A 57,671-nucleotide genomic window follows, 5' to 3' on the forward strand; every position below is an offset into this window, starting at 1 on the left:
CGTGCTCGTCGCCGAGGCGGTCGGCCTGCCCGCCGCGCTCGCGGACGCCGACCTGGTGATCACGGGGGAGGGGTCCTTCGACTCCCAGTCGGTCAACGGCAAGGTGGCCGACGGCGTCGCCCAGCTCGCCGCGGCATCGCCCACCCGGCCGCCGGTCGTGGTGGTGGCCGGCCAGGTGCTGCTCCCGGAGGCGCAGGCTCGCGCTGCGGGCATCGCCGCGGCGTTCTCGATCGCCCCCGGCCCGGTCGAGCTGGACGACCTGATCGCACGCACCGCGCCGCGCCTGCGCGACCTGGCGGCGGCGGTGACGAGCCTGGTCGGCGCCGGGCGCCGCTGATGGCCGGTCCGCGACGAGGGAGGGTCGCTGGGAGCCAGGATTTCCTGACAGGTCGTCGCATCGATGTCACGTCCCGTTCGCCCCTCTCCGGGCGGGCCGGCGCTCCGGACGGTGGAAAGATGGGCGCATGCCCGCGAACTTCCCCCAGCCTGCGGCGCACGACGCCGCGCCGTACGACGCCCTGCTGCTCTACTCCTTCGGTGGTCCGAACAGACCTGAGGACGTCGTGCCGTTCCTGCGCAACGTCACCGCGGGCAAGGGCATCCCGGACGAGCGCCTCGAAGAGGTGGGCGAGCACTACTACGGGTTCGGCGGCAAGAGCCCTATCAACGAGCAGAACCTCGCGCTGAAGGCGGCGCTCGAGGCCGAGCTCGCCGCCCGCGGCATCGAGCTGTCCGTCGTGTGGGGCAACCGCAACTGGGCGCCGTACACCAACGACGCGGTCGACGAGCTGGAGCAGCTCGGGGCCGAGCGCGCCGTCGCGCTCGTGACGAGCGCCTACGCGTCCTACTCCGGCTGTCGCCAGTATCGCGAGGACCTCGCGGTGACGCTGGACAAGCGCGGACAGCTCGGCGCCGACGGGTCCACGGGCGTGCAGTTCGACAAGGTCCGCCCCTACTTCAACCACCCGGGCTTCGTGCAGGCCAACGTCGACGCCGTCGTCGAGGCCTACGCGGACCTCGGGACGAAGGGCGGCTCCGGGACGGACGCGAAGCTGGTGTTCGTGACGCACTCGATCCCGGACACCATGGAGGCGGCGTCGCGGATCTCGCACGCCACCTACTCCGAGCAGCACCTGGACCTCGCGCGCGTCGTCGCCGCACAGGTCGCCGAGCGGGTCGGGCACGACGTGCCCTGGGACCTCGCGTACTGCTCGCGCTCCGGTCCGCCGAGCCAGCCGTGGCTCGAGCCGGACGTCAACGACCACCTCGAGGCCCTTGCGGCTGACGGCCTGCGCAACGTGGTCCTCTCCCCGATCGGGTTCGTCTCCGACCACATGGAGGTGGCCTACGACCTGGACACCGAGGCGCTGGCCACGGCGAACGACCTCGGTATGGTCGCGGTACGAGCCGGCACCGTCGGCACCCGCGAACCCTTCGTCCGTGGTCTGGTGGACCTGGTGCTGGAGCGGGCAGCCCTTGCCCGCGGCGGCGACGTCACCGAGGCGACCGTCGGCTCGCTGCCGGCCCTCCGCTCTGTCTGCGCCCCGGGCTGCTGCCTGCGGCGCGACGGCGAACCGACCGGCGTCCCGGCGCTGTGCAGCACCGACCTGTACTCCTGAGGCCTGAGGGAAGGCCACGATCGAGAGGCACCACATGAACGACACGCACGTCCACGGAGACACCGGCCACGAGATCGACTCCTCGGCGATCAACGACGGCATCCGGTACACGATGTTCTCGGTCTTCTCCGTGACCGAGACGCTCCCGGCGGACGAGGCCGAGCGCAAGGCCGTCGTGGCCGACGCAGAGGCCGCGATCGGCGGGGGCACCGACCCGGCAGCGACCACCGGGGACCTCGTGACCCGCGGCTGGTACGACATCGGCGGTCTGCGTTCGGACGCCGACCTCATGCTCTGGACCCACGGGCCGTCGATCGAGGCGGTGCAGGGCGCTTACCAGGCACTGCGCGCGTCCGAGCTGGGCCGATCGCTGGAACCGGTGTGGTCCGTCGCCGCGCTGCACCGCCCCGCCGAGTTCAACCGTGGGCACGTCCCCGCGTTCCTCGCCGGCGAGGCGCCGCGCGACTACATCTGCGTCTACCCGTTCGTGCGCTCCTACGACTGGTACCTGCTGCCCGACGAGGAACGCCGCACCATGCTGCGTGACCACGGCATGGCGGCCGCCGGCTACAAGGACGTCCGGGCCAACACCGTCTCCGCGTTCGCGCTCGGCGACTACGAGTGGATCCTCGCGTTCGAGGCCGACGGGCTGCACCGCATCGTCGACCTCATGCGTGACCTGCGGGCGACCGAGGCCCGCCGGCACGTGCGCGAGGAGGTCCCGTTCTTCACGGGCCCGCGCACAACCCTGGAGGCCTGGGCCTCCCGCCAGCCCCTCAGCTAGGTCGTGGGGCGGGTGGCGGCCAGGGCCGTCGCGCCCAGGTCGTCGTCGGTGAGGACCGTCGGGGTGAGCCCGGCAGCCGTCATGTGCTCGACGGCGGCGCTCACCTGGGTCTCGCCCGTCTCGACGAGCAGGTGCCCGCCCGGGCGCAGGAGCGTCGGGGCCAGGCTGATCACGCGGCGCAGGATCACCAGGCCGTCGTCGCCGCCGTCGAGCGCCGCGTGGGGCTCGTGCTCGCGGGCCTCGGGCGGCATCATGCCGATCGCCTCGGTCGGGACGTACGGCGCGTTCGCGACGAGGACGTCGACGCGGCCCCACACCTCGGCCGGGAGCGGGTCGGCGAGGTCGCCGGTGTAGGTGTGCGCGGTGAGCCGGCCGGCGCCGGGCGGGACATCGTCGTCGGACAATGCCTTGAGGTTGTCGTGCGCACAGGCAACGGCCACCGGGTCGACGTCGGCGGCGTGGATCTCGACGTCGTGGCCCGCCGCGAGGAGCCGGGCCGCCACAGCGCCGCCGAGCGCGCCGCAGCCGCAGCACAGGTCGACCAGGAGCACCGGGCCGGCGGTGGTCGTCTCGGCGAGCGCGCCCGTCGCTCCGACAGCGCCGGCCGCCGCCCGCTCCGCCGCCTCCCGGACCAGCAGCTCGGACCGTTGGCGCGGCACGAACACCCCTGGCGCGACGAGCCAGCGCCGGCCGTCCAGCTCGGCCCAGCCCACGAGGTGCTCCAGCGGGAGCCCACCGACCCGTGCGGTGACGAGCTCCTCGAGGCGCGCGGCGTCGCCGTCGGCTGCCTCGGTCAGGATCCGCGCCTCGTCCTCGGCGAAGACGCAGCCGGCAGATCGAAGCCGCGCCACGAGTTCGTCCATGGCGCGAGCGTAGTGCGCTGCCGGAGTCCGAGCACCTCCCTCCGATCTCACGCGGGGGACAGCGGCGCGGACACGCCAGACCCCCAGGTCACCGGAGTGGCCTGGGGGTCTGACGACGGCAAGATCAGGGGTACAGGCCCCGGATCTGGTGCGCCTCCGCGACTCGCTTGACCCCGATGACCAGGGCGGCGTCCCGCAGGGACAGGCCTTCGCGCCGGGCCAGCGCCGAGACCTCCGCGTACGCGGTGACCATGCGGTGCTCCAGCTTGTCCGCGATCTCGGCCTCGGTCCACCAGTACGTCTGGTTCGCCTGGACCCACTCGAAGTAGGAGACGACCACACCACCGGCGTTCGCCAGGACGTCCGGGACCACCGTAACGTCGTTCTTCGCGAGCAGGGCGTCGCCCGCCGCCGTCGTGGGACCGTTGGCGCCTTCGACCACCCAGCGAGCCTTGACGCTGCCCGCGGTGGTCTCGTCGAGCACACCTTCGATGGCGGCCGGGACCAGCACGTCGACGTCGAGCCCGAGGAGGTCAGTGTTGGAGACCTGGTCCGCGTCGGGGAAGTCCACCACCGAGCCGGTGCGCTGCACGTGCTCCATGAGCAGGGGCACGTCAAGGCCGCCGTCGGCCCGGATGCCGCCGTACTGGTCGCTCACGGCGACGACGCGTGCGCCGCGCGCCGCGAAGATCGCCGCCGCGTGCGAACCCACCTTGCCGAAGCCCTGGATGGCGACGGACACGTCGCTCAGGCCGATACCCGCCTCGGCGAGCGCGGCCGACGTCACGTGCACGATGCCCGCGGACGTCGCGGTTCCGCGGCCCAGCGAGCCGCCCACCGCGAGGGGCTTGCCGGTCACGACCGCGGGGATCGTGTACCCGCGGTTGACCGAGTAGGTGTCCATGACCCAGGCCATGGTCTGGGCGTCCGTGCCCATGTCCGGGGCCATGATGTCGGTGTCCGGGCCGATCATCGGCATGATCTCGGACGTGTACCGCCGGGTCACACGCTCCAGCTCGCTCTGCGAGTAGCCGCGGGGGTCGATCGCGACGCCGCCCTTGGCGCCGCCGTACGGCAGGTTGACCACCGCACACTTCCAGGTCATCCACATGGCCAGCGCCCGCACCTCGTCGACGTCGACCGAGGGGTGGTAGCGCAGGCCGCCCTTGCCCGGGCCGAGGCTGACGTTGTGCTGCACACGGAAACCGTGGAACAGGACGGTCTCACCCGAGTCGCGGCGGAGCGGCACCGCGACGTGGATCTCACGTCGGGGGGTCGCGAGCATGCGATGCAGGCCTTCGTCGTAGCCGAGGATCTCCGCCGCTGTGGCGAGCTGCGCGTGCGCGGTCGCGAGGGCGGAGCCCTCGGAGGGAGATCCAGCCGGTGCGAAGCTGGGTGGTGATACGGGTGTGGACGTCGTTGTCGTCGTCACGTAAGTCCTCCGGGGAGAACGGCGCCGACCGCCACAAGGCGGGACGCGGGTGTCGCGGCGCGGGGTTTGCGCCTCGACACAACCGTATCGCTTCGACTGGCCGTGGTGCGCGACGGCGAAGGGACTGTCCGGTGATCTTCCTGTGAGTGCCGTGTCACGGGGGAAATCAGCGCTCCGTCAGCTTCCAGGCGCCCGGGAGCAGGACACCGGCCAGGGCGGCCTTGATCGCGTCGCCCACGAGGAAGACGCCTGCGCCGGCGACGAGGGCGGCGCCCGGCGCCATCCCCGTCGTGACCGCCAGCCACGGCACGCCGATCGCGTAGATCGTCGCGGTGCCGGCGGCGAACGCGAGGACGGTGCCGAGCACGCCGCGGTCGAGGCCGCGCTTCGCCAGGGCACCCACGACGATGCTCGCCACGATGTAGCCCACGATGTAGCCGCCCGAGGCGCCGAAGACCACCTCGACACCCGAGGCGCCACCCGTGAAGACGGGCAGCCCCACCATGCCGAGCGCCAGGTACAGGACCTGTGCGAACGCGCCGCGCACGGGGCCGATCGCGGCGGCACCGAGGAGCACGGCGAAGGTCTGGCCGGTGATCGGGACGGGCAGGCCAGGGATCGGGATGCGGAGCTGCGCCGCCAGGGCGGTCAGCGCGGCGACACCCACCACGAGCGCGATGTCGCGTGCGAGAGTGCCCGGCAGCAGGTCGGCCAGCACACGGCGCGGGTTGGAGCGGGGGACCAGGGGGAACGCGATGGTCGTCATGACGTCGAGGCTATGCGGCCGGGGCGTGTCGCGTCGTGGTCCTGGGCCACCTGTGATCCACCACGTTCGTTGTGCGGATCGCGCAAGGAACGATTCGTGCCCGCAGGGCCGCCCGGCCGCCCGGCTCAGCGGTCCTCGGCCTCAGGCGCGCCTGGACCGGCTGCGGAACGACGACGGTGTCTCGCCGGTCAGCCGGGCGAAGGTCCGGGAGAAGGACGGCTGGTCGTAGAAGCCCGCGGCCGCGGCGACCTCCGCCAGCGGCACCGTGCCGGAGGTCAGCAGGTGCGCGGCCCGGTCGACCCGCAGCCGCAGCACGAGCTGGCGCGGCGAGAGCCCGAAGACCCGGCGCACCCTGCGGTCGAGGGACGCGGAGGTGCAGTCGGCAAGGACGGCGAGGTCGGCGACGGACGGCACCTCGCCACGCTCCAGCAGGTCCTCGATGTCACCCCGCAGCCGGGCCATCGCCTGGATCGTCGCGTCGTCGGCGTCGCCGGAACGCAGGTCCTGCGACACGGACACCAGCCCGACGTAGGTGCCGGACTCGTCGTGCAGCGGCAGCTTGGAGGTGAGGAACCAGCCGGGCGCGCCGCCGACGTGCCGGATCAGCTCGAGCTCGCCCCGCAACGGCTTGTCGGTGGTGCGGACCCGGATGTCCTGGCTCTCGTAGCGCTCGGCGAGCTCGGGGACGAACAGGTCGGCGGCGCGCCTGCCGATCACGTCGCGCCGCGACCTTTCTCGCGTGCGCCCCACGAAGACCTGGTTGACCAGCACGTACCGCCCGTCGGCGTCCTTGGCGCAGAACATGACGCCGGACAGCTCGTCCATGAGGGAGACCATGGCGGGATTCAGTGCGGCCAGCAGGGCCTTCGTCTCAGGCCGAGCGGCGCCGTTCGACGGGTTGCTCATCGCGATCTGATGTTACGCGGGCACCGGACAACGCTCGCGACGGCACCCGCGCCACCGCTTGGCGAAAACCGGTGCGGATAGCGAGTGATCCCGCCAATACATCCGACCGGCTCCGGGTGCACCCTGGGAGGATGAAGACCTCTGCTCGGCGCGAGAGCGCCGCATCCGCCGCAGTCCCGACCGGGGGCGCAGGCGCACGGGACAGCGCCACGCCGCAGGCTCCGACCGAGCCGCCCGCGAAGCCCGCCGCCGACACCCTGGTCGAGGACGCCGTAGCCCTCGCCAGGACGTGGATCGGCGCAGCCGCCGCCGGCTCCACCACCGGCTCGACCCAGCCCGCAGGCAGGACCAGGACCGACAAGGCCGTCGCCCGCGCGTCCGCTGCTCTCGGCGCGCTCGTCTCCGACCCGGCCGGCCTGGAGCTCGCCGTCGGGTTCGTCGACGACGTCGCCCGCCCGCAGGACACCCAGGTCGCCGCGAAGGCCCTCGCCCGGCTGGGCAAGCAGGCGGGCAGCGCCACGTTCCTCAGCCCGGCCGACCGCGCCCTGTTCCGGGCCGGCGCCCTGGCCGCCCCGGTGTTCCCCGGCATCGTGGTCCCCGCGGCCCGTGTGCGCCTGCGCCAGCTCGTCGGGCACCTCGTGGCCGACGCCGGTGCGGGGCTCACCGCCCACCTCGCCCGCACCCGGGCCGAGGGGTATGCCCTCAACGTGAACCTGCTCGGCGAGGCCGTCCTCGGCGAGGAGGAGGCGGCAGCCCGCCTGGCCCGCACCATCGCGCTGGTGGAGCGGCCCGACGTCGACTACGTGTCGGTCAAGGTCTCCAGCGTCGCCGCACAGCTGGTGACGTGGGACCTCGAGGGTTCACGCGACCGCGTCGTCGAGCAGCTGCTGCCGCTGTACCGCGCTGCTCGCGACCATGGCGTCTTCCTCAACCTCGACATGGAGGAGTACCGCGACCTCGCCCTGACGACCGCGGTGTTCACCGAGATCCTCGGCCGCGACGAGTTCCGCGACCTGGAGGCGGGGATCGTGCTGCAGGCCTACCTGCCGGACGGCCTCGGGGCGCTGGACGGCCTCACCGAGTTCGCCACCCGACGCGTCGCCGACGGCGGTGCGCGCATCAAGGTCCGCGTCGTGAAGGGCGCGAACCTGGCGATGGAGCACGTCGAGGCCACCCTGCACGACTGGGCCAAGGCGCCGTACCCGACCAAGCCCGACGTCGACGCCAACTACGTGCGCATGCTCGACCACGCGCTGCGCCCCGAGCGGGCGCGGGCCGTCCGCATCGGCGCGGCGTCGCACAACCTGTTCCACGTCGCGCTCGCGATCCTGCTCGGCCGCGCGCGGGGCGTCTCCGAGGCGCTCGACGTCGAGATGCTGCAGGGCATGGCGCCGACCGAGGCTGCGGCGGTCCGCGACGAGGTCGCCAAGGACGACGGCCGGGTGGTGCTGTACACGCCCGTGGTGCGCGACGAGGACTTCGACGTCGCGATCTCCTACCTGGTGCGCCGCCTGGAGGAGAACGCGACGGAGCAGAACTTCCTGCACGCGGCGTTCGCCCCGGTCCCGACCGGCTCCGAGCCGCCGATGGACCGGCAGGAGGCCGCGTTCCGCGTGTCGGTCACCCTCGGCGTGCACTACTCGCCGGACGACGTCACCCCGCGCCGCCGTCCGCGCCCCGCACCGCAGCCGGTCACGGGACCGTTCCGCAACGCCGCCGACACCGACCCCTCGGTCGACGCGCACCGTGCGTGGGCGCAGGAGGTGACCGGCACGTGCTCCGGATACGTCCCGGCGCTCGCGGAGCCGCTCGCGTCGCCCGCCCAGGTCGACGACGTCGTGGCGCTCGCCCGGCGTGCCGGTGCGGCGTGGTCCAAGGTCTCCGCGCCGGACCGGGGCCGCGTGCTCCGGGCCGCGGCGAAGCACCTCGAGGCCGCGCGTACCGACCTCGTCGCCGCGATGGTGCACGAGGCCGGCAAGACGGTCGCGGAGGCGGACCCCGAGGTCAGCGAGGCCGTGGACTTCGCCGCCTACTACGCCCGGGCGGCCGAGGCGCTCGACCCGACGTCCGAGGCCTGGCCGGGTGCGCGCTTCACGCCCGATGGCGTCACCCTGGTCACCCCGCCGTGGAACTTCCCCGTGGCGATCCCGATCGGCGGCGTCCTCGCGGGCCTCGCCGCCGGCTCCGCGGTGATCGCGAAGCCGGCACCGCCCACGCCGCGCTGCCTGGAGATCGCCGTCGAGGCGGTGCACGCGGCGCTCGACGAGGTGGCCCCGGAGATCGGGCTCGACTCGGCGCTCGCTCGCGACGTCGCCCAGTTCGTCCGCGTGCCCGACGGCGACCTCGGCCGCCGGCTCGTGACGCACGACGGAGTGGCCCGCGTGATCCTTACGGGCGCCATCGAGACCGCCGAGATGTTCGCCTCCTGGCGGCCGGAGCTGCCGGTGCTCGCCGAGACGTCGGGCAAGAACGCGCTGATCGTCACCCCGTCGGCGGACCTCGACCTGGCCGTCGCGGACGTCGTGCGCTCCGCCTTCGGGCATGCGGGACAGAAGTGTTCGGCGGCGTCGCTCGTGATCCTCGTCGGTTCAGTGGGCGACCCCCGCACCGCGACGGGCGAGCGGTTCCGGCGGCAGCTGACCGACGCCGTCGCGTCGCTCGCCGTCGGGCCCGCCACCGATCTGGCGACCGTGATGGGACCGCTCACCGAGCCGGCGCAGGGCAAGCTCCTGCGCGCCCTGACCACGCTGGAGCACGGCGAGACCTGGCTCGTACGGCCGCGCCGCCGGGACTCGGTCGCGCGTGACGCAGGCCTGGGCCGCGGCAGGCTCTGGACTCCCGGTGTGCGCGACGGTGTGCGCCCGGGCTCGTTCTTCCACCTCACCGAGTGCTTCGGCCCGGTGCTGGGCATCATGACCGCCCGCGACCTGGACGAGGCGCTCGCCCTGCAGAACGCCGTGTCGTTCGGCCTCACGGGTGGCATCCACTCCCTGGACGACGCCGAGGTGGACCGCTGGCTCGACCGCGTGGAGGTCGGCAACGCGTACGTGAACCGGCACATCACCGGCGCGATCGTGCAGCGCCAGTCGTTCGGCGGCTGGAAGGCCTCGTCGGTGGGCCCGGGCGCCAAGGCGGGCGGGCCGAACTACATCGCGCAGCTCGGGCGGTGGGAGGACGCGCCCGACGTGCCGTCGCACACCGCGGACCCGGCCGGCTGGCTCGCCTGGGCCCGGGCCGACGACGACCGTGCCTGGGTCACCGAGTTCGCGCCGGAGCACGACCCGTCGGCGCTCGGCGTCGAGACGAACGTCTTCCGCTACCGGCCGGTCCCCGGCATCACGGTGCGGGTCGGCGCCGGCGCGGCGGACGTCGAGGTGCAGCGCGTGCTCGCCGCGGCGGCCCGCGCGGACGTGCCGGCCACCGTCGTCGGGCAGCGGGAGATGACGGACGAGGCGTTCGCAGAGGCCGTCGCAGACGGCAAGGTGACCGGCCGGATCCGCGTGGTGGGCGAGGCCCCCGGCCTGCGCGACGCCGCGGCCAGCCGCCTCGGGTCGGCCACGGTGCTGGACGCCCCGGTCCTGGCGAGCGGCCGCCGGGAGCTCCTGACGATGCTCCGCGAGCAGGCGGTGAGCCGCACGATGCACCGCTACGGCCACCAGCGCACCGCATAGGACGTCTGGTCGTGGGCGCGACCGTTGTGCCCGGAACGGGCAGGAAGTCGCAACGATCGCGCCCACGACCAAGCTCGAGGTCAGGCCGAGTCGCCCTCTATCAGGCGAGGGGCGAAGATCCGGCGCTCGTCGCGGACCGGGCGGCCCGCTACCAGGTCGACCAGCATGCTGGTGGCCGCGCCGACCATCTGCACCACCGGGTTGTGCACGGTGGTCAGCCGGGGCGAGGTCGTCTCCGCGATCCCGAGGTCGTCGAACCCGACCACGGAGACGTCGCCGGGCACGGACCGGCCGCGATCGGCGAGCACACGCAGCGTGGCCTCCGCCATCAGGTCGGAGGCGGCGAAGATGCCGTCCAGGTCGGGATGCTGGTCCAGCAGCCGGCGGGCCGCGACGACGGCCCCGGCAGAGGTGAAGTCCCCCTCGACGACGGCGTCGTCGGGCAGGCCCGCGTCGCGGAGAGCATCCCGCCACCCGATCATGCGGTCCACCCCGGCGGGCATGTCGAGCGGCCCGGTGATGGTCCCGATGCGCCGTCGGCCGCGGTCGATCATCCGCTGGGTGGCGATGCGCCCGCCGGTGACGTTGTCGACGTCCACGTAGCGCAGGCCACGGGAGAACTGCGGGTCGGGCTCGAAGAGCCGCCCCACGAAGACTGCGGGCAGCATGGTCGGGCCGAGCTCCGTCTCGAGCTGGTCGCCCTGGTGGTGCGACGCCACGATGACGCCGTCCACGTGACCGCTGCGCAGGTAGCGGCCCACCCGCCCGCGCTGCTCGCCCGGCCGGGCGAGCAGCAGCACGAGCTGCAGGTCCGTCCCGGCCAGCCCCTCGCTCACCCCCGCGAGGGTGCCGCTGAGGAACGGGTCGGTGAGGATGCGCTGGTCCGGCTCGGGCACCACGAGGGCTATCGAGTCGGTCCGCCGGGTCACGAGGGACCTGGCGGCGCGGTTCGGTGCGTACCCGAGGCGGGCGACGGCGTCGTCCACCGCCGCCTGCGCCTCGGGCGATACTCGCAGGCCACCGTTGATGGCGCGCGACGCAGTCGACCGGGATACCCCGGCCGACTGGGCCACGTCGTCCAGGGTGGGTGGGCCTGAGGTCGTCACGCCTTGGAAACCGCCTTGTCTCCGCCGTTGTCATCGCTCGTGTGCGGCATGGGCGTCGCCGATCGCTCCGGAACGGCGTTGGCCCGCGCGACCTGACCGTACCAGCGGCCGGACGCCTTCACAGTGCGCTCCTGCGTCTCGAAGTCGACACGCACGAGCCCGAAGCGCTTGCCGTAGCCCCACGCCCACTCGTAGTTGTCGAGCAGCGACCAACCGAAGTAGCCGCGTACGTCCGCGCCCTCGTCGATGGCGTCCTTGACGGCGCGCAGGTGCACGTCGATGAACTCGAGGCGGTCCTGGTCGTCCACGGACCCGTCCGGCCCGGCGACGTCCTCGTAGGCGCTGCCGTTCTCCGTCACGTACAGCGCGATGCCGCGCGGTCCCGTGTAGTCCTGCTGCAGCCGCAGGAGGAGCCGGGTCAGGCCCTCTGGCTGGACCTCCCAGTTCTGGTCGGTGACGGGCAGGCCACGCGGGTGCGTGTACGCGCCGTCGCCGCCGGGGAACGGGGACGACGACGGGCGGGTCACCGGGGCGCCACCCTCCAGGGGTCGCTCGGCGGGCTTCGCCGAGACGGCGTTGCCGTGGTAATAGTTCACGCCGAGCGAGTCGATGGGCGTCGAGATGATCTCGAGGTCGCCCTCCTTGATGTGCCGCTCGAGGCCGTACTCGCGCACGTCCTCCAGCACGTCCTCTGGGTAGGCGCCGCGCAGGATCGGGTCCGCGAAGATACGGGTGAACCCGCCGTCGAGCCGGCGCGCGGCGTCGACGTCGGCGGGGTCGTCCGGGTTCAGCGGGTCCTCGACCTCGAAGTTGAGCGTGATGCCGAGGTTCGCTTCCGGAGCCCGCTCACGCAGCGCCTCCACGGCCAGACCGTGGCCGAGCGAGAGGTGGTGCGCCGCCGCGAGGCCGTCCTCGCGGGACTGCCGGCCCGGTGCGTGCTGGCCGCCCGTGTAACCGAGGAACGCAGCGCACCACGGCTCGTTGAGCGTGGTCCACACGTCGACGCGGTCGCCGATCGCCTCGTGCATCGTGACGGCGTAGTCGCGGAACCGGTACGCGGTGTCGCGGTTCACCCAGCCGTTGGACTCGGCCTCGATCGCCTGCGGGAGGTCCCAGTGGTACAGCGTGAGCCACGGCAGGATGTTCGCGCCGAGCAGCTCGTCCACGAGCCGGTCGTAGTACGCGAGACCCGCCGGGTTGACCTCACGGCCGCCGGGGACCACGCGGGCCCACGACGTCGAGAACCGGTAGGCCTTGATGCCGAGGTCCTTCATGAGCGCGACGTCGGCGGGGTAGCGGTGGTACTGGTCGCAGGCGACCTCACCGTCCTCCTGGCCGAGCACGGCGCCAGGGACCTTCGCGAACACGTCCCAGACGGAGTCCTCGCGACCGTCCTCGTGAGCGGCGCCCTCGACCTGGTAGGCGGCGGTGGCCGCGCCCCACAGGAACCCGTCGGGGAACGGGACGGTGCCGGCCGTGTTCGAGGTCGGCGTCGTCCTTGGCGCGGTCGGTGTGTACGGCAGGGCGATGCCGGGCGCGGGCGCCCGTAGCGTCCCTGTGGTCTTGACGTTCAACGTCATCTCCTGAGTCATCCCTTCACGGCTCCCTGCATGATGCCTGCCACGAGCTGCTTGCCGACGAAGGCGAAGATCACCAGGAGCGGGAGCGTCACGAGGAACACACCGCCCATGACCAACGAGTAGTCCACGAAGTAGTTCGACTGCAGTGACTTGACGACCAATGGGAGCGTTGGATTCTCGGAGCTGAGCACGATGGAGGGCCAGAAGTAGTTGGTCCATTGCTGGACGAACGTGAACAGGCCGAGCATCGCGGCTGCCGGTCGCGCGGCGGGCAGCGCGATGGACCAGAACGTGCGGATCATGGAGGCGCCGTCGACGCGGGCGGCCTCGATGAGCTCGTAGGGCAGCGCTTCGGCGAGGTACTGCGTCATCCAGAAGACGCCGAACGCTGCGACCAGCGCAGGCACGATCACGGCCTGGAGCTTGCCGATCCACCCGAGGTCCGACATGAGGATGTACATCGGGATGACGCCGAGCTGGGTCGGGACGGCCATGGTCGCGATGACGAAGACGAGCAGGGGTCCGCGGCCGCGGAAGCGCAGCTTCGCGAAGGAGTATCCGGCCAGGGTGGAGAACAGCACGACGGATGCGGACACGACGATCGCGATGATCAGAGAGTTGCCCAGCGCGAGCCAGAAGTTGATCTGGGTGGACTCGATGACGGTCGCGAACTGGGTGAACAGGCTGGTGTCCGGCAGCCACTGGGGTACCGGGTTGCGGGAGATCTCCACGGGGTCGGACGAGCCGAGCAGCAGCGTGAAGTACAGGGGGAAGACCGAGATCAGCAGCACGATCCCGAGCAGGATGTACACGACCGGCCCGGCGCGGTGGGTGGCGCTCCCGGACCTCCGTGTCCGGCGGCGGACGGCTGCCTTGGCGGCGTGCGGGCCGGCGGTCTGGGCGGTGACGGCGACGGAGCTCATGAGTTCCCCCCGGTGTTGCTCTTGCGCTTGGACTTCTTGGTGGGACCAGCCGACGAGATCCGCTGGGTGACCAGGAAGTTCACCAGGCCGATCACGACGATCAGGAGGAACAGCAGCCACGCGACGGCGGAGGCGCGGCCGAGGCTGTGCTGGTTGCCCCAGGCGGTGTCGTAGAGGAAGACGACGGTGGTCATCCAGTTACGGTCGGGGCCACCGAGGCCGGTCGCGTCGAACAGTCGTACCTCGTCGAAGATCTGCAGGCCGCCGATGGTGGAGGTGATGACGACGAAGATGATGGTGGCGCGGATCTGCGGCACGGTGATGGAGAAGAACTGGCGCACCCGTCCCGCGCCGTCGATCACGGCGGCCTCGTAGAGGTCGCGGGGGACGGCCTGCATCGCGGCGAGGAAGATCAGGGCGTTGTAGCCCATCCAGCGGTAGTTGACCATCGTGGCGATCGCGACGTGGCTGGCGATCCGGTCGCCGTGCCACGCGATCGAGTCCAGCCCGATCGTGTTGAGCACCGAGTTGATCAGGCCGTACTGGTCGGCGAACAGGCGGCCGAAGATCAGGGACACGGCTACAGGCGCGACGACGTAGGGGATCAGGACGCCCATGCGCCAGAACGTCGCCGAGCGCAGGTTCTGGTCGAGCAGGGCCGCGATCGTGATCGCGATGATGACCTGGGGTATCGAAGAGAACACGAAGATCGAGAGCGTGTTGACCAGGGACTTCCAGAACGTCGGATGCGCCAGCACGTCCGCGAAGTTTTGCAGGCCGATGAAATCGCCCTGCCCGCCGAGCAGGCTCCACTCGTGCACCGACACGAACGCGGTGTACCCGAGGGGGAACAAGCCGGTGATCGCGAACAGGATGAAGAACGGCGAGATGTACAGGTACGGGGAGAGCTTCACGTCCCAGCGGCCCAGCCGCTGGGAGAAGCCGAGTCTGCGCGATTCGCGCTGGGGCGCACCGGAGCCCGGTGCCGATCGTTGAGGTGTCAGGACAGCCATTTCATCTTCCGCCGCGTCATCGTCGGTGCAGGTCATTTCGAGAGCGCGCGACCCTGGTCGCGCACGATCCGGTGGTCGAGCTCGTCGAGAGCAGGTCTCGACGAGCTCGACCACCGGATCACGTCAGCCGCTGGTCAGGCTCAGCTCGTATCGGCTGAGCCTGCGGTTCCGCTTCGGGCGAGTACCTCGTTCCTCGGTCCTCACCCTGCGCTGCGCCTCCGGCTCAGCCGAGGGCCGCGGCCTTCTCGACGGCCTCGGTCCAGGACTCCTCGGCGTCCGTCGACTTCGTGATGTCGACGCGGTTGAGCGCGTTGGTGACCTCGTCACGGATGGCGAAGTAGTTGGCGCCCTTGTACGGGGCGCCGTCGATGTTCTGCGCGCGGGTGGAGAAGATCTCGCCCACCGGTGCGTCGTTGAAGAACGGGTTGGTGAAGCTCTGAACGGCCTCGGAGTCCTGCGCCTCGAGCTGCGACGGGAACGTGCCCGCCGACTCGAACGCCTTGGTCTGCTGTGCGGGGTCGGTCAGCCACGCGGCGAGCTCCTTGGCGGCCTCGGCGTTCTCGCCCGAGGCGGGGACGGTCAGGAAGGAACCGCCCCAGTTACCGCCGCCACCGGGGAAGACGTCGGCGATGTCCCAACCTTCGATGCCACCGGAGTTCTGCTCGATCGGGCCGGTCATCCAGGCCGGGCAGAGCATCGTGGCGAAGGCGTCGTTCTGGAAGCCGGCGACCCAGTCGTCACCCCACTGCTCCAGGCCGGCGGACAGCTCGTCGTCGACCGAGGCGGTGATCTCGTCGTAGATGCCCTTGACCTCGGTGTTCTCCCCGAGGTCTTTGGGCTCACCTGACTCCGGGTCCTCGAACGCCGCGGGCAGCTGGTTGACCATGCCCTGGAAGGTGCCGGCCGCGCTGTCGTACCAGGCGACGTCGGACTCCTTCACGAACTCGCGGCCCGCTGCGAAGTAGTCCTCCCACGTGGCGCTGTCGCCGCCGAGGAGCTCCGCGACCTCCTTGCGGTCGGTCGGCAGGCCGGCCTTCTCGAACAGGTCGGCGCGGTAGCAGATGGCCTCGGGGCCGATGTCCGTGCCGTAGCCGATGACCTTGCCCTCGGGCGTCGTGGCCTGCTGAACCTTCCAGTCCACCCAGCGACCGTCGAGCTCAGGGTCGGCCATGTCGGTGAACAGGTCGGGGTACTGCATGAGCTCCGGCAGCCAGTCGACCTCGATGGCCTCGATGTCGGCCAGCCCCTCGCCACCGGCGGCGAGCTTGGTCGTCATGTTGCTGCGGGCGTCGTCGGTCGTGGCGGCCTTCACGTGCTCGACCGTGACGTTCGGGTGCTCCTCCGTGTACTCGGCGAGCATCTCCTCCGTGTAGCCGAAGTCGTTGAACGTCGCGACCTTCAGCGTGATGGGGCCGTCCTCTTCGGATCCGCCTTCGGATCCTTCGGCAGCACCACAGGCGGTGAGGGCGAGGGCTACGGCGGCGACACCGGCGGTCGCCTGGAGGGTGCGGGCGGCGGTGCGCCGCGTGGGTCGGGTACTGCTCAGCACTGGGGACTCCCTTGTCGTGCGGTCTGGGCTTGCGGTCGAGCTGTGGTGTGGTCGCCCGACGTGCGAGCACGTCGGCGTACCTGCGCTGGAAGCGCTCCCATCACCAGGGTGTGGTAGCGCTTCCACGGACACTGATCGTTGCGTCAGCCACTGTCCCGTGTCAAGGGGAGCCCCGGGCGAAGACTGCGTATCTCATTCCTTCACCCGGAAGTCCTCAACCGTCTGCACCGCCTGGTTCCAGGCGATCTCCGGGCCGCTGCTGTCCGTGTCGACCGCGGTGAGGGCGTTGCCGACCTCGTCGCGGATGGCGAAGTAGTACGGCCCCTTGTACGGCGCGCCGTCGATGGACTGCGACCGCTCGGTGAAGATCTTGCCCACCGGTGCGTTGTTGAAGAACGGGTTGGTGTAGCCCTGGACGGCTTTGGAGTCCTGCGCCTCGAGCTGCGACGGGAACGCACCCGCCTCGGTGAAGGCCCACGTCTGCTGCTCGGGAGCGGTGAGCCACGCGGCGAGCTCCTTCGCCTCCTCGGTGTAGGCGCCCGCTGACGGCACGGTCAGGAACGAGCCGCCCCAGTTGCCACCGCCGCCGGGAAAGACGTTGGCGACGTCCCAGCCCTGCACGCCCGCGGAATAGGACTCGATCGGGCCCATCATCCAGCCCGGGCACAGCATCGTGGCGAACGCGTCCTGCTGGAACCCGGCGACCCACTCGGGGGTCCACTGGACCAGCCCTGCCGATAGCTCGTCGCCGATCGCCGCCGTGATCTGGTTGTAGACCGAGCGGACCTCGTTGTTGGTCGAGAGGTCGGTCGGCTTCTGTGTCGCCGGGTCCTCGAACGCGGCCGGAAGCTGGTTGATCATGCCCTGGAACATGCCGGTGGCGCCGTCGAACCACGCGGTGTCGGACTGCTCGTTGAACTGGCGCCCCACCTCGAAGTAGCGCTCCCACGTGGCGTCCTTGCCGCCGAGCAGGGCGGCGACGTCATCGCGACCGCTCGGCAGCCCGGCGGCCTCGAACAGGTCAGCGCGGTAGCAGATCGCCTCGGGACCGATGTCGGTCCCGTAGCCGAGCAGCTTGCCCTCCGGGGTCGTGGCCTGCGTCACCTTCCAGTCCACCCAGCGCTTGGTGACCTCTGGGTCCGTCAGGTCCTCGAAGAGGTCGGGGTGCTGCATCAGCTCCGGCATCCAGTCGACCTCGGCCGCCACGACGTCCGCGAGCTCCGCACCGTCACCCGTGGTGAACGCCTTGAGCATCTGCAGGCGAGCCTCGTCGGAGGTTGGGGCCACGATCTGCTCGACCGTGACGTTCGGGTGCTCCTTCGTGTACGCCGCGAGCAGCTCCTCGGTGTATCCGAAGTCGTTGAACGTCGATACCGTGAGCGTGATCGGTGCGTCGTCGCCCTCCGCGCCCGCCGGGCTCTGCCCCAGGAGCGAGCCGCAGGCGGTGAGGGGCAGGACGAAGGCCGCGAGCGCGGCAAGTGCCGCGCGTCTGGGGGCGACGGTCCGGCTTCGGACCGGTCCGTGTTTGCTGGGCACTGGGACTCCTCGTGATCGGGGCGCGTGTGTCGGGGCTGAAAGCGATATCAGAGCACAAAGCGGCCCACATCCGACACGAATGTTCGTTCAGGTTCTAGCACCCGTCAGGCGAAATGGGCAGAGGCTGAACGAACCGCAGGTTGCAATTGGGAAACTATGTCCGAAATGGCGGGGATGTGCCAGGTCGGGGGAAGGGTTTCATCTGGAGTGGTCCGGCCACGGTGCTCGACGCGGCCGGCAGCGGGCGGCCCTGAGGGACGTCCGGAGCGGGTCGGCTCAGGCCGTACCCGTGCGCTTGCCCGCGAGCCAGTCCCGGCCTGCCTCCGCCTCGGTCTCCAGGGTCGTGCGTACCGCGCTCACCGCCGCTTCCTCGATCACCGCGCCGAACAGCGGCACGGTCGCTCGTACGTCGCCCGCATAGGTGAGCCGTGTCCCGCCGTCGGGCAGAGCAGTCATGGCGGCCGTGGCGGTGACCCGCACCGGTGCCCCCATGATCTCGACGGCCACCGTGCCGGTGCGCCGGCCCTCTGTCGCCGCCTCCCAGGCCTCGGCCTGGCGGATCTCGAGGTGCGCGCCCACGAAGGGACGTGCCTGCACCGGGATGATGTCGGTGGGAAGAGTCCGCCGGACCACCACGGTAAAACCGTCGGCAGCGCTACCGGTGACGTCGGCCTGCTCGACCGTGCCGTTCACGGATCCGGTGGAACGCTGGGCGCGCCACCGCACGAACGACTCGTCGGCGAGCATCGCGGAGACGTCGTCGATGTTCGCGGGGAACGTCAGGTCCACTGTCAGGTGCACGGGCTTTCCTCCTCGCGCCGACGGAGCGTGCTGGTGGTGGAACTCTAACCGACGCGTTGCGCGCGTCCGATACGTACGTGCGGCGCCCCGGGTGCGCGCCGCGCACGCACCGGGCCATGGACGGTTCCGGCATAGGCTGGGCGCGTGTCTGCGATGAGTGACCTGATCCTTGAGCACGCCGACCTCGAGCCGGCCGATGTGGAGTGGCTGCATCTGCTGGTCGGTGACTGGCAGGTGGTCTCGGACCTGGCGTTCGCGGACCTGGTGCTGTGGCTGCCCACCGACGACGGCCGGTTCGTCGCGGTCGCGCAGTGCCGTCCCTCGACGGGTGCGACGGTGCACTACGACGACATCGTCGGTTCGTTCGCACCCGAGGGGCAGCGCCCACAGCTCGCGAAGGCGATGGCGGAGGCCAAGGCGCAGCGTGCCCGGGAGCCGCGCTGGTTCGGCGCGTACGCGGTGCGGGAGGAGGCGATCCCCGTGGTGCACAAGGACACGGCCGTCGCCGTGATCGCGCGGCAGACCAACCTTGGTTCGGGGCGCACGCCGTCGCGGCTGGAGCTGAACTACGTCGAGGCCGCCGACGACCTCGTGGCGATGATCCCGCGCGGTGAGTTCCCCCTGCCGAACGCGGCCACGGGCTCGCGGCGTGGCGCCCCGCGCGTCGGAGACGGCCTCATCCGCCTCAACTCCGAGGGTGAGGTGCTGTACGCGAGCCCGAACGCCCTGTCGTGCTTTCACCGGCTCGGTGTGATCGGCCCGCTCGTCGGGCAGTCGCTCGTCGAGGTGACCGCGGAGATGGTCGAGCAGCTCAAGCCCGTCGACGAGTCGCTCCCGCTCGTGGTGATGGGCCGGGCGCCCTGGCGCACGGACATCGAGGCGCACGGCGTGTCGCTGTCTCTGCGGGCGATGCCGCTGACCGACCGCGGGCAGCGCATCGGCGCCGTCCTGCTGTGCCGCGACGTGTCGGAGCTGCGCAGGCGCGAGCGTGAGCTCATCACCAAGGACGCGACCATCCGGGAGATCCATCACCGGGTGAAGAACAACCTGCAGACGGTGTCGGCGCTGCTGCGGCTGCAGGCCCGGCGGATGGACGTGCCGGCCGCGAAGGAGGCGCTCGAGGAGGCCATGCGGCGCGTCTCGACCATCGCCCTGGTGCACGAGAGCCTGTCGCAGACCCTGGACGAGCAGGTGGAGCTCGACGACATGGTGGGCCGGGCGCTGCGCCTCACGGCCGACGTCGCCTCGGCGGGCACCTCGGTCCGGACGGTGCGTACCGGTTCGTTCGGCATGGTGCCCGCGCAGGACGCGACACCGCTCGCCCTCGTGCTCACCGAGCTGGTCACCAACGCGGTGGAGCACGGGTTCGTGGGGCGTGCGGTGGGCACCATCGAGATCGGCGTGGAGCGGCAGCAGTCGGACCTGCGGGTGGTGGTGGCCGACGACGGCGTGGGCCTGCCCGAGAACGGCGGTGTCGGCGGGCGGGGCCCTGGCAGCGGACTGGGCACGCAGATCGTGCGCACGCTCGTCACCAACGAGCTCGGGGGGACCATCGAATGGTCGACCCGCGAAGGTGGCGGCACCCAGGTGGAACTACAGCTGGTGCTCCGCGTAGCGGACCCGGCGCGGTCCTGAGCCGACTGCCCAGAACGCCCCTGTCGGCGACATTCGGGCACGTCGATCGGGGCGCCCGGCGCACGGGCGAAAAGAATGACGCGAGCCGCGCCCGGGCGGAGTGCTCGGGCGCAGCTCGCGGAGAAGGGTGGTGCGGAGGTCAGCCTGCGCGACGAGCGCGCGCGGTGCGACGCTTGAGCGCACGGCGCTCGTCCTCGCTCATACCGCCCCAGACGCCGGCGTCCTGGCCGGACTCGATAGCCCACTTGAGGCAGGTATCGACGACGTCGCAGCGACGGCACACTGCCTTGGCTTCCTCGATCTGCAGCAGGGCGGGGCCCGTGTTGCCGATAGGGAAGAACAGTTCGGGATCCTCTTCGAGGCATGCTGCGCGGTGGCGCCAGTCCATGGTCACGTACTCCTTGGAAGGAACTACCCGCCGTCCGGCTCGCCAGGTGGGAGCATCATCGTCGTGCGTCTGGGGTGCACAGGTCTGGTTATGGATCGTTATTCCGATCCCTGTGCGCCAAGCGGCGACCGACGGGGGTTTGTTCGAGGGTGTGGTGGATTGCTGCGTCTAGGTTCACACGCTCGTGAACACTCGCACAAGGGGTTACGGGCAAGTTTCTGCACAGTGAACCCTGAGGTATCCGTCACACTATTGTGAATAGGCCTCTCACCAGTATCCTAGTCCGTCGTGCCAGTACTGGAAGCCTTTTTCGCGCGCCGTGTCCCGGCGTTTCTTCGTGCCCTCGTGATCGGCGTCCTGGTCGAGGTGATCGGACTCGTTGCTTTCGCCCTGGTGTTACTTGGCGAACTCCTTACGGGCGGTTCCTCATCGGTCGGCGTGAGCCTCTTTCTCGTTCTCTTCCTCCTGGGTGTTGCCTGGGTTCTCGTGGTGTCCGGCCGAGCGCTTCTGGCTGGCCGTCGTATCGGCCGCGGACCCGTCGTGACCTGGCAGCTCTTCCAGATCATCGGGTCCGTCGCGGCGATCGGCAGCGGCACGGGGATCGCCGTCGCCGGGGGCTGGGCGGCGCTCGTGATCGCCGTCGCCGTGGGTGCTCTGCTCATGACGCCCTCTGTCACGGCAGCGACGTCGGAGACCGGCTCCGCGGACTGACTCCCGGCTCCAGCACCTGGCAGAGCACCGGATCGCCACGGCCGCACCACGCGGCCCGACCCGGTGGGCCGCCCGAGCCGGCGACCGCGACAGGCGCCCCGAGCACGACGTCGGCCGCGCGGTCGGTGCCGAGCAGCACCAGACGGGGCCCGACCCGCGATGCCAGACCGCCCATCGACGGGGTGTCGGCCGTGAGGGCGAACGCGACCTCCGACCGCAACGCGCCGGGCGGCACGGTCGCGCGCGCGTCCTCGACGCCGTCGACGAGCACCAGGGTGCGGGCCTCGTCGGCGCGACCGGCGCGCTGCCGGGCGTCGTGCCCGCTGCCCTGCCCGGCGCCCTGCCCGGCGGTCGCGCCGGCCTCGGCGAGCAGCCGGGCCACTGCCTCGGCGTCGTCCGGGCGGACGGTCCCGCCGTAGCCGGGGTGGGCGGCCAGGGGTGCGAGCTCCGCGGGGTCGCGGGTGATCCCGTGCACGGCCCAGCCGAGCCGCAGCGCGCCCAGTGCGAGGGTGACCAGCGCGGTGGTGCGTCCGGAGCGAGCTCGTCCGACGATCGCGAGGTGACCGTCGCACGGGTCCCACGTGACGGTCGTGCGGCGTTGCCGCTCCGGGTCGTCGCCGAGGGCGAGGACGAGCCCGGCCCGGTCCCGCCGGGTGGCTAGCGGGAGGTCCGCGACGCCGGCCCGCCGGGGGAGCTGCGGGAGCCACGGGGGAACCCCCGGTTCGTGGCCCAGCGCACCCGCGGCGCGACGGGCCGCATCGACCACGAGCGTGGCGACGTCGGGCGGCCCGGGACGGAGCCGGCTGCCCGGCGAGTGGCCACGGGGGCCGGGTGTGGTGCGCGCCGCCGCCGGGAGGACGCCAGGACCGCGGGGGCCCGCAGGCCAGGCCGGCGCACGGCGCACCGGTGGCATCTCGGCCTCGGGCGGCGTCGTGGCGTGCGCGCACTGCAGCGGCACGGGCGGCGCCGATCCCAGGCGCAGCACGGCTCGGCCCGGCGACGTGGCCGGGATGCGTGCGGCGGCGGGGTCGTCGAGCACGTCGCGCGACTCCAGCGGGTCGGTGACGCGGAGCGCGAGGCGCGCGCTGACGTTCGCGCGCAGGTCCGGCCCGACGGCTCCCCCTGGGCGCTGCGTGGCGAGCACGAGGTGCACGCCGAGCGACCGCCCTTGCGCTGCGACCCGCAGCAGGCCCGGCAAGAACTCGGGCAGGTCGTCGGCCAGGGCACGGAACTCGTCGATCACCACCACGAGCCGGGGGAGCGTTCCGGGTGGCAGCACGGCGACGTCGGGCACGGCGTGGGCGGCGAGGATCCGCTCGCGACGCCGCAGCTCCGCCCGCAGCCCGGCGAGCGCCCGCCCGGCGAGCCCTGGTTCGAGATCGGTGACCTGGCCCACCACGTGCGGCAGGCCGGGGCAGGCGCCGAGGCTCGCACCGCCCTTGAAGTCCACCAGGACGAGGGCCAGGTCGGCGGGGGACCGGGTCAGCGCGAGCCCGAGCACGAGCGTCTGCAGCAGCTCCGACTTGCCCGACCCGGTGGTGCCCGCGACCAGCAGGTGCGGCCCGTCGCGGACCAGGTCGAGGCACACGGGTGCGCCGTCAGCTCCGACGCCGAGCGGTACCGCCCAGCCGGCGGAGCAGGACCACCGCGCTGCGAGCGACCGTGGCGCTGGTACCTCGGTGAGGCCGTGCGCCCTGGTCAGGGGGACGACCGCGGGCAGCTGGGGGCCGTCCGCGTGCCCGGCGGCGGTCCTGCCGAGCCGGGCGGCCCCGGCGAGCAGGCGGGCGAGGTGCTCGGCCCACTCCGTCGTGACGCCGACGAGGGGCACGGTGCGCGCAGCTCCGTCGGGCCCCGTGATCCGGACGCGACGGTCGTCAAGGACGCGCGCGACAGCGCGGCACCCGGGCGGGACCGTCCCGACGGACACCACGAGGTCGACGGCGGGCGGGGCGGCGGGTTCCGGCGTGCGTGCGGCACCGGGTACCGGGACCGCCCCGCCGGGCGGGTGGTCGGCCCAGGGGTCCGCCGTGCTGTCCAGCACCAGGACCAGCGGGCCGCCCTCGGGCAGCCAGCGAACCCAGGACCAGCCCGGTGCCCCGTCGCCGACCTGCACCGTCGCGCCCCGGGCCGCACGCCCTGCGACGAGCGCGCGGGCGACCGAGCGGGCGAGGCCGCCCGGCCCGAGCACGGCGACGGAGCCATCGTGCAGCAGCTGCTCCCACGGGTCGTCGGGCGGCGTGGGCAGGAGGTGCACGGCCGCCCCTGCGTTCCCCGCCGGGCCAGGGGTGCGTGCGGCGGCGTGGGCCTCCCGCGCCGCCGCCCAGGCGCCCGGCGAGACGTGGAGCGCGGCGTGCGCGAAGGCCAGGAGCCTGCTCGGCCCCGGCAGCTCCCGCGACCGGACCTGCGTGGTGCCGCTGGTCGTCGCCCGCTGCAGGGCAGCGCGGAGCTGTGGGAGCGCCATAACCAGGCCTACCAGCGCAAACACCGCCAGGAGCGGTTGGCGTAGGGCCGCGGCGAGGGCCAGCGAGGCGGCAGCGGGAAGCAGCGTGAACATCCAGGGGACGCCGCCGGGCGGGGCCGTGGGACGGGGCGCGAGCCACGCCGCGGGGCCCCGTGTCCTGCGGACCGCGAGGCGCCCGCCCGGCCGCAGCCGGGCCCAGGTCCGGAGCGCGGCAAGGGGACCGTCGGCGCCGACGGCCGTCCCGGCGTCGGGCCCGGTGACACGGGCGACGAGCCAGGGCCGGGCGGCCGCGGACCGGAGAGCTGGGCCGGGAGCCGGTTCGGCCACGGACCTGCCCGGCCGCCGCACCCGGAGGACGGCGCCGGGCAGCAGGGGGCGCTCGCCGACCACCCGGTCGTCGGTCACGGGCACGCCGTCGACGGTGAGGGCGGCGTACCGGAGCTCCGGGCGCCGGGTGAGTGTCGCCAGGGGCGCGCGTAGGTCGGCCAGGCGGGTGCCCGGGCGGAGGAGCACGTCCTCGCCGGGGTGCAGGGTCATGCGCACTGCGCCGTCGGACGACGGGGGTCGGGTCATGTGCCCAGCCTCGTCCCGGACCGTCCCGGACCGGGGCCGGCGCTCGGGTCCCTGTGCACGACCCGAGCTTCCACAGGCCCGACGTCGTGCTCCGTGCGGCACGACCCCTGAGGGTGTGCCCCTACTCGGGGCGATCAGACGTACGACCAGGGGATGACACCGCCCAGGAAGGATCAGGCTGACACCCGATGTCCAGACGGCGCCCGGCTCCGTAAGTTCGTTTCTGCCGGCCGTACCGGGGTCGACCCCGGGAACGCCGGACCACTTTCAGGACCCAGCATCATCGATTCGAGGAGCAATCTCGTGGACACCACCGTGTACGTCCCGGCGGACCAGCCGGCCCCTGCGCCGGGCGGAGCCGCCCGCGCCGTACGGGCCCGGAGCCTGACGAAGACGTATGGCAAGGGTGAGGCCACCGTGCGGGCGCTGGACGGTGTGGACGTCGACTTCGAGCAGGGCCGGTTCACGGCGATCATGGGCCCGTCCGGGTCCGGCAAGTCGACCCTGATGCACCTCCTCGCGGGCCTGGACTCCGCGACCAGCGGACAGGCCTTCCTCGGTTCCACCGAGATCACCGGCCTGAACGACAAGGCCCTGACCCGGTTGCGTCGCGACCGGGTCGGGTTCGTGTTCCAGCAGTTCAACCTCCTGCCGATGTTCACCGCCGAGCAGAACATCACCCTGCCCGTCGAGCTTGCCGGTGGCACCGCCGACAAGGCCTGGTTCGACACCCTGGTCGACACCCTCGGGCTCGCGGGCCGGCTGACGCACCGCCCCGGAGAGCTCTCCGGCGGGCAGCAGCAGCGTGTCGCGATCGCCCGCGCCCTGATCGCGCAGCCTGACGTCGTGTTCGCCGACGAACCCACCGGCAACCTCGACTCCCGCTCCGGCGCCGAGGTCCTGTCCTTCCTGCGCCGCTCGGTGCGTGAGCTGGGCCGCACGATCATCATGGTCACCCACGATCCGTCGGCCGCGGCGTACGCCGACCGTGCCGTCCTGATCGCCGACGGCCGCATCGCCGGCGACATCAGCGACCCCACCCCCGAGTCCGCCATGGCCGGCCTCGACGCCCTGCGCACCCTCGAGCCCGAGGTCACGACGCGCCGGTCCGGGGCGGGTGCCTGATGGCCACCTCCTTTCCCGCAGCGCGCCTGACGCTGGCGCAGATGCGCCGCAGCGCGGGCCGCCTCGCGTCAGCCGGTGTCGCCATCGCCATCGGAACGGCATTCGTCGCGGCCACGCTGCTGGCAGGCAACGTCATCACCAGCACGACGTACGGCCAGGTGGCGGCGGCCCTCGCAGACGCGGACCTGGCGGTCCTCGACGACAACCTGTCGCTGACCGAGGCCGACCTCGACGCGGCGCGAGGCGTCGAGGGCGTCGCGGCCGCCGACGCGCAGGAGACCTCCTACACGGAGCTCAACCACGGTGGGAAGTCGGTCTACCAGCAGATCATCGCTGTGGCGTCGGACGAGCGGCTCATGCCGCTCGAGCTGTCCGACGGCGCCTGGCCGGCGGCGAAGGACGAGGTAGCGCTCCCGCCGGACGTCGCGGACCGTCTCGGGGTCGAGATCGGCGACGTCGTCACCTCGTCCCGGTGGGTCATCGACGACGAGCCCACCACGTTCGACGACGGGAGCGAGGGGTACGACGGCCATGACGTCGCCGAGAAGCTGACGCTGACCGGCCTCGTGGACGACCCCTACGCCGCGTACGCGGGCACGGGCGGCGCTGCCGTCATGAGCCAGGCGGCGCTGGCGCAGCGGGTCACCGACGGCCTCGAGCCCGGTACGGAGCGAACCGTAGGTGCGATCCTGGTCGCGCTCGACCCCGCCGCCGACCCCGCTGCCGTCGACGAGGCGCTCGCGGCCGCAGTCCCGGCCGCCACCGACGTCACGACGTCCGAGGCGTACGCAGAGAAGCAGGTGGCGCAGATGTCGGGCGGCGACACCATCTTCCTCGTGTTCGTCATGGCCTTCGCCGCCGTGGCCCTCGTGGTCGCCGGCCTGGTCATCGCCAACACGTTCCAGGTGCTCGTCGCGCAGCGCGCCCGCACCCTTGCGCTCCTGCGCTGCGTCGGTGCGACCACAGGGCAGCTCTACCGCAGCGTGCTCCTCGAGGCAGCGGTCCTCGGCACGCTCGCGTCCCTCACCGGCATCGTCATCGGCGCGGCGCTGGTCCAGGGCGGGCTCATGATCGCCCCCACCTTCGACCTCGGGATGCCCCTGCCGGAGGCCATCAACCTCACGACACCGGTGTTCGTCGCGCCGCTCGCCGTCGGCATCGTCGTGACGCTCGCCGCCGCACTCGCACCAGCCCTCGCGGCGGCCCGGGTGGCCCCGCTCGCCGCCCTCCGCCCGTCCGACGCGCCGAACCTGCGCAAGGGCGCTGGGCGGCTCCGGGCCGTGCTCGCGACCCTCATGACCCTCGGTGGTCTGGCCCTGCTCGGCGTGGGCGTCGCGCTCGCGCTCGAGGGGGAGCTCGAGATCGGCCTGATGGCCACCGTCGGCGGTGGCTCCATGTCCCTGATCGGCGTGATCGTCGGCTCCGTGTTCTGGCTGCCGAAGGTCACGGCGGGCATCGGCAGGCTCGTGGGCACCGCAGGGCCGTCGGCCCGCCTCGCGGCGGCGAACACCCTGCGCAACCCCCGTCGGACGGCGGCGACCTCGACCGCGCTGCTCATCGGCGTCACCCTCGTCGGCACGATGACGACCGGCGCGGCCACCGCTCGCGTCGCCATGGACGACGAGCTGAACGCGATGTACCCCGTCGACGTCCAGATCTCGACCGCGATCTCCGACGGCGAGCAGGAGGCCGCCATGGCGCCCGCCGTCACCGACGCGATATCCGGCGTCGCCGGGCTCCGGGGCACCGCCGAGGTGACGTCGCTCTACGTGGAGACCTCCGACAGCAGGTGGCCGGAGATCCAGACGACCGTCGCGAGCCCGGACGACCTGCGCGCCGTCGTGAACAACCCCGAGCGGTTCGACCGGCTGCAGCAGGGCACCCTCGTGGTCCCCGAGCAGCTCGCCAAGCACCACGAGCTCGAGGGCCTCGACGAGATCGAGCTCACCGGCCCCGGCGGGAAGACGACCCTCGACATCGCGACGATCGACATGCAGTACGGGTCGGCGTTCATGGTGCCGCAGGACTTCCAGGCGATCTACCCCGACCTGCGGGCCAACATGATCTGGGCGGGCGTCGCCGACGGGGAGGACGCGGCGGACACGTTCGCCGCGGTGCAGGACGCCGTGTCCACCACCGACGAGGCGGTGGAGGTGGCCGGCGCCGTCGTGGACCGGAACAGCTTCCAGCAGCTCATCGACGTGATCCTCGGGATCGTCGTCGGGCTGCTCGCCGTCGCGGTGGTGATCGCGCTGATCGGCGTGGCCAACACCCTGTCGCTGTCCGTCATCGAGCGGAACCGGGAGAGCGCCATGCTGCGGGCGATCGGGCTCTCGAAGGGGCAGCTGCGAGCGACCCTCGCCATCGAGGGGATGCTCATCGCAGGGGTGGGCGCCGTGCTCGGCGTCGTGCTCGGCCTGCTGTACGGCTGGGCCGGGTCCGCCACCGCCCTGGCCGGCATAGGACAGGTGACGCTCGTCGTCCCGTGGGCCGAGATCGCGCTGATCCTCGGTGTGGCGCTGCTGGCGGGGCTCGTCGCCTCCGTCGTACCGGCGCGGGCCGCTGTACGCACCCACCCGGTGGCGGCGCTCGCCGCGGAGTAGGCGACACAGCACGCCCGGTCAGCACGCGGCAGCCGCAAGGACTCGAGGGAGAGAAACGTGGACATCATCGTGTACGTCCCACCGAGCCGGGCCGCCTCCGCGTGCTGACCGCCGACCCCACCACCCGCGTCGCGCTGGGCCAGATGCGCCGCAGCATCGGCAGGCTCGCCGCCGCCGGCCTCGCCATCGTCATCAGCACCGCGTTCGTGGCCGCGACGCTGCAGGCGGGCACCATCATCACCCGCACGACGTACGCCCAGGTGGCCGCCCAGTACGCCGACGCTGACCTCGTCGTCTTCGACCGGGACGGCACCATGGTCCCTGCCGACACCGACGCGGTGCGCGCCGTCGAGGGCGTCGCGGCGGCCGACGGGTTCCACGGCACGTACACGGAGCTCAACCACGGCAGCAGGACGGTCTACCAGTCGCTCGTCGCGACGCCCTCCGACCCGCGGCTCTCGCCGCTGGCCCTGGCGGACGGCACCTGGGCCGACGGCCCCCGCCGCATCGTGCTCCCCGTCGAGGTCGCGGAGCTCTTCGGCGTCGGCGTGGGCGACTCCATCGCGTCGACACGCTGCCTGCGCGGCGGCCACCAGGCCGTGGACGAGAACGGCGCGGAGTGCTACGGCGGCCAGGAGGTCACTCAGCGGCTGACGGTGTCCGGCCTGGTCGACGATCCGCTCGGCACGTACGCAGCGGGCGGTGGCGTCGCGGTCGTCAGCCCGGCCGCGCTCGAGAGGCGACTCGCCGACGACGCGGGCGGCGCCCCGCCGCCCGGCATGAGGACGCTGGTCGTCGCCCTGGACCGGCCCGGCGACCAGGCCGCCGTCGAAGCGGTCAAGAGCGACCTCGCCGCGGTCGTCCCGTCCGCCACCGGGGTCACCACGCCGGAGGAGTACGCGGAGGACGTCGTCGCGTCGATCTCGGACGGCCAGAACATCGTCTATCTCGTGTTCGCCCTGGCGCTCGCGGCGGTCTCCCTGGTGGTCGCGGGGCTCGTCATCGCGAACACGCTCCAGGTCCTCGTCGCGCAGCGGTCGCACACCCTCGCGCTCCTGCGCTGCGTGGGCGCGAGCACCGGGCAGGTCTACCGCAGCGTCCTGCTCGAGGCGGCGATCCTCGGCGCGGTCGCGTCGGTGGCGGGCGTCGTCGTCGGCTCCCTGTTCGTGCGGGCCGGGCTCCTGGTCGCCCCGGGCTTCGATCTCGGGGTGGAACTGCCGCGGACGATCACCCCGAGCCCGTCGGCACTCCTCGTACCGCTCGCGGTCGGCCTGCTGGTGACCCTTGTCGCCGCGCTCGCCCCGGCGCGAGCCGCCTCACGCGTCGCTCCGCTCGCCGCCCTGCGACCGGCCCAGGATCCCGGCCGGTGCGGGACCAGCCGTGCCCGCGCGCTGCTCGCGGGGCTTGCCACCGTCGGCGGGTTCGTGGTCATGGCGGGGGGCGTGGCCCTCGGGACGTCCGGCAGCATCGACGTCGGACTGTTCGCCGCGATCCTCGGCGGCTCCATGTCGCTGGTCGGCGTGATCGCCGGATCCGTCTTCTGGCTGCCGCGGGTCGCCGCGGCCTTCGGCAGGTTCACGGGTGCCGGCGGGCCCGCGGCACGCCTGGCGTCGGCCAACACGCTGCGCAACCCTCGCCGCACGGCGGCGACGTCCACCGCGCTGCTCATCGGCGTCACCCTGGTCTCCATGATGACGACGGGCGCCGCCAGCGCGCGCGTCGCCATGGACGACCAGCTGGACGCACGCTTCCCCGTCGACCTCCAGGTCACCAGCACCACGTACGACGAGAACGGCCAGGCCGCCGTCCCCGCCACCGTGACCGCCGCCCTCGACGGCGTCGACGGGCTGCGTGCCGTGACCGAGGTGACGAACGTGTCCGCCGAGCGGGCGGACGAGGGCAAGCCCGTGCAGGTCGCCGTCGTCGAGCCGGAGGCGCTGCGTGCCGTCGCGAACACGCCCGCCGACGCCGAGCTGCTGCGGCCCGGCACCATCGTGGTCCCGGAGCGGGCTGCCGCGCTCTACGGCCTTGAGGGTCTCGACACCCTCGAGCTCACCGGACCGGACGGCGAGGTGACGCTCGACGTCGCGCACAGCGACTCCCAGGCCGACCGGGCCTACCTGACACCGCAGGACCTCGCGGCCTTCGCCGCGGGGACGGCGGCCGGCGAGGTGTGGGCGGCGGTCGACGACGACCAGGACGCCGGGGAGGTCGTCTCCGCCGTGCAGGAGGCGGTCTCCACGACCGGCGAGACCGTCGGTGTCGCCGGCATCGTCGTCGAGCGGTCCGCCTACCAGGAGATCGTCGACGCGATCCTCGCGATCGTCGTCGGGCTGCTCGCCGTGGCCGTGGTGATCGCGCTGATCGGCGTGGCCAACACCCTCTCGCTGTCCGTCATGGACCGGTCCAAGGAGAACGCCGTGCTGCGGGCGATCGGGCTCTCGAGGCGCCAGCTGCGGGCCACGCTCGCCGTCGAGGGCCTCGTCATCGCGGCCGTCGGTGCGGTGCTCGGCGTCGTGCTCGGGCTCCTGTACGGCTGGGCAGGCGCCGCCACGGCACTGTCCACCCTTGGCACGGTGCCGCTCGTGGTGCCCTGGACCGAGATCGCCGTGGTGCTCGGCGCCGCCCTCGTCGCGGGCCTGATCGCCTCGGTGGTACCGGCGCAGGCGGCCGCCCGCACGCGCCCGGTGGCGGCGCTCGCGGCGGAGTGACGACGACGGTTCAGGAGTTCGGGCGGACCAGGCCCGTCTCGTAGGCGGTCACCACTGCCTGCACCCGGTCGCGGGCGTTCAGCTTCGACAGGATGCGCCCCACGTGCGTCTTGACCGTCGCCTCGGCGACGAACAGGTCCGACGCGATCTCCGTGTTGGACCGCCCGCGCGCCATGAGTACGAGCACCTCGCGCTCGCGGCTCGTCAGCGCGGCGAGCGCCTTCTGGGGCTCCGCCGCCTCCTCGGGCGGCAATGTCGTGACCAGGCGCTCCATGAGCCGCCGCGTGGACGACGGCGCGATCACCGCGTCGCCCTGGTGCACCGTGCGGATGGCCGTCAGCAGCTCCTCCGGCTGGGCGTCCTTGAGCAGGAAGCCGCTGGCCCCGGCCCGGATCGCGTCGAGGACGTACTCGTCCAGGTCGAACGTGGTGAGCACGATGACGCGGGGATCACCCGCAGCCGCCGCGGCATCGTCGGCCAGGAGTGCGCGGGTAGCGGTCAGGCCGTCCATCGCGGGCATGCGCACGTCCATGAGCACGACGTCGGACACCGTGGTGGCCAGCCGGCGCAGCGCGTCGCGACCGTCGTCGGCCTCGACCACCACGCGCAGGTCGGGCTGGGAGTTGATCACCATGCGCAGACCCGCCCGGACCAGGGGCTGGTCGTCGACGAGCGCGACGCGCACCGGTCCGTCGGGTGCGTCCGGGCTGTAGGTCATCGTGCTTCCTGTTCGTCGTCCTGCTGTTCGTCGTCCTGGTCGGGTGTGTCGTCCGTCGTGTGGTCGGCGGGGCTCGCGCGGCCGGCGTCGGGCTCGCCCTCGGCGGGGTCCTCGAAGGCTCGGGGGATCGGCACGACGAACCGCACCGAGAACCCGCCACCCCTGCGGGGCCCGGCCGCGAGCTTCCCGCCGAACATCTCGGCGCGTTCGCGCATCCCCAGCAGACCGTATCCGGCAGTCGGCGCCGGTACGTCCGGGGTGGCGGGGTCGGCGGCGGCCAGACCGCGGCCGTCGTCCTCCACGCGCAGCTCCAGCTCGTCCTCGCCCCAGCGCAGCAGGACGGTGACCTTGGGCCGGGGGCCGGCGTGCTTGCGCACATTGGTGAGGGCCTCCTGGCAGACCCGGAACAGCGTGAGCCCGACGCCGGGCGGCAGGCGCCGCTCGGGGCCTACCCGTGCCCAGGAGACCCTGAGCCCGTCGTCGCGGGCCTGGTCGACCAGCGTGCCGATGTCGGTCGCGCCGGGCTGCGGTCGCACGGGTGCCGTGCTGCCCGACGACGGCGCTGTCGCCGGCTGGGCGCTTCCCGGTCCACCGGTGCCGCGGACGGCGGCTCCCGGGCCGTCCACGGTGCTCGCGCGTCCGGGGCCGGTGCCCGCGGCGGACGCCGGCAGCACGAGCCGGGCCGGGGTGTCGTCGGGCGCGACCAGACCGAGAGGGGTCGTGGTGCCGGGATGGTCCTCCCGCAGCACCCCGAGCAGGCGACGCATGTCGGCCAGTGCCGCTCTGCCTGTCTCCGCGATGGTGCCGAGGGAGCGCTGGGCGGCGGCGGGGTCGGCGGCGGCGGCGTACCGGCCGCCGTCGGCCTGGGCGATGACCACCGACAGGGAGTGCGCGACGATGTCGTGCATCTCGCGGGCGATGCGTGACCGTTCGGCGGCGGTGGCGATCTGGGCCTGCTGGTCGCGCTCGATCTCCAGGCGCACGGCGCGGTCGCGCATGGCCACGAGCATCGTGCGCCGCGACCGGCGCACGAGGCCGAACGCGAACGAGCAGGCCAGCAAGGTCATGATCATCACGACCATGCCGGCGGTCGGGGCAAGATCGGCCGTGAAGGACGCGCCCTGGACCCGGAGCCACATCGTCGTACCCAGGGTGAGCGGGCCGACCACGGCCATCCCGCACGCCATCAGGTAGGCCCAGCGGGGCCCGTAGACCGTGACGCAGTACATCGACACCAGCACGACCAGATCGGCCGGCAGCAGCACGGGGACGTTGAAGACGATGATCTGCACCATGCACACCACGAAGACGGCGACGCACGAGGCGGCCGGGCGGGTGCGGCACCAGGCGAGCGGCGCGAGCACCGCGGCCGAGATCAGGGCAGCCTCGAGGGTACTGAGCAAGTAGGGGGCGGCGTTGCTCGCGGTCGTCACCACGAGCAGGCCACCCAGCACGGTGAGAGCGAGGTCGACGAGGAACCGATACCGCTCCGACCACTGTGCCCACCGCTCGTACCAACCCATGCAGGTCAGAGTAGGTCGAACCGTTGCGTGAGCGCGTCATACCGTGGTAGCACTTGCGCCATACCCATCTCACCGAAAGGATTCGGTGAGGTGGTCGTCCCAGGGGTGCCCGGGTAGCGCCAGAGCGTCGGTTATGCCCTACGATGGCGAAATGACTCACGTACTCCTAGCCGAGGACGACCCGGCCATTGCCGAGCCGTTGGCACGAGCGCTCTCCCGTGAGGGATACGACGTCGTCGTGCAAGGAACCGGCAAAGGTGCGATCGAGAGCTCGACCGGTGCGGACATCGTCGTTCTGGACCTGGGCCTTCCCGACATGGACGGGCTCGATGTCGCGCGCGAGATCAGGGCCAATGGCCTCACCGTGCCCGTGCTCGTGCTGACCGCCCGTGCCGACGAGGTAGACCTTGTCGTGGGCCTCGATGCCGGCGCAGACGACTACGTCACCAAGCCCTTCCGCCTTGCCGAGCTGCTCGCGCGAGTGCGTGCGCTCCTGCGCCGCTCGCACGGCGAGACCGGCGAGGAGGAGGAGCTGCACGCGCAGGACGTCCGCGTCGACGTCGCAGCGCACCGCGCCTTCCAGGGTGACCGCGAGCTGCACCTGACCACCAAGGAGTTCGACCTGCTGCGCGTCCTCGTGCAGAACGCCGGCTCCGTGGTCGTCCGGGACACGCTGATGCGCGACGTCTGGGGCTCGGACCCGGTCGGTTCCACCAAGACGCTGGACATGCACGTGTCCTGGCTGCGCCGCAAGCTCGGCGACGACGCCAACGCACCGCGCTACGTCTCGACCGTGCGCGGTCTCGGTTTCCGCTTCGAGATCGGGGCGAGCTAGCCAGATGCGCGCCCGCGTGCTGCAGGCGACGATCGCCGCGGTTGCGGTCGCCGTCCTGCTCCTGGGTATCCCGCTCGCTATCTTCGGTGCCCGGTACATCTACGGCCAGGAAGTCCAGCGAGTAGAGACCCGGGTGCAGGACCTCCTGGCTTCCTCCGTCAACTCCTACGAACGCAACCGTTCGGCCGCCGAGGCAGGTTTCGTCGACCAGTCGGTCCTGGACCGGGCAGTGCAGCCGCAGGACGCGGACATCGTCGCCTACGTGACGGTGAACCAGCCCAACGGGGAGCAGCTGGTCTCGGGCGAGCCCGTCACCGGCGCAACGATCGAGCGGGGTCTCATCTCCGAGTCGCAGCCGGTCATGGGCGTGCTGGTCTCGGTATCGGCCTGGCCGGCGTACATCAAGGCGATCAACGTCGTCGTGCTCGTCGTGTTCGGCAGCGTGGGCGCGTTCGCAGCGGGCGCCGTCACGGCTGCCTGGCAGGCGAACCGGCTGGCGCAACCTTTCGTGTACCTCGCCGCGTCGGCCGAACAGCTCGGCGCGGGACAGGTGCGTCCACGGCTGGATCCGTCCGGCGTGGAGGAGATCGACCTGGTCGCGGCCGAGCTGGCGCGAAGTTCCGACCGGCTGGCGGCGCGGCTCGCCGTCGAGAGACAGTTCACCTCGGACGCCTCCCACCAGCTCCGCACCCCGCTCACGGCACTCACGATGCGGCTGGAAGAGATCACGTTCACGTCCAGCGAGCCTGACGTGCAGGAGGAGGCCCGGATCTCGCTCGAGCAGGTGGAGCGGCTGGTCGGTGTGGTAGATGACCTGCTCTCCCGCTCGCGACGGGCACAGGGCGGCACCACGGAGTCCGTCGACGTCGCCGTCGTCTTCCTCCAGCAGGAGGAGGAGTGGCGTGAGTCGTTCGAGCGGGCGGACCGCCACCTGAACGTCGAGGACTCGGGCGGCGCCCGAGTGCTGGCGACGCCCGGGGCGCTCGCCCAGGTGCTCTCCACGCTCCTGGAGAACTCGCTCAAGCACGGCGCCGGCACCACCACCCTGCGGATCCGTGAGGGGCAGCGCGGCGCCATGGCCATCGAGGTCACCGACGAGGGGGCCGGCGTGCCCGAGGACATGCAGGGCAAGATCTTCGAGCGCGGTGTCACGTCGGGCGCGGGGACGGGCCTCGGGCTGGCCCTGGCCAAGGACCTCGTGGCGGCTGACGGGGGAAATCTCCAGCTCACCCAGCGCACACCGCCGGTGTTCTCGGTGTTCCTCTCGGGTGTGCCCAAGACGCTCGACCCGCACCAGGTGCTCCCGGTGGGGTCGAAGGTCTCCAGCTTCGGCCAGAGGAAGGGCCGCGGCCGCCGGTAGGCTTCACCGACGTGAGCGCAACACTCGATCCCGTCCCGGCCGAACGGCCGTCCTCCTCTGGTGAGCCGTCCGGCGCCGCCCCGTCCTCGGTGGGACCACCCGTCGTCGCGGTGGTCGGCGGCGGGCAGCTGGCCCGCATGATGGCGCCGGCCGCCGGCGAGCTGGGCATCCGGCTGCGCGTCCTGGTGGAGGACCCGGCGTCGTCGGCGGCCCAGGTCGTGACGGACACGCCGGTCGGCGAGGCCGGGGACGAGGCGGCGATCCGCTCGCTCATCGCGCCCGACGCCGGCCGGCCGGCCTCGGTGCTGACGTTCGAGCACGAGCACGTGCCGAACGACCTGCTCACGGACCTCATCGAGCACGGGACGCCCGTGCGCCCCGGCCCGCACGCGCTCGTGCAGGCACAGGACAAGATCGTGATGCGGCACCGGCTCACCGAGCTGGGTGTGCCGTGCCCGCGGTGGGCGCCGCTGCCTGCGTCGTCCCCGGAGGAGGGGCGGGCCGCGCTGGCGAGCTTCCTGCGCGAGGTGGGCGGCTCCGCCGTCGTCAAGACGTCCCGTGGCGGGTACGACGGCAAGGGCGTCCGCGTGGTCTCGTCCGCGGACGAGGTCGACGACTGGTTCGCCGGGGTGGCGGCCGGCGGCCCGCAGCTGCTCGTCGAGGAGAAGGTGCCGTTCGTGCGCGAGCTGGCCGCGCTGGTGGCCCGGCGCCCGTCGGGCGAGGTGCGGGCGTGGCCCGTCGTCGAGTCGGTGCAGCGGGACGGCGTCTGCGCGGAGGTGATCGCCCCGGCGCCCGGCCTGTCCGCGGAGCTCGACGCACGCGCGCGCGAGATCGCGACGACCGTGGCGGAGGGACTCGACGTCACCGGCGTGCTCGCCGTCGAGCTGTTCGAGGTCACGGGGCCGGACGGCGTGCCGACGGTCCTGGTCAACGAGCTCGCCATGCGCCCGCACAACAGCGGGCACTGGACCATCGACGGCGCCGTGACGAGCCAGTTCGAGCAGCACCTGCGCGCGGTGCTGGACCTGCCGCTCGGCGCCACCGGGCCGACGGCGGCCTGGACCGTCATGGCGAACGTGCTGGGCTCCGAGCTGACCGAGCTCACCGACGCGTTGCCGGAGGTGCTCGCCGCGTTCCCCGAGGCGCGCGTCAACCTGTACGGCAAGGACATCCGGCCGGGCCGCAAGCTGGGCCACGTGAACGTGAGCGGCGACGACCTGGACGAGGTGCGGCGTCGGGCGGTCGCGGCGGCGGCCATGCTGCAGGGCGAGGCGCCTTCGCGGGGCGAGCCGGTCGAGACCACAGAGGAAGAGGCGAACGCATGAGCAGCAACCCGCAGGTCGGCATCGTGATGGGGTCGGACTCCGACTGGCCCGTGATGCAGGCGGCCGCCGAGGCGCTGGGCGAGTTCGACGTGCCGGTCGAGGTCGACGTCGTCTCGGCGCACCGTATGCCCACGGAGATGATCGACTACGGACGGCAGGCCGCCGGCCGCGGCCTGCGGGTGATCATCGCGGGCGCGGGCGGGGCCGCGCACCTGCCGGGCATGCTCGCGTCGGTGACGCCGCTGCCCGTGATCGGGGTGCCGGTGCCGCTGAAGTACCTTGACGGCATGGACTCGCTGCTGTCGATAGTGCAGATGCCGGCAGGCGTGCCCGTCGCGACGGTGTCGATCGGCGGGGCGCGGAACGCGGGCCTGCTCGCGGCGCGGATCCTGGCGTCCGGCACGGACGGCGAGTCGGCGGCGCTGCGGGAGCGCATGGAGGCGTTCCAGGCGGAGCTGAGCGCGGTCGCGCACGCCAAGGGCGAGAAGCTCCGCGCCCAGCTCTGACCGAGCCGCCCCCTTCGAGAATGACGTGAGGTACCGGATCCGCCAGGCGGATCCGGTACCTCACGTCATTCTCGAAGCGGACCCTCAGGTCCGCGGGCGGCCGGTCAGGAGCCTGGCATGCCGCCGACCTTCTGGCCTGCCTCGTAGTCTCCGTCGCGGATCTTCGCCCAGAACTCGCCCACATGGTCCGGGTCGAGCTGGACCGCCGACGCGCCCGACGGCGTCCTGTAGTCGATGGTGGCGATCGGCGGGGTGCCGGTCACGCCGTCGTCGCCGTTCGCGGTCCGGAACGCGAGGCCCATCATCGCGATGTCGATGATGCCCGAGTTGGTATCGGTCACGAGGGCCGCCAGGCCGGCGTCGGCGAGGCCCACCTGGGTGGCCGGGTTGAGCAGGACGGCCGGGTCCGCGATCTTCTTGCCGACCTGGGCGATGACCTGCTGCTGGCGCTCTGCGCGGCCGATGTCGCCCGTCGGGTCGGCGTAGCGCATGCGCGAGAACGCGATAGCGGTCTTGCCGTCCGTCATGTGGCAGCCGGCCTTCCAGTCGAGCTTCGACTTCACGTCGTGCACGTCGTAGTCCAGGCACAGGCGCACGCCGCCGACGGCGTCCACGACACCCTCGACGCCGCCGAAGCCGACCTCGACGTAGTGGTCGACGGTCAGGCCGCTGAGGGCCTCCACGCTCTGCACCAGCAGCGGTGCGCCGCCGTAGGAGTACGCGGCGTTGATCTTGTCACCGCCCACGCCGGGGATCTCCGCGTAGGTGTCCCGCGGGATCGAGATGAGGGCCACCGGACCCGACGACGGCTTGTGCAGCAACATGATCGTGTCGGTGCGGGCGCCGCTGGTGGAGTCGTTGATGCCGCCGCTGCCGCGGGCGTCCGAGCCCGCGATCAGGTAGGTCGAGCCAGACGTACCGGACGCCTCGGACAGTGCCTCGACGTGCTGGATCTTGCCGTCGGCCCAGATCAGGAGCCCGATCGGCCAGGCGAGGACGGCGAGCAGCACCAGCACGGTGACCACGCCGAAGACTCGGCCCTTGCGGATGCGGATGTTGCCGCCGCCCCGTCCGCCGGACGCGAGGGCACGCGGCGGGTTGCCGCCGCCCCGGCCACCACCGGCCGGCGGACGGGGTGCGGTGCGCACCGGCGTCGGGCGTACGGGGCCCGCGCTCGCCCGGACCGGGCGGCCCGGGGGGATGGCCTGTGGTGGCTGGCCGCCGGCCGGCGGCGCCGAGCGTGGCGGGATGGACCGCGGCGCCTGCCTGCCGGAATCGCCCCGCGCGGGCATCCCCGACCTACGTGGTGGGACGGGCGGGGGATTGTTTCGTTGGCCGGACACCGGTACCTCCCGAGAAGACTGTCTACGTATGCGTGGTTCGCTGCGGGCCCCGTCCGAGCCTTCCGGCCGTCCGATGCGGTGCGCGCCACCGACGCCGGGAACCCCGACGCCGGGGGTCTCCGCGTTCGTGAGCCCGCCCTGCTCCTTGCCCGCCGCGTCGGGCACGATACGCGGACGCTCGCCCGTGTCACCCACCGGGATCGCGTCGTCGGCCCCCGGACGCCCGCTCACGCCCTGCGGCGTGAAGCTCGGCGGTATCCGGACACGCGTCACGTCGTCGTCGGACCCTCGGGCCGGACGGTTCGACGTTCTGGGATCTGACATGGCTAGCCGCAGACCTTGGTGGTGTCGGCGCCGGTGAAAGCTTCTTCACCGGCCTGCTTGATCTCGGTCGACTCCGGCGTGGGCTCGGTGGCGCCACTCGTGCCGCTGTCGGTACCGGTACCGGTCTCGGTCCGGGCATCCGCACCGGCCTCCGTGCTCGCACCATCCGTCGGAGCGGAGGCCGAGGCGTCGGGCGACGGGGCGTCCGGGTCGGAGCCGACCGGCCTGTCGTGCTTGATGTCGTCCCACAGCTGTACGGCCTCGTCGGTCCAGAGGACGTTGGCCGTCTGGACCGGGTCGAACTCGTTGGGGACAGTCATGAAGGTGATCGTGTCAGGCCGTACGTTGCGCATGGAGTAAGCCAACCCGGCGAGTCCGTCGATGCTGGTGAGCTCCTTGTTCATGGTGAGCGAACCGGTCACCGCGTCGAGGAACCTGAGCGTCTTGGCTGGGTTGGTCAGCACCTCCTGGCTCAGCACCTTGCGGGCGAGCGAGGCCATGACCTCCTGCTGCCTGCCGATGCGGCCCAGGTCGGTCCCGTCGCCGAGCCCGGCGCCCGTACGCGCTCGTGCGTAGTCCAGCGCCTTGACGCCCCGGAGGGTGTGCGTACCCGCCTCCAGCTCCAGGTGGTTCGCCTTCGCGGAGTAGATGGCCTCCTCGACGCAGACGTCGATGCCGCCGACGGCGTCGATCATCGAGGAGAAACCGGCGAAGTCGACGACCACGAAACCGTTCATGAAGACGCCGGTCAGCTCCTCGACGGCCTTGACGGTGCACAGCGCACCCGACGCGACGTCGCCGCCGTACTGCACACCCTGGGAGAACGCGGCGTTGAACTTGGTGCCGTACAGCTCGGGGGTGGTGGTGCCGTCCTTCGTCGTGCAGCTCGGGAGGTCCACCGTGGAGTCCCGGGGGATGGAGATCATCTCGACCCGGGACCGGTCGCCCGAGATGTGCATGACGACGGTGGTGTCGGAACGGGCACCCATCTCGCCGCCGCCCGCCAGGTCCGCGTTGTCGCCGCCGCGCGAGTCGCTGCCCATGATCACGATGTTCAGCGGGGTGCCCGCGTTCGGGTCCTTCGGCAGCACCACCTTCGGACGGTCCGGCCCGAGGACGGTCATCTCCGCGGTCTCGATGTTCCCGGTCAGCTGGGTCACTGCCGCCGCACCGCCCGTGATCGCCAGCGAGAGCACCGCGACGAGCGCCAGTCCGACCGTGCGGGAAGCGCCGCTACCCAGTCCTTTCAGCGTCCGGGCATGCGACGGTCCCTCGGCAGAGGTCGTCGCACCTGCGGCGCTGAAGTCAGGGAACGTCACGGCCACCGATCCTAGATGCTGGGTGTCGCACGGCGGCGCGCCCTCCGAGGTCGGACCGTAGAGGGTTCGTGGAGAAGCCCGAAGACCCTGTGCGGCCAGTGCGAAAGGGCGTGCGACCGGACATTCGAACGCGTGGATACCCGGCATCCTCGAGTCGTTCGCCGCGCTCTCCGGCGGGCCGGACCTACCGGGCGCTCGGCGGGCGCCGAACGGCCGCGCTCGTCCGTGTCACCGCTGAGCCTGCTCGGTGCTCAGCAGCCGGGCCAGGCGGGCGTCGTCGTGCTCCAGCTCTGCGGCGGTCGCCGGGGAGGTGAGGACCACGGAACCGCCACCGGCCCAGACGCCGAGCAGGTGCCGCAGCAGGTCCGCGACCGCACCACGCCCGTCCACCAGCACTCGGGCACCGGCTCCGGGCTCTGGGACCAGGTCCTTGTGCCCGACGGTGCCCGCGGCGGTCACCAGGGCGTCCTGCTGGGGTTCTACCTCGGGCACCCAGCCGATGGCGTCGCCGTAGGTCATCACGGCCGAGGCCGCGTCGATGGCGCCGGGAGGCAGGTCGCCGTCGTACCGGCGGGCCAGCGCGGGCAGGGAGACGGCGACGAGGTCGGCCCCGCCGTCGGCCCAGCGCTCCGGGCTGTCGGTGACGACGACGTCCGGCTGCGCGACGGAGGCGTCGGGCACGGCGATGGTCGCGCCGGTACGCCAGGCGGCCAGCGCCCACACCGCGGTGCGCCAGTGCACGGGCAGGTCGACGACGACGCTGGTGCCCGGCCCGACGTCGAACTCCTCGACGAGCAGGTTGACGGTCTTGCTCGCCCAGTTGGCGAGGACGGCGCCGGAGAGCTCGACGCGTTCGCCGTCGTCGCCGTACCAGGTGAGACGGGGGCGACCGCCGTCGGCGGCGAGGCGAGCGAGGAGCGAGGCGATGTCGGGCACGGGGCCGCCGCTGCGGGACGCGATCTGCATGCCGTCAGCCTATGAGTTCGGATCTCCACCCGCGGACCGATGACTCCGGCGGCCGCCGAACCGCAACTTGTTCCGCCCCTGGCGGCGCCGAACCGCAAGTTGCGCGGGTTGGGGTCCGCCGAGCCGCAAGCTGCGCGGGTTGGTGCTGCCGAACCGCAAGTTGCCCGTGCTCAAGCGGCCGGTATGTCGCCGAACCGCAACTTGCTCGTCACGGGCCGCGCCGAACCGCGAGCCACGTGTCGATCAGGGCCCGGATGGACCATCTTCGTTCGGTTCGGCGTCGATGAAGAAGGGGAACTTGCGGCTCGGCGTTCGTCGGGCCGCTGGAGGACCACTAACTTGCGGCTCGGCGCCACGCTGCCCGCATCAACTTGCGGTTCGGCGACCAGCACGAGCAACGTGCGGCTCGGTATCTGTCGGGTGGCGGCCCGCTGATCGGCCGGACTGATCGACCGGACTGATCGGCCGGACTGATCGGCCGGACTGATCGACCGGACTGACCGGACTGACTGACCGGACTGACTGACCGGACAGACTTGCCGACTTGCCGACTTGCCGACTTGCCGACTTGCCGACTTGCCGACTTGCCGGCCGGCCGGCCGACCTGTCGACCCACCGATCCACCGATCCACCGATCCACCGATCCACCGACCCATCAGCCACCGACGCACCGGCCGACCTGTCGACCGACCGACACCGATCCCGGCCCTGGCGGCGGTTCGCCGGTGCCCGGGGATATGAAAAGCAGGAGCTCTGAGTGAGACGTGCGCCACGACCTGCGGAAGGACTCGTGAATTACCCGTGGAATCCGTGGGCGATAGCACATTTCCGCTTGACGACTCCAGGCGACACGCGTGTAATTCCATGTATGCAGTTTTCGTAGCGCATACGCAACGGGGCCTGGAGACTGCAGGTCTGGCCAGCCACGATGACCGGTATGGGTCGGGCCGGCAAGGCCCCGGAGCACGGACACGGCATGGAGGGGCACGTCATGTGGAACATTCTGGAATCGGACGTGAAGTTCCCGACTGACGCGGAAATCGCGGCGGTGCCGGTGGCACCGGTCCTGCCGCTTTTCGGCGAGCTGTACGAGCTGACGGAGCCGGACGAGTCGCTGCTCGGTTGGCAGGAGCGTGCCCTGTGCGCGCAGACCGACCCGGAGGCCTTCTTCCCGGAGAAGGGCGGGTCCACCCGCGAGGCCAAGAAGGTCTGCTCCGGCTGCGAGGTCAGGGCCGAGTGCCTGGACTACGCGCTGGAGAACGACGAGCGGTTCGGTATCTGGGGCGGTCTCTCGGAGCGTGAGCGGCGCAAGCTGAAGCGCCGCGCGGTCTGAGCCGGAGGTGAAGCGCAGGGTGGGAGCCGAGGAACGAGGCGCCCGCCCGAACAAGAACCGCAGGCTCGGACCGTACGGAAGGGTCTGAGAATTTCACCCCTCGACGGCGCGTCTGCGGCGTGTCGGCGCAGGCGCGCCGCATGATGTGAAGCGAGATGAGCGCTCCACGTACCGACAGCCTGTCGGCTCCCAGCCCGGACCGGGGCCCCCACGAGGCCACGGCCGGGCCAGCGTGGGCCAAGGTTCCGGCCCAGCCCTCCGCCCCCGCGCCGGTCGCCGTCACGGTGACCGCGGTCGTCGTGACGCGCGGCAGCAGCCCCTTCCTCGCCGCGACGCTCGCGGCCCTGCGGACGCAGTCCCGCACCCCCGACGACGTGGTCGTCGTCGACGTCGACACCGCCCCGGCGACGTCGGGCCACCCGGGCTCGCAGCTCGGTGGCGCGCGCTACGTGGCCGGTGCGGGCGCTCGCACCTTCGGTGACGCGGTCACCGTGGCCCTCGCCGCGACCGGCGCCCCTGAGCACGGCTGGCTCTGGTTCCTGCACGACGACTCCGCCCCCGCTCCAGGAGCCCTGGCAGCGCTGACCCGTGCGGTGGAGCACTCGAACGCCGTCGCCGTGGCGGGCTGCAAGCAGCGGCACTGGGAGACGGGCCCGGACGGCGAGCCGTTCGACCCGGAGCTGTCCGACCGGGGAGTGCTCGTCGAGGTGGGCCACACCGTGTCGCCGCTCGGCCGGCGCATGACCGGCATCGACGACACGGAGATCGACCAGGGCCAGCACGACTCGCGCGAGGACGTCCTCGCCGTCGGGCTCGCCGGGGCGCTCGTGCGGGCGTCGGTCTGGCGCGAGGTCGGCGGCACCGATCCTGCCTACGGCCAGCTCGGCGACTCGACCGACTTCTGCCTGCGCGTGCGCCTTGCCGGCCACAGGGTGGTCGTGGTGCCCGACGCCGTGGTGCGGCACGCACAGGTCGCCCTGCACGCCCCTGGGTCGTCCGGCGCACGGCGCCGCAGCCAGCTCTACCTGCGGCTGACGTCCGTCGCGCCCTGGATCCTGCCGTTCGCGATGCTCGCGATGCTGGTCTGGGCGCCGTTCATGGCGAGCTACCGGCTCGCCATGAAGCAGCCCCACCTGGCTCGCGACGAGCTCCTCGCGCCGCTGTGGGCGGTGTTCCGCCTGGGGCCGCTGCTGCGCGCCCGGCGCCGGACCGCGCGCACGTCGACAGTGCCCCGCAGCGTGCTGCGCCCGCTGCTGGGGACCTGGCGCGAGGTGGCCGCCGAGCGGCGCGACGAGCGGCTCGCCCGCGGTGAGGCTCATCGGGTCGACGCCGCGCCGTCCGAGCTGGAGCAGGCCGAGCTGCAGGCCCTGGCCGTCCGGCGCAGGACGGCGCTGAGCGTGGTCGTGCTCGCCGCCGTCGGCCTTGCGGCAGCACTGTTCGGGCCCGCCCTTGGTGCCCTCGCGGCGGGTGGCCGGCTGGTCGGCGGGGCGCTGCTCCCGGCGGGCGGCACGACGGCGACCGCGTGGTCGGCGGCGACGTCCGGCTGGGTGCGGGACGGGCTCGGCGCCGCCGCGGCGGCCGACCCCTTGCTGTTCGTCCTGTCCGGCCTGTCTGTCCTGGTGGGCGGCTCGCTGCAGCATGCGGTGGACGCGGTGCTCCTGCTGGCGCTGCCGATCGCCGCCGCCGGCGCGTGGGCCGCGGCGGGCACGGTGACGCGTTCCGTGTGGCTGCGGATGCTCGCGGCGCTCGCGTGGACCGTCACGCCGGCGTTCCTCGGGGCGCTGGACGGCGGCCTGTTCGGCGGCGTGCTGGCGCACGCACTGCTGCCCTGGACCGCTGTCGCGCTCGTCCGCGCGGTGGGTGCTCAGGCGGTCGACCGGCTCGGGCCGCCCGACGGCGCTGCCGAGGAGCAGGCCGGTGCCCGCGCACGCCCGTCCCGGACGGGCGCCGGTTCGCTGGGCGCGGCGGGCGCGGGCGGCCTGCTGCTCGCCTGCGTGGTGGCCGGTGCGCCCGCGCTGCTGCCCGCCGCCGTCCTGGTGCTGAGCGGTGCCATGCTCGTGGCGCCGCGCCGACGCGGCTACCTTGCGCTCACGCTCGGACCCGCCCTCGTGGTCGGTGTGCCCCTGTGGTGGACGGCGGTGCGGGACGGCGACCGCAGGCTCCTCACCGCCGAGCCGCTGGTCGGCTCCGGGGCCCCCGCGCCGGGGACGGCGTCGGGCCTCGAGCTGCTGCTCGGCCTGCCTGCGGCCCCCGACCCCTGGTTCGACGTGCCCGACGGCGGCACCGCGCTCCTCACCGCCCGCGCGATCGTGACGGCGGGCCCGTGGGCCCTCGGCGTGCTGGTGCTCGCCCTCGCGGTGGTCGGCCTCGTCGCCGCACTGCTGGGCATCGGCCGCAAGCGGGTGGCGGACGCCGGGCACCACGTCGCCGCGACGGCACCGGTGGGCTGGCTGGTCGCGGCAGCGGGACTCGGCGTGGCTGTGCTTTCCCAGTACGACGGCCGGTGGTCCGGACCCGGGCTGTCGCTGCTCCTCCTCGGTCTCGGCACCGCGGCCCTCGCGGGTGCCCGGGTGCTCTCGGGTCGGGGGGCGGCACGCCGCGGCTTCCTCGGCTCGGCACGCCGGGTCGCCGTCGCCGGGCTGGTCGTGCTCGCGCTCCTGCTCCCCGCCGCGCAGGCGGCCGCGTGGCTGACCGGCTCCGGGAGCGTCGCCGACGCCGGACGGGCCGGGACGCTGCACGTGACGACCGACGCGGTGGTGCCCGCCGTCGGGCAGCAGATGCAGGCGCCGCCGAGGCAGGCCCGCGTGCTGGAGGTCGGGTTCGCCGCGGACTCCGAAGGCACCGTCGAGTACGCGCTCCTGCGGGCCGACGGCTCCCAGCTCGCCGACGTCTCGGCGGCGGCCAGGGCGGCGTCGGACGACCGCCTCGCCGAGGACGACGGACCGGAGAGCGCGCTGGACGCCGCGGTCGCGGCGCTGGTCTCCGGCGCCACCGAGGGGGTGCCTGAGCAGCTGGCGGACCTGGGCATCGGCGCGGTGCAGGTCCGGTCCGCGGCCGTGGACGCAGGGTCGGGCGCCACGCGCGCCGTCGGCGACCTCGCGGCCACGCTCGACATGGTGCCAGGCCTGAGCCGGGTCACCGAGGGGCAGGAGGTCTCGGTGTGGCGGGTCGCGCCCGTCGACGAGCCGGCGCCCGGCTGGGCCCGCGTCGAGGAGGACGGCACCACGCGCGAGGTGCTGCCGTCCGCAGGCACGACCGTCCGCGCCGACGTCGCGGCGGGCGACGCGGACCGCACCGTCGTGCTGGCGGAGACCGCGGGCTCGGGCTGGCACGCGACCCTGGACGGCCGCCGGCTGGAGCCGGCGGCCGAGGAGGCAGGGCTGCAGGCCTTCGCGCTCGGGCCCGACGCCGGGCAGCTGGTGGTGCGCTACGAGGCGCCCCACCGCACGGCATGGCTGGTGCTCACGACGTTCACGCTGGTGGTCTTCGCCCTGCTGGCGCTGCCGGTGGGCCGTAGGAGGGTTCGATGAGGCGCAAGAGGCTCGCGGTGCCGGCGCCCGCCCGCCGGACGGCCGCTGCGGTGGGCGGCCTGTTGTGCGCGATGGCGGTCGCCGCGCTCGTCGTCACCGACGACGCGGGGCACGTCGCTGTCCCGCCGGAGGACGGCGTGCACGCGGTGCCCGTTGCCGCCGCCGAGACCGGTCTGGTCTGCCCAGCGCCCGCCGAGCTGCAGCAGCCGGACGTCGGCGACGACGAGTTCAGCGCAGCTCCCGTCGAGACCACCACGTCGCTGACCGCCGCCGTGCTGACCGCCGCCCTGCTGCACGGTGCGGTGCTGGACGGCGCGGTGCCGGACGGTGCTGACGGTGCTGACGGTGCGGAGCCCTCGGTCACCACCCTCGACGGGGACCGGTCGGCGGGCCTCACCGGCCCGCTCGAGGCCGGCGACCTCGCCCAGGTGCGCGCGGGCGAGGCGGACGGCGCCCGCACGGTGCGCGTGACACCGGGCGGCGCGACCTACGCGACGGGCACGGTGGCGTCCGTGACCACCGACGGCGACCTGCGCGGCCTGGTCGCCGGACCGTGCGCGGTGCCGGCCGTCGAGCACTGGCTGGTGGGCGGCGGCACCTCGGTGGGTTCGAGCGGTCGCCTGGTGCTGCAGAACCCCGGCCGGACGCCCGCGACCGTCAGGCTGGAGGCCTGGGGCGCCGCCGGTCCGGTCGTGCTGGGGAGCCAGTCGCTCGTCGTGGTGCCGCCGGGCGAGCAGGTGGTCACCATGCTCGAGGCCGTCGCGCCCGGCCAGAGCCGCCTCGCCCTGCACGTCACCGCAGAGGGCGGCCGGGTGGGCGCCTACGTCCAGCACCACCGGATCGAGGGCCTGGTGCCTACCGGTGCCGACCTCGTCGTGGGTGGCGGCGCCCCGTCGCGCGCGACGGCGGTGTCGGGTGTTGTCAGCACCGGCGAAGCCGTCGACGACCCGCACGCGCCCCGCCTCGACCTCCTGACGCCCGGCGATACCGCGGGGACGGCGCGCCTCTCGGTGCTCGGGCCCGACGGGCCGGTCCGGCTGCGTGGTGGCGAGGAGATGGCGCTCGAACCGGGCCGGCTCAGCACCCTGCCCCTTGGCGGGCTGCCCGAGGGCGCCTACACCGTGGTCGTCGACGCCGACGTCCCGGTCGTCGCAGGTGCCGCCGTCGACCGCAAGGGCGCCGCCGCCGCGCGCGCGGTGATCGACGACGACCCGTACGACAGGGCCTGGCTGGCCGGGCAAGCGGTACCCACGGCGGGCCTCGTGGCCGACGGCGCGGTCGCCGTCCCCGAGCACGTCTCCTACGGGGTGACGCTGAGCGGCGTGCCCGACGAGCGTGACCCGGAGCAGATCCAGGACGTGGAGGGCAGCACCGAGGTGGCGCTGCGCGGCGTCGGGCCGGACGGCGACGAGGCCTGGACCCGCACGGTCGACGTGCCCACAGGGGAGACCGTCGAGCTGGACCCGGCCGAGCTGTCAGAGCTCGGCGACGCCGTCGCGGTGGTCGCGGAACAGTCGGCGGACGAGCCCGGCGTGGTCTGGTCGGTGAGCATCGCGGAGACCGACGACACCTCCCTGTTCTCGGTGCTGGCGCCCACGGCCCCGCTCGCGGCGGGCGGGGACGTGCGCGTGCGCCGGGTCGACGCCGGCTGAGCCAGAGGTGAAGCGCAGGGTGGGGCCGCAGCGAAGCAAGGCTCCCGCCCGGAGCGGAGCAAGGCTCCCGCCCGGAGCGGAGCCGCAGGCTCAGCCGATACGAACGGAGGCTGAGCCGGGCTCAGGACCGGTCGCCGAAGTTCGGGTCGATCTCTTCGGGCGCGCGGGCCAGCATGTGCGCCACCTGCTCCACGACGACGTCGCGCACCAGGTCAGCGAGGTCCTCCCGGTCGAAGGCCCGCACCTCGACGGGCCGCCGGTAGACCACCACGCGGCCCGGCCGGCCCGCCTCCGCCGGAAAGAACCGGCCGAGCAGCACGCCGCCGTCCTCCCACGGCGCGGGGTCCGACGGCGGAACGTCCTCGACCGCGAACTCGGTACCGCGCAGCTGCGTGGCCCAGGCCCGGTCCAGATCTTCGACGACGTCGAGCACGAGGTCGTCGAACCGCTGCGCGCGCGTGCGGTGCGCGGGCGTGCCGGGCGGGAACATGGGGCCGCGCGGGCCGCGGCCGCGGCGGTCCCTGCGTCGGGGGCGGGCGGACCCACCGGAGGCGTCACCCGGCTGCCCGCCGGAGTCGCCGGGGCGGGTCGCGGCGAGCCGGAGCAGGTCGGCCTGGGAGGCCTTGGGGATGCCGGACGAGCTGCCTGGACCGGGGGAGCCGTTGGCGCCGGGAGAGCCGCTGGGGGTACCGGGGGAGCTGCCGGCCGGGCCGGGGCCGCGGTCCGACCGCCGGTTCCGGCCACGAGGAGAAGACGAAGGCACCTACCGACGATACGTCCGATCGGGGGTGGGGTCGGGCACCGCCACGGTTGCTGCGACGCCTGCACGAGGTTGGCACCTGGCATCGAGATCGGCACAGCGCTGGACCGATCTCGATGCGGAGTGCCGACCTGGTGCGAAGCTGCCGACTTCGAAGTGTTCACCAGCACGGGAGACGACGGCTGGGCACCCCTATCCTGTGACCGTGCGAGACGATCCCGCCGAGGCGGCGTACCGCCGGGCGCTTGCCCTCATCACCGCACTCGTCACCCTGGTGGGTGTGTGCTGGGCGGTGCTGACCCCGGCGTTCCGGGCACCTGACGAGCCGCAGCACGTCAACAGCGTGCTGCGCCTCGCGTACGGCGGCGGCTGGCCCGCCGCCGGCGAGGCTCTCGTCGGCCCGGCGATGGACGAGGCGCGCGACCAGGCGGCGCTCACGACCGACGTGCCCGGCCGACACCTCGACCGGGAAGGCGTCCCCGCGTTCGTCGCGGTGCCGCCGACCCGTGACGTCGACCGTGGCACGGTCACCCGCGACAACGCGCTGGCGGACCCCGTCCCGCCAGGCACCAGCACCCGCGGGCTGGAGCCCGAGGCCGTCGACCAGATGACGCAGCACCCGCCGCTGTACTACGCGGTGGCGGCCGGCGTGCTGCACCTGACGGGCACGGCCGAGGCACGCTGGGACGTCCAGCTCCTGGTGCTGCGGCTGTTCGACGTCGCGCTCCTGCTGCCTGTGCCGCTGCTGACCGCCGCGGCCGTGCGGCGCCTGGCCAGGTCGCGCGCGGCGGCGCTGGTGGCGGCATCGTTCACGCTGTTCGTGCCGCAGGTGGGGCACATCATGGGCAGCGTCACCAACGACGCGCTGGTCACGGTCAGCGGGGCGATGATCACCTACCTGAGCGCCCGGGTGGCCACGGGCGATCTGCGGCCGCGCACGGCGGCCCTGCTCGGTGCGGCGGTCGGCCTCGGGCTCCTCACCAAGGTCATGGCGGCGTTCGCGGTGCCAGTGGTGGTGGCCGCCTACCTGCTGGCGCCCGGGCCACGCGCCAGGCGCGGGGCGGGGGTGCTCATCGCGGGCGGTGCGGCGCTCGCCGTCGGCGGCTGGTGGTGGCTGCGCAACCTGCTGGTGCTGGGGACGGTCCAGCCGGTCGGTATCCCGGACCGGTTCGTCGAGGACGAGCCGCACGGCCTCTGGTACTTCGTCCGGGTCGTGGTGACGAGCCTGACCCGGTCGTTCTTCGGCAACCTCGGCTGGCTGGAGCTCCGCGTGCCCGACGCCGTGTTCTGGACCGCCGCCGTCGTCGTCGCGGCGCTGTGCGGCCTGGCCGTGGTGCGCGGCCCGGCGCGCCGGGCGACCGCGGTGCTCCTGCTGCTGCCCGCCGCGCTGTGGTGCGGCGTCCTGGTCAATGCCTGGCCCGACTACTCGGCCCACGGCTGGATCTCCGCGGTGCAGGGCCGGTACCTGTTCGCGGGGCTCCTGGCCCTCGGGACCGGGACTGCGCTGGGCCTGCACGCGCTGCTCGGCACGCGGCTGCGCAGCGCAGTGCCCTGGGTGACGGGAGCTGCGGGCGTGACGGCGGCGAGCGGGCTCGGGTTCGGCTTCTGGGGGTTCTACCAGGGCCCGGGGCAGTCCGTGGCCGACGCCGCGGCCCGCTGGGCCGGGTGGAGCCCGCTGACCGGCCCTCAGCTCGTGCTGGTCGGGTCCGTGACGGTGGTCGTGGGTGCCGCTGCCGTGGTGGCGTCCGTCCGGTTCGCGCGCGCCGCGCTGAGCTCGCGGACCGCACGGAGCGCGAGCACCGCGGAACCCACGATGGTCGCCGCCGCCAGCACCCCCACGACCGCCGCGGGCAGGGACGCCTCGGCGTAGTACCCCGGCTCAGAGGGCGTGGCCAGCTCGACCGACAGCCAGACCGCCAGGTCGAGGACGGTCACAGCGGTCCAGGCGGGAACGAGCAGCCGGGGCCGTACCGCGAGGCCCGCTGCTATCGCCAGGCACAGGGCGACCGAGACCACCAGCAGGTAGCGCGGGTACACGCCGCCGCTGCTGGCGGCGTACGCCACCTGCACCGATACCGAGACGAGCACCGCGATGACGGGCAGGGCGCGCAGCAGGAGCTCGTCGGTGCGGCGGGTCTCGGCGTGCTCGGCCGGCGGGGCCTCGACCAGCGGGGCCTCGACCGGCGACTCGCGGCGTCGGACCGCTGTGATGAGCGCGACGATCATCGGCGTCCACACGAGCAGCAGGGCCGTGACCACGAGCGTCGTGACGGTGAGGGGCGTGCTCGGCGGGAGCCGCCCGGCCCACCAGAAGATGTCGGGCAGGCGGAGCCAGGTCTCCGGGTCGGCCAGCACCGCCCACACGGGCCGTTCCTGCCGGTTCTGGTTCGCCAGCGCCCAGTCAAAGTGTGACCCCGTGACGGTGCCGGTCAGCTGCACGTTGCGCAGGTAGAACCATCCGCTGGTGGCCAGCACCGCTCCCGGTCCAGCCAGCGCCAGCGCGACGACGTGTACCCACCGGCCGCGGCCCTGCCCGGCCCGGATCGCGCCGGCGGCCAGGGCGACGGCGGCGACGACGGCGGCGATGAGCGCGGCGGACAACCGGGTGAGCGCACACGTCGCGGCGACGAGCGACAGCCACATGATCAACCGGGGCTCGAGCCCACGCCGCACCGCCGTCGCGGCCAGCCCGAACAGCACGGTGACTCCGGTGGCGGCCAGCAGGTCGTTGTAGGCGTTGCCGCCCACGTGCGCGGTGGCGGGCATGGCGCCGGCGAGGAACGCGACGAGCGGGGGCAGCACGCTGCCCGGCCGCGTCAGGCGTCGGGCGCTCCACCAGGCAGCGAGCACGAAGGCGCCGCTGAGCAGCACGTTCACACCGCGCGCGGCGTAGACGGCGGCGACCGGGTGCCCGGCGTCCGCCAGCGGGCCCACCAGCGGGGCGACCAGCAGGTAGTACAGCGGTGGGTGCTGGGCGGTCCACTGCACGGGTGCGAGCCAGGCGCCGTCGGGCCGCAGCTCGAGCCCGTCCTCGAAGACCGGGAGCTCGCCGTGCCACACCTGGTAGGCGTAGTCGACGTGCGGTGGTTCGTCGCCGGTCGCGTACGGGGCGTCGGCGAGGGCGACCAGCAGGGCCAGGAGCATTCCCGAGACCACAGCGCAGAGGACGGCGACCTGCTCGGCCTGCCCGCCGAGCCGTGGCCGGTACCGGGAGACGGACCGGGAGACGGACCGGGCGAGCGAGCGCATCACGTGGCCACCAGGGAGCCGGCGTCTGCCTGGGCGGGATCCGGCCGCCGTGCGCCGAGGGCGGACCGGGCGAGCGAGACGGCGACGGCGGTGCCGAGCGCCAGGCCTGCGACCGCCAGCGCGACCAGCACGGCGCTCGGGAACGCGTACCAGTGGCCCACTGCGGCCAGAGCCCGGACGAACGCGCCCGGTCCGGCGTCGTGCGGCATCCAGTACAGGTGCCACACGTCGTGCTGGAAGGCCAGGTGCATGCCGCCCGCGAGGGTCAGCACCGCGAGCGGCACGAGCCTGCGCCACAGGGGCCGTAGCACCGCCGCGCCGGCGAGCGCGACGACCAGCAGCCCCACGAGGCCGGTGTAGAGGTACCGGCCCTGCTGGGCGGCGCCGAGGTCCTGGAACGCCGCGAACTGCTCCCACGAACCGCGGGCGACGATCCCGGTAAGGGCGGGCACCGGGAACAGCAGGACGAGCGCGTCGAGCGGGCGGAGGGGGCGGCGCACCAGGGCGGTGCCGAGCCCCGCGAGGATCACGACGAGCGCCACGCGGGCCATCCACCAGGAGGCGTCGTGCTCGCGGGCTGCCGCGTGGTCCTGGACGAAGAAGAGCGTGACCATGCGTTCGGTGAACCGGCCGAGCCACGCGAAGCCGCCGTCGGACCAGCCGTAGACCGGGGTGAGGTCGGGCGGGGTGGCATGCGTGCCGTGCGGCTGCAGCATGCCGTGCACCACCAGGTTGCGGACCCACCAGGCGACGCCGGGCAGGGCGACTGCGGCGGCCACCAGCAGCGACGTCACGGCGGTCCGCAGGCGGGCCCGGTGCCGGTACCCGGCGACGAGGTAGGCGAGCAGGATCCACGGGGGGAACATCAGGGCGAAGCCCTTGGTCAGCAGCGCGAGCATCGTGACGAGCCCGAGGAGGGCTGCGGTACGCCGGCTCAGGTCACCGGTGAGGACCCGCGTCACCAGGAACGTGGCGCACGCCCCGAGGACCACCAGAAGGTTGTCGTTGTTCACCGCGGACGCCAGGTGCGTCAGCTCCGGGATGCCGAGCGGGACCAGCGCTGCGGCGACCGGGAGCGGCTCGGGCAGGCGCAGCCGCCGTGCGGTGGCGAACAGCAGCAACGGCAGGGGGAGCGCGAGCAACGCGTTCCACCAGCGCAGGAGCAGCCACACCTGGTCCAGCGGCGCGTCCGCCCAGCCGGGCACCAGGCCGACGACGCCTGCGCCGAGCAGGTAGTACAGGGGAGGGTGCTGTACGAGCTGGTTGAACACCGGCTCGGCTCCGCCGTCGGGCAGCTCGGCCGTCATCGTGGCGGAACCGCCGCCCGCCAGGTACGAGGGCCGCTCGCCGCGGGGCGGGACGTCCTGGCGGTCCGCCAGGTGCAGCGGGCCGTCCAGGCTGTCGGCCTCGACGAAGCCGCCTGCCGTCACGCCCTGGGTGACGTACGTGGTGCCGGGGCCGGGCCACGGCCAGGCGTCGCCCTGCAACACCTGGAGGACCAGGTCCACGTGCTGGCGCTCGTCGGGCGAGCGGACGTTGGGGAAGACGGCGGTCTGGCCGAGCAGCACCGCGAGGTGCAGGAGCACGATCAGCCACACGACGACCGGGACCGTGCGGGGTCGGGTCACGCGAGCAGGATAACCACGGCCCGACGGCTGTTCCCGGCGGTGCGATAACGGCCGGATAACAGTAGCTCCATGGCACCTGATGTTCACGCTCCGGTCATGTCTCGTGCTTAGGCTTGTGATGCCACTCACTGCTTGCCCAAAGCCGCGACTGAAAGCACAGGGCCATGAAGCTGTTCGTGCAGATTCCCTGCTTGAACGAGGAAAAAACCCTTCCTCTGGTGCTTGCCACAATTCCCCGCAACATTCCGGGGATCGATGAGATCGAGATCCTGGTCGTCGACGACGGGTCCACGGACGGCACTGTCGAGGTGGCACGTCGCCTCGGCGTGCGGCACTTCGTGCACCACACCCGGAACATGGGTCTGGCCAGGTCGTTCAGGGACGGTGTCGACTACGCGCTCCGGCACGGGGCCGACATCGTGGTGAATACCGACGGCGACGACCAGTACCCGCAGGAGCGGATCGGCGACCTGGTGATGCCCGTGGTGCTCGGCGACGCCGACATCGTGATCGCCGACCGGCAGACCGGCACGATCGAGCATTTCTCGCCGCTCAAGAAGGCGCTGCAAAGAATAGGCAGCAAGGTCGTGAACTTCGCCGCGGGAACCGACCTTCCCGACGCCGCGAGTGGTTTCCGCGCGTATTCCCGTGGGGCGCTGATGCGCCTCAACGTCGTCACACAGTTCAGCTATTGCATGGAGACGATCATCCAGGCCGGGCACAAGCGGCTGCGGATCCAGAGCCTGCCGGTCACCACCAACCCGAGGACCCGCGAGTCGCGGCTGTTCACGAGCATGTGGCAGCACATCGCGAAGTCGGCCCAGGCGATCAGCCGGTCCTACGTGATGTACAAGCCGCACGCCGTGTTCATCACGCTCGGCCTCGTCTTCGCGCTCGGTGCCGCGGTCCCGTTCAGCCGGTACGCGGTGCTCCTGGCCGCCGGCACCGGCGGTCAGCACCTCCAGTCGATAGTGCTCGGCGCGGCGTCCCTCGTCGGGGCGCTGCTCAGCTTCGCGCTGCTCGTCCTGGCCGACCTCCAGCGCACCAACCGGGTGCTGCTCGAGGAGACGCTGGAGCGGCTCAAGGACGTGCAGTACGGCACGACGGCTGCACCGGCCGCGACCGGATCGGCAGAGAACCGGACCACGGACGTCGCGGCGGCCGTGCAGTGATCGCGTTCGGTACGTACGACGCCGCACGGCACCCGCGCATCGCCGTCCTCGTCGCCGGGCTGCGCGCCCACGGCGTCAAGGTCACCGAGCTGAACCGGCCGCTCGGCCTCTCCACCGCCGAACGGGTCCGCATGCTCCAGCAGCCGTGGCGGCTGCCCGTCCTCGCCGCTCGGCTGCTGCGCTGCTGGGCGGGCCTGGTGGGCGACGCAGCACGGCAGCGACGAGCGGAGGGCCGGCCCGGTGCCGTGCTCGTCGGATACCTGGGCCACTTCGACGTACTGCTCGCCCGGCTGCTGTACCCGCGCTCGGTGGTCGTGCTCGACCACCTGGTCTTCGCCGGGGACACCGCCACGGACCGGGGAGCGGCGGGCCTGCGCGTCCGGCTGCTGACGGGCCTGGACCGGCTGGCCGTCTCGTGCGCCGACCTGGTCGTGACCGACACCGAGGAGCACCGCCAGATGCTCCCCCACCCCGGCAAGGGCGTGGTCGTGCTCGTCGGTGCCCCGGACGCCTGGCGTGCGGTGGGCTCACGCTCAGCCGCCGAGGTCGACGCCGGTGGCCTGTCCGTGGTGTTCTTCGGGCTGTACACCCCGCTGCAGGGCGCACCGGTCATCGCAGAGGCCGTGCGCGACGCCGTCGCGGCCGGTGCTCCGCTGCGCGTGACGATGGTCGGCTCCGGCCAGGAGCTGCCCCGGGCACGCGACATCCTGGCGCGGACGCCGGGTGTGACCTGGCACGACTGGGTGGAGCCTGCCGAGCTCCCCGCCCTCGTGGCAGGTCATCAGGTGTGCCTCGGCATCTTCAGCGACACCCCGAAGGGCGTCCGGGTGGTGCCGAACAAGGTGTACCAGGGCCTCGCCGCGGGCTGCGTCGTCATCACCTCCGACACGCCACCGCAGCGCCGGGCGGTGGGGCAGAACGTCGAGCTGGTCCCGGCGGCCGACCCCGGGGCGCTCGCGGACCGGCTCGCCGAGCTCTGCGACCCGGCGGTGCTGGCGGCCGCCCGGATCCGCGCCGCGCACGGCCGTGACCGGATCCGTCCGCGGGTGGTCACCGAGCCGCTGGTCACGGAGCTGCGCCGCAGGAACGCGCTGTGACGGCAGGCCGGGCCGGCACGACGGCGACGGGCGCCGGACGCTCCATGGTGCGGGGCGCCCTCGCCACGCTCCGGTCGCCGTGGGTGCGGTGGGGCTTCCTCGCGATCGCCCTGGTGCTGGCCGTCTGGTACGTGCTCGGCAACGCAGCGGCCCTGGCCCGGGCCGCGGCCGACCTGTCCGCGACCGATGTCGTCCTTGTCGTCGTGCTCGGGGTCCTGTACGTGTGGTGCACCCTGCTGGCGTGGCGCGCGGTCCTCGCGGACCTGGGGTCGCCCCTGTCGCTGCGGAGGGCCGTCGCGGTGTTCGGGATCAGCCAGCTCGGCAAGTACGTGCCGGGCGGTGTCTGGAACATCGTGGCCGCCGCGGAGGTCGGCGCGGGACACAGCGTGCCGCGCAGCCGGTCGGCCGTCTCGATGCTGGTGGCCGTCGCAGTGTCGGTCGCGTCGGGTGCCGCGGTCGGCGCTGTGGCGCTGCCGTTCGTCACCGCCGGCACACTGGGCGCCTGGTCCTGGGTGGCGTGGGCGGCGCCGGCGGTCGTGGTCGTGCTGGCCCCGCCCGTGCTGAACCGGCTCATCGGTCTGGCGCTGCGGGTCGCCCGGCGGGGCGGGCTTGACCATCCGATGACGTGGGGCGGTCTGGGTCGCGCGGCGGCCTGGTCCGTGGCCGGGTGGCTCGTGGCGGGGGCGCAGCTCTGGGTGCTCTGCGCGGGGCTCGGCCTGCCGCCCACCGTGCGGACCTTCGCCCTTGCGACCGGCGGCTGGGCGCTCGCCTGGACCGCCGGGTTCCTGTTCGTGGTCGCGCCTGCCGGTGCGGGTGTGCGTGAGGTGGTCCTGGCGGCGGTCCTCGCCGGGGCGCTGCCTGCCCCCGCCGCCGCGCTCGCCGTGCTCGTCAGCCGGGTGGTCCTCACGGTGATCGACCTGCTTCTCGCGGGTGCGGGACTGCTGGTGGCACGCGGGGTGCGGCGCACCGGTGCGCAGCTCCCGCCGTTCCGGCCGTGACCGTCCGGGCGTGTTCGGCGCGTCGTGCCCGGTCAGGGCGTAGTGTCGGCGCGTGAGATCGGTGAGACAGTGTTCGCGCTCGGCCTGTACAAACGCGGCCGTGGCGACACTCACGTATGTGTACGCGGACTCGACAGCGGTACTGGGCCCGCTTGCGCACCTGGCCGAGCCCCACAGCTACGACCTGTGTGCGGAGCATGCTGAACGGCTGACCGCGCCGCGTGGGTGGGAGGTGGTCCGCCTCATGCCCGAGTTCGAGGACGCCGGGCCCAGCCCGGACGACCTGTCCGCACTGGCCGACGCCGTGCGCGAGGCCGGACGGGTACGCCGTCCGGCGGAGCCGCCGTCGGTCACCGAGACGGCGCGCCGCGGCCACCTGCGCGTCCTGCGCGCCGACGACAGCCCGTCAGCCTGACGCCGCCTGACGAACCATAGGAGCGTCCTTTTACCGATCACTCGCCTGCGGTACGAAGGTCACGGCACCCAGGCGCAGACCGCGTGGCCCGCGCCGGACAGCACCAGGTTCCCGGCGTCGTGCGGCACGAAGACCGAGTCACCCTGGACGAGACGTCGCGGGCCGTCCTCCGCGCGGTCGGCGTCGAGCTTCAGCTCGCCGGCCAGGCACAGCAGGATCCGCGGGCCCGTCGCGGGCAGCGTGACCAGTTCCGCGGGGTCGACGTCGGCCGTCGTGAGGGCGAACTCCGTGACCGGCACGCGGTAGGTGTGCACCTGCCCGCGGCTGCCCGCCGTCGTCATCTCGGGGATGGACGGCTGCTGCGGAGCGAACACGGTGCAGTCGACGAGGTTCTCCTCGTCCACGAGCTTGGTGGTGAGCCCGGCGCGCAGCACGTTGTCGGAGCTGGCCATGATCTCGATGCCCAGCCCGGACAGGTAGGCGTGCACGACGCCGGCGGGGGTGAACGCGGCCTCGCCCGGCTCGAGCGAGAACCGGTTGAGCATGAGGGAGGCGATGGCGCCGGGGTCACCGGGGTGCTGCTCGGCGAGGTCGACCACCGTGCGGTCGGCGCGCTCGAACGGCGAGCCGGCGGCCAGGCGGGCCCGCACCGAGTCGAGAGTGATCCGGATGTCGGCCGCGCAGGCGTCGGAGGCGCGCGCCGACAGCAGGTGGTTGAAGGCCTCACGCATGCCGTCGTGGCTGCGGTCGCGCAGCAGCGCGGCGCGGACGCCGTCGACGAGGTCGCCCGGCAGCCCGTCCAGCACGTCCAGGATGGTGCGCGGGGTGCGGAAGCCCGCAAGCCCCTCGAACTGCGACAGCG

General features: G+C 72.9%; 42 protein-coding genes (2 of these 42 cut by a window edge). 21 read left to right on the forward strand and 21 right to left on the reverse strand.

Annotated features, from left to right (window positions below; all coding sequences use genetic code 11):
* From APR04_RS16740 to hemQ, 3 genes are all read left to right on the forward strand, one after another.
* Window positions 1-337, forward strand: partial view of a glycerate kinase gene (locus tag APR04_RS16740; RefSeq protein ID WP_253872121.1) — the final stretch only. It extends 815 nt beyond the left edge of the window; the window shows 337 of its 1,152 coding nt (coding positions 816-1,152); its start codon lies beyond the left edge, outside the window; it ends in the stop codon at window positions 335-337.
* Window positions 338-464: 127 nt separating this feature from the next.
* Window positions 465-1,619: a ferrochelatase gene (locus tag APR04_RS16745; RefSeq protein WP_253872122.1), complete on the forward strand. Its 1,155-nt coding sequence runs from the start codon at window positions 465-467 to the stop codon at window positions 1,617-1,619.
* 34 nt (window positions 1,620-1,653) lie between these two features.
* Window positions 1,654-2,403: a hydrogen peroxide-dependent heme synthase gene (gene hemQ / locus APR04_RS16750; RefSeq protein ID WP_253872123.1), complete on the forward strand. Its 750-nt coding sequence runs from the start codon at window positions 1,654-1,656 to the stop codon at window positions 2,401-2,403.
* Here the strand turns inward: hemQ and APR04_RS16755 are convergent.
* From APR04_RS16755 to APR04_RS16770, 4 genes are all read right to left on the reverse strand, one after another.
* On the reverse strand, window positions 2,400-3,266 hold the full coding sequence (locus APR04_RS16755; protein WP_253872124.1) for a putative protein N(5)-glutamine methyltransferase: 867 nt from the start codon (window positions 3,264-3,266) through the stop codon (window positions 2,400-2,402). The two genes, hemQ and APR04_RS16755, sit on opposite strands and share 4 nt — an antisense overlap.
* Window positions 3,267-3,390: 124 nt before the next feature.
* Window positions 3,391-4,698 carry a Glu/Leu/Phe/Val family dehydrogenase gene (locus APR04_RS16760; protein WP_253872125.1) on the reverse strand — a complete coding sequence of 436 codons (1,308 nt, stop codon included), beginning with the start codon at window positions 4,696-4,698 and terminating at the stop codon, window positions 3,391-3,393.
* A gap of 166 nt (window positions 4,699-4,864) precedes the next feature.
* On the reverse strand, window positions 4,865-5,464 hold the full coding sequence (locus APR04_RS16765) for a biotin transporter BioY (RefSeq protein WP_253872127.1): 600 nt from the start codon (window positions 5,462-5,464) through the stop codon (window positions 4,865-4,867).
* Window positions 5,465-5,605: 141 nt separating this feature from the next.
* Window positions 5,606-6,370: an AraC family transcriptional regulator gene (locus tag APR04_RS16770; protein WP_253872129.1), complete on the reverse strand. Its 765-nt coding sequence runs from the start codon at window positions 6,368-6,370 to the stop codon at window positions 5,606-5,608.
* 131 nt (window positions 6,371-6,501) lie between these two features.
* On the opposite strand from APR04_RS16770, the gene APR04_RS16775 reads away from it, so the two are divergent.
* Window positions 6,502-10,041 (forward strand): bifunctional proline dehydrogenase/L-glutamate gamma-semialdehyde dehydrogenase, encoded by a 3,540-nt coding sequence (locus tag APR04_RS16775; RefSeq protein WP_253872131.1) that lies wholly within the window; start codon window positions 6,502-6,504, stop codon window positions 10,039-10,041.
* Between the two features lie 80 nt (window positions 10,042-10,121).
* On the opposite strand, the gene APR04_RS16780 is transcribed toward APR04_RS16775, so the two are convergent.
* The 7 genes from APR04_RS16780 to APR04_RS16810 form a co-directional block, all read right to left on the reverse strand.
* Entirely contained in the window at window positions 10,122-11,147 is a 1,026-nt protein-coding gene (locus tag APR04_RS16780; protein ID WP_253872133.1) for a LacI family DNA-binding transcriptional regulator, read from the reverse strand.
* Window positions 11,144-12,727, reverse strand: coding sequence for a GH1 family beta-glucosidase (locus APR04_RS16785; protein ID WP_253872135.1), 1,584 nt, complete (start codon window positions 12,725-12,727; stop codon window positions 11,144-11,146). Before APR04_RS16785 ends, APR04_RS16780 begins: the two co-directional genes overlap by 4 nt.
* Before the next feature lie 8 nt (window positions 12,728-12,735).
* Entirely contained in the window at window positions 12,736-13,650 is a 915-nt protein-coding gene (locus APR04_RS16790) for a carbohydrate ABC transporter permease (RefSeq protein ID WP_253872137.1), read from the reverse strand.
* The gene (locus APR04_RS16795; RefSeq protein ID WP_253872139.1) at window positions 13,647-14,663 is read right to left on the reverse strand and encodes a carbohydrate ABC transporter permease; all 1,017 of its coding nucleotides are present in this window, start codon (window positions 14,661-14,663) and stop codon (window positions 13,647-13,649) included. The genes APR04_RS16790 and APR04_RS16795 overlap by 4 nt, the downstream gene beginning before the upstream one ends.
* Window positions 14,664-14,886: 223 nt before the next feature.
* Window positions 14,887-16,212: an ABC transporter substrate-binding protein gene (locus APR04_RS16800; protein WP_253872141.1), complete on the reverse strand. Its 1,326-nt coding sequence runs from the start codon at window positions 16,210-16,212 to the stop codon at window positions 14,887-14,889.
* Between the two features lie 192 nt (window positions 16,213-16,404).
* Window positions 16,405-17,748, reverse strand: coding sequence for an ABC transporter substrate-binding protein (locus tag APR04_RS16805; protein WP_253872143.1), 1,344 nt, complete (start codon window positions 17,746-17,748; stop codon window positions 16,405-16,407).
* Between the two features lie 276 nt (window positions 17,749-18,024).
* Entirely contained in the window at window positions 18,025-18,549 is a 525-nt protein-coding gene (locus tag APR04_RS16810) for a DUF2505 domain-containing protein (protein WP_253872145.1), read from the reverse strand.
* 153 nt (window positions 18,550-18,702) lie between these two features.
* Here APR04_RS16810 and APR04_RS16815 point away from each other — a divergent pair, with 153 nt between their 5' ends.
* The gene (locus APR04_RS16815; RefSeq protein ID WP_253872222.1) at window positions 18,703-20,184 is read left to right on the forward strand and encodes a sensor histidine kinase; all 1,482 of its coding nucleotides are present in this window, start codon (window positions 18,703-18,705) and stop codon (window positions 20,182-20,184) included.
* 139 nt (window positions 20,185-20,323) lie between these two features.
* Here APR04_RS16815 and APR04_RS16820 read toward each other — a convergent pair whose 3' ends face one another.
* A complete protein-coding gene (locus APR04_RS16820) occupies window positions 20,324-20,572 on the reverse strand; it encodes a WhiB family transcriptional regulator (protein ID WP_026365970.1) in 249 nt (82 codons plus the stop codon).
* A 540-nt stretch (window positions 20,573-21,112) separates the two neighbouring features.
* Here APR04_RS16820 and APR04_RS16825 point away from each other — a divergent pair.
* Window positions 21,113-21,283, forward strand: coding sequence for a hypothetical protein (locus APR04_RS16825; RefSeq protein ID WP_253872148.1), 171 nt, complete (start codon window positions 21,113-21,115; stop codon window positions 21,281-21,283).
* Here APR04_RS16825 and APR04_RS16830 read toward each other — a convergent pair.
* A complete protein-coding gene (locus tag APR04_RS16830; protein ID WP_253872150.1) occupies window positions 21,246-24,317 on the reverse strand; it encodes an FtsK/SpoIIIE domain-containing protein in 3,072 nt (1,023 codons plus the stop codon). The genes APR04_RS16825 and APR04_RS16830 overlap by 38 nt on opposite strands.
* Window positions 24,318-24,620: 303 nt before the next feature.
* On the opposite strand from APR04_RS16830, the gene APR04_RS16835 reads away from it, so the two are divergent.
* The 3 genes from APR04_RS16835 (at window position 24,621) to APR04_RS16845 (ending at window position 30,756) form a co-directional block, all read left to right on the forward strand.
* Window positions 24,621-25,442: an ABC transporter ATP-binding protein gene (locus APR04_RS16835; protein WP_253872151.1), complete on the forward strand. Its 822-nt coding sequence runs from the start codon at window positions 24,621-24,623 to the stop codon at window positions 25,440-25,442.
* Entirely contained in the window at window positions 25,442-28,045 is a 2,604-nt protein-coding gene (locus APR04_RS16840; protein WP_253872152.1) for an FtsX-like permease family protein, read from the forward strand. The genes APR04_RS16835 and APR04_RS16840 overlap by 1 nt, the downstream gene beginning before the upstream one ends.
* A gap of 101 nt (window positions 28,046-28,146) precedes the next feature.
* Entirely contained in the window at window positions 28,147-30,756 is a 2,610-nt protein-coding gene (locus tag APR04_RS16845; protein WP_253872153.1) for an ABC transporter permease, read from the forward strand.
* A gap of 10 nt (window positions 30,757-30,766) precedes the next feature.
* Here the strand turns inward: APR04_RS16845 and APR04_RS16850 are convergent, their stop codons facing one another.
* Both APR04_RS16850 and APR04_RS16855 read right to left on the reverse strand, forming a co-directional pair.
* Window positions 30,767-31,474 carry a response regulator gene (locus APR04_RS16850; protein ID WP_253872154.1) on the reverse strand — a complete coding sequence of 236 codons (708 nt, stop codon included), beginning with the start codon at window positions 31,472-31,474 and terminating at the stop codon, window positions 30,767-30,769.
* The gene (locus tag APR04_RS16855) at window positions 31,471-32,997 is read right to left on the reverse strand and encodes a sensor histidine kinase (protein WP_253872155.1); all 1,527 of its coding nucleotides are present in this window, start codon (window positions 32,995-32,997) and stop codon (window positions 31,471-31,473) included. The genes APR04_RS16850 and APR04_RS16855 overlap by 4 nt, the downstream gene beginning before the upstream one ends.
* Window positions 32,998-33,148: 151 nt before the next feature.
* On the opposite strand from APR04_RS16855, the gene APR04_RS16860 reads away from it, so the two are divergent.
* The 4 genes from APR04_RS16860 (at window position 33,149) to purE (ending at window position 37,023) form a co-directional block, all read left to right on the forward strand.
* Window positions 33,149-33,832, forward strand: coding sequence for a response regulator transcription factor (locus APR04_RS16860; protein ID WP_253872156.1), 684 nt, complete (start codon window positions 33,149-33,151; stop codon window positions 33,830-33,832).
* A 4-nt stretch (window positions 33,833-33,836) separates the two neighbouring features.
* Window positions 33,837-35,192, forward strand: a complete 1,356-nt coding sequence (locus tag APR04_RS16865) for a sensor histidine kinase (RefSeq protein WP_253872158.1) — start codon at window positions 33,837-33,839, stop codon at window positions 35,190-35,192.
* 137 nt (window positions 35,193-35,329) lie between these two features.
* Window positions 35,330-36,517, forward strand: a complete 1,188-nt coding sequence (locus APR04_RS16870; RefSeq protein WP_301312636.1) for a 5-(carboxyamino)imidazole ribonucleotide synthase — start codon at window positions 35,330-35,332, stop codon at window positions 36,515-36,517.
* Window positions 36,514-37,023: a 5-(carboxyamino)imidazole ribonucleotide mutase gene (gene purE / locus APR04_RS16875; RefSeq protein WP_253872160.1), complete on the forward strand. Its 510-nt coding sequence runs from the start codon at window positions 36,514-36,516 to the stop codon at window positions 37,021-37,023. The genes APR04_RS16870 and purE overlap by 4 nt, the downstream gene beginning before the upstream one ends.
* Before the next feature lie 104 nt (window positions 37,024-37,127).
* On the opposite strand, the gene APR04_RS16880 is transcribed toward purE, so the two are convergent.
* From APR04_RS16880 to APR04_RS16890, 3 genes are all read right to left on the reverse strand, one after another.
* Complete coding sequence (locus APR04_RS16880; protein ID WP_253872162.1) at window positions 37,128-38,171, reverse strand: LCP family protein; 1,044 nt, start codon at window positions 38,169-38,171, stop codon at window positions 37,128-37,130.
* A 521-nt stretch (window positions 38,172-38,692) separates the two neighbouring features.
* The gene (locus APR04_RS16885; RefSeq protein ID WP_253872164.1) at window positions 38,693-40,009 is read right to left on the reverse strand and encodes an LCP family protein; all 1,317 of its coding nucleotides are present in this window, start codon (window positions 40,007-40,009) and stop codon (window positions 38,693-38,695) included.
* Between the two features lie 228 nt (window positions 40,010-40,237).
* On the reverse strand, window positions 40,238-40,975 hold the full coding sequence (locus tag APR04_RS16890; RefSeq protein ID WP_253872166.1) for a TIGR03089 family protein: 738 nt from the start codon (window positions 40,973-40,975) through the stop codon (window positions 40,238-40,240).
* 991 nt (window positions 40,976-41,966) lie between these two features.
* Here APR04_RS16890 and APR04_RS16895 point away from each other — a divergent pair.
* From APR04_RS16895 to APR04_RS16905, 3 genes are all read left to right on the forward strand, one after another.
* Entirely contained in the window at window positions 41,967-42,308 is a 342-nt protein-coding gene (locus tag APR04_RS16895; RefSeq protein WP_253872227.1) for a WhiB family transcriptional regulator, read from the forward strand.
* 155 nt (window positions 42,309-42,463) lie between these two features.
* Entirely contained in the window at window positions 42,464-45,838 is a 3,375-nt protein-coding gene (locus tag APR04_RS16900; RefSeq protein WP_253872168.1) for a glycosyltransferase family 2 protein, read from the forward strand.
* Window positions 45,835-47,490, forward strand: coding sequence for a DUF5719 family protein (locus APR04_RS16905; RefSeq protein ID WP_253872170.1), 1,656 nt, complete (start codon window positions 45,835-45,837; stop codon window positions 47,488-47,490). Before APR04_RS16900 ends, APR04_RS16905 begins: the two co-directional genes overlap by 4 nt.
* Window positions 47,491-47,611: 121 nt before the next feature.
* Here the strand turns inward: APR04_RS16905 and APR04_RS31070 are convergent, their stop codons facing one another.
* The gene (locus APR04_RS31070) at window positions 47,612-48,253 is read right to left on the reverse strand and encodes a metallopeptidase family protein (RefSeq protein WP_308292361.1); all 642 of its coding nucleotides are present in this window, start codon (window positions 48,251-48,253) and stop codon (window positions 47,612-47,614) included.
* A gap of 202 nt (window positions 48,254-48,455) precedes the next feature.
* Between APR04_RS31070 and APR04_RS16915 the strand changes: the two genes are divergently transcribed.
* The gene (locus tag APR04_RS16915) at window positions 48,456-50,120 is read left to right on the forward strand and encodes a DUF2142 domain-containing protein (protein WP_253872173.1); all 1,665 of its coding nucleotides are present in this window, start codon (window positions 48,456-48,458) and stop codon (window positions 50,118-50,120) included.
* Between the two features lie 1,378 nt (window positions 50,121-51,498).
* Here APR04_RS16915 and APR04_RS16920 read toward each other — a convergent pair.
* Window positions 51,499-53,127 carry a glycosyltransferase family 39 protein gene (locus APR04_RS16920; RefSeq protein ID WP_253872175.1) on the reverse strand — a complete coding sequence of 543 codons (1,629 nt, stop codon included), beginning with the start codon at window positions 53,125-53,127 and terminating at the stop codon, window positions 51,499-51,501.
* Between the two features lie 164 nt (window positions 53,128-53,291).
* Between APR04_RS16920 and APR04_RS16925 the strand changes: the two genes are divergently transcribed.
* From APR04_RS16925 to APR04_RS16940, 4 genes are read left to right on the forward strand one after another with little or no spacing between them, the layout of a single operon-like run.
* Window positions 53,292-54,299: a glycosyltransferase family 2 protein gene (locus APR04_RS16925; protein WP_253872177.1), complete on the forward strand. Its 1,008-nt coding sequence runs from the start codon at window positions 53,292-53,294 to the stop codon at window positions 54,297-54,299.
* On the forward strand, window positions 54,296-55,396 hold the full coding sequence (locus APR04_RS31075; protein WP_253872179.1) for a glycosyltransferase: 1,101 nt from the start codon (window positions 54,296-54,298) through the stop codon (window positions 55,394-55,396). Before APR04_RS16925 ends, APR04_RS31075 begins: the two co-directional genes overlap by 4 nt.
* Window positions 55,393-56,394 (forward strand): lysylphosphatidylglycerol synthase domain-containing protein, encoded by a 1,002-nt coding sequence (locus tag APR04_RS16935; RefSeq protein ID WP_253872181.1) that lies wholly within the window; start codon window positions 55,393-55,395, stop codon window positions 56,392-56,394. The genes APR04_RS31075 and APR04_RS16935 overlap by 4 nt, the downstream gene beginning before the upstream one ends.
* Before the next feature lie 52 nt (window positions 56,395-56,446).
* Window positions 56,447-56,809: a DUF3499 domain-containing protein gene (locus tag APR04_RS16940; protein WP_253872183.1), complete on the forward strand. Its 363-nt coding sequence runs from the start codon at window positions 56,447-56,449 to the stop codon at window positions 56,807-56,809.
* Window positions 56,810-56,868: 59 nt separating this feature from the next.
* Here the strand turns inward: APR04_RS16940 and manA are convergent, their stop codons facing one another.
* On the reverse strand, window positions 56,869-57,671 hold the 3' portion of the coding sequence (gene manA, locus APR04_RS16945; protein ID WP_253872185.1) for a mannose-6-phosphate isomerase, class I. Its footprint extends 436 nt past the window's final position; 803 of the gene's 1,239 nt are visible here — the last part of the coding sequence; the start codon falls outside the window, past its right edge; the stop codon is at window positions 56,869-56,871.

It is taken from the genome of Promicromonospora umidemergens (genome assembly GCF_024171995.1).
Lineage (GTDB): Bacteria > Actinomycetota > Actinomycetes > Actinomycetales > Cellulomonadaceae > Promicromonospora > Promicromonospora umidemergens.

Bases quoted from the DNA above. Each gene is read 5' to 3' on its own strand.
- APR04_RS16745 (WP_253872122.1), top strand. From the start codon at position 465: ATGCCCGCGAACTTCCCCCAGCCTGCGGCGCACGACGCCGCGCCGTAC.
- hemQ (WP_253872123.1), top strand. From the start codon at position 1,654: ATGAACGACACGCACGTCCACGGAGACACCGGCCACGAGATCGACTCC.
- APR04_RS16755 (WP_253872124.1), bottom strand. From the start codon at position 3,266: ATGGACGAACTCGTGGCGCGGCTTCGATCTGCCGGCTGCGTCTTCGCC.
- APR04_RS16765 (WP_253872127.1), bottom strand. From the start codon at position 5,464: ATGACGACCATCGCGTTCCCCCTGGTCCCCCGCTCCAACCCGCGCCGT.
- APR04_RS16770 (WP_253872129.1), bottom strand. From the start codon at position 6,370: ATGAGCAACCCGTCGAACGGCGCCGCTCGGCCTGAGACGAAGGCCCTG.
- APR04_RS16775 (WP_253872131.1), top strand. From the start codon at position 6,502: ATGAAGACCTCTGCTCGGCGCGAGAGCGCCGCATCCGCCGCAGTCCCG.
- APR04_RS16785 (WP_253872135.1), bottom strand. From the start codon at position 12,727: ATGACGTTGAACGTCAAGACCACAGGGACGCTACGGGCGCCCGCGCCC.
- APR04_RS16790 (WP_253872137.1), bottom strand. From the start codon at position 13,650: ATGAGCTCCGTCGCCGTCACCGCCCAGACCGCCGGCCCGCACGCCGCC.
- APR04_RS16795 (WP_253872139.1), bottom strand. From the start codon at position 14,663: ATGGCTGTCCTGACACCTCAACGATCGGCACCGGGCTCCGGTGCGCCC.
- APR04_RS16815 (WP_253872222.1), top strand. From the start codon at position 18,703: ATGAGTGACCTGATCCTTGAGCACGCCGACCTCGAGCCGGCCGATGTG.
- APR04_RS16820 (WP_026365970.1), bottom strand. From the start codon at position 20,572: ATGGACTGGCGCCACCGCGCAGCATGCCTCGAAGAGGATCCCGAACTG.
- APR04_RS16830 (WP_253872150.1), bottom strand. From the start codon at position 24,317: ATGACCCGACCCCCGTCGTCCGACGGCGCAGTGCGCATGACCCTGCAC.
- APR04_RS16840 (WP_253872152.1), top strand. From the start codon at position 25,442: ATGGCCACCTCCTTTCCCGCAGCGCGCCTGACGCTGGCGCAGATGCGC.
- APR04_RS16850 (WP_253872154.1), bottom strand. From the start codon at position 31,474: ATGACCTACAGCCCGGACGCACCCGACGGACCGGTGCGCGTCGCGCTC.
- APR04_RS16855 (WP_253872155.1), bottom strand. From the start codon at position 32,997: ATGGGTTGGTACGAGCGGTGGGCACAGTGGTCGGAGCGGTATCGGTTC.
- APR04_RS16860 (WP_253872156.1), top strand. From the start codon at position 33,149: ATGACTCACGTACTCCTAGCCGAGGACGACCCGGCCATTGCCGAGCCG.
- APR04_RS16865 (WP_253872158.1), top strand. From the start codon at position 33,837: ATGCGCGCCCGCGTGCTGCAGGCGACGATCGCCGCGGTTGCGGTCGCC.
- APR04_RS16870 (WP_301312636.1), top strand. From the start codon at position 35,330: ATGATGGCGCCGGCCGCCGGCGAGCTGGGCATCCGGCTGCGCGTCCTG.
- purE (WP_253872160.1), top strand. From the start codon at position 36,514: ATGAGCAGCAACCCGCAGGTCGGCATCGTGATGGGGTCGGACTCCGAC.
- APR04_RS16890 (WP_253872166.1), bottom strand. From the start codon at position 40,975: ATGCAGATCGCGTCCCGCAGCGGCGGCCCCGTGCCCGACATCGCCTCG.
- APR04_RS16895 (WP_253872227.1), top strand. From the start codon at position 41,967: ATGTGGAACATTCTGGAATCGGACGTGAAGTTCCCGACTGACGCGGAA.
- APR04_RS16900 (WP_253872168.1), top strand. From the start codon at position 42,464: ATGAGCGCTCCACGTACCGACAGCCTGTCGGCTCCCAGCCCGGACCGG.
- APR04_RS16905 (WP_253872170.1), top strand. From the start codon at position 45,835: ATGAGGCGCAAGAGGCTCGCGGTGCCGGCGCCCGCCCGCCGGACGGCC.
- APR04_RS16925 (WP_253872177.1), top strand. From the start codon at position 53,292: ATGAAGCTGTTCGTGCAGATTCCCTGCTTGAACGAGGAAAAAACCCTT.